The 57,671-nt window shown below is 63.1% G+C and carries 52 protein-coding genes and 1 riboswitch (1 of these 53 cut by a window edge); of the genes, 43 read left to right on the top strand and 9 right to left on the bottom strand.

Annotated elements, in window-relative coordinates; translation table 11 throughout:
* Positions 1-30: 30 nt before the first annotated feature.
* A riboswitch (cyclic di-AMP (ydaO/yuaA leader) is annotated at positions 31-201 on the top strand.
* Between the two features lie 11 nt (positions 202-212).
* From QYQ98_RS02945 to QYQ98_RS02915, 7 genes are all read left to right on the top strand, one after another.
* Positions 213-959 carry a C40 family peptidase gene (locus QYQ98_RS02945; RefSeq protein WP_302007277.1) on the top strand — a complete coding sequence of 249 codons (747 nt, stop codon included), beginning with the start codon at positions 213-215 and terminating at the stop codon, positions 957-959.
* 236 nt (positions 960-1,195) lie between these two features.
* On the top strand, positions 1,196-2,239 hold the full coding sequence (locus tag QYQ98_RS02940) for a C40 family peptidase (protein ID WP_302007276.1): 1,044 nt from the start codon (positions 1,196-1,198) through the stop codon (positions 2,237-2,239).
* 6 nt (positions 2,240-2,245) lie between these two features.
* Positions 2,246-3,397, top strand: coding sequence for a glycosyltransferase family 4 protein (locus QYQ98_RS02935; RefSeq protein ID WP_302007275.1), 1,152 nt, complete (start codon positions 2,246-2,248; stop codon positions 3,395-3,397).
* A gap of 42 nt (positions 3,398-3,439) precedes the next feature.
* Complete coding sequence (locus QYQ98_RS02930) at positions 3,440-4,402, top strand: ROK family protein (RefSeq protein WP_302007274.1); 963 nt, start codon at positions 3,440-3,442, stop codon at positions 4,400-4,402.
* Positions 4,403-4,409: 7 nt separating this feature from the next.
* Positions 4,410-5,162: a 1-acyl-sn-glycerol-3-phosphate acyltransferase gene (locus QYQ98_RS02925; RefSeq protein ID WP_302007273.1), complete on the top strand. Its 753-nt coding sequence runs from the start codon at positions 4,410-4,412 to the stop codon at positions 5,160-5,162.
* Positions 5,159-5,677 (top strand): polyadenylate-specific 3'-exoribonuclease AS, encoded by a 519-nt coding sequence (locus tag QYQ98_RS02920; protein WP_302007272.1) that lies wholly within the window; start codon positions 5,159-5,161, stop codon positions 5,675-5,677. Before QYQ98_RS02925 ends, QYQ98_RS02920 begins: the two co-directional genes overlap by 4 nt.
* Positions 5,678-5,736: 59 nt before the next feature.
* Positions 5,737-7,125, top strand: a complete 1,389-nt coding sequence (locus QYQ98_RS02915; RefSeq protein ID WP_302007271.1) for a class II 3-deoxy-7-phosphoheptulonate synthase — start codon at positions 5,737-5,739, stop codon at positions 7,123-7,125.
* Between the two features lie 26 nt (positions 7,126-7,151).
* Here QYQ98_RS02915 and QYQ98_RS02910 read toward each other — a convergent pair whose 3' ends face one another.
* Positions 7,152-8,438: a protein kinase gene (locus QYQ98_RS02910; RefSeq protein WP_302007270.1), complete on the bottom strand. Its 1,287-nt coding sequence runs from the start codon at positions 8,436-8,438 to the stop codon at positions 7,152-7,154.
* Between the two features lie 67 nt (positions 8,439-8,505).
* On the opposite strand from QYQ98_RS02910, the gene QYQ98_RS02905 reads away from it, so the two are divergent.
* Positions 8,506-8,889, top strand: coding sequence for an Rv2175c family DNA-binding protein (locus QYQ98_RS02905; protein ID WP_302007269.1), 384 nt, complete (start codon positions 8,506-8,508; stop codon positions 8,887-8,889).
* On the opposite strand, the gene QYQ98_RS02900 is transcribed toward QYQ98_RS02905, so the two are convergent.
* The 3 genes from QYQ98_RS02900 to QYQ98_RS02890 form a co-directional block, all read right to left on the bottom strand.
* Positions 8,861-10,390 carry an alpha-(1->6)-mannopyranosyltransferase A gene (locus tag QYQ98_RS02900; RefSeq protein WP_302007268.1) on the bottom strand — a complete coding sequence of 510 codons (1,530 nt, stop codon included), beginning with the start codon at positions 10,388-10,390 and terminating at the stop codon, positions 8,861-8,863. The two genes, QYQ98_RS02905 and QYQ98_RS02900, sit on opposite strands and share 29 nt — an antisense overlap.
* Positions 10,391-10,404: 14 nt before the next feature.
* The gene (locus QYQ98_RS02895; RefSeq protein WP_302007267.1) at positions 10,405-11,502 is read right to left on the bottom strand and encodes a polyprenyl synthetase family protein; all 1,098 of its coding nucleotides are present in this window, start codon (positions 11,500-11,502) and stop codon (positions 10,405-10,407) included.
* Positions 11,503-11,563: 61 nt separating this feature from the next.
* A complete protein-coding gene (locus QYQ98_RS02890) occupies positions 11,564-12,121 on the bottom strand; it encodes an N-acetyltransferase (RefSeq protein WP_302007811.1) in 558 nt (185 codons plus the stop codon).
* Between the two features lie 227 nt (positions 12,122-12,348).
* On the opposite strand from QYQ98_RS02890, the gene QYQ98_RS02885 reads away from it, so the two are divergent.
* The 23 genes from QYQ98_RS02885 to QYQ98_RS02775 all read left to right on the top strand — a co-directional run bounded on the left by QYQ98_RS02885 (position 12,349) and on the right by QYQ98_RS02775 (position 39,490).
* Positions 12,349-12,786: an SAV_6107 family HEPN domain-containing protein gene (locus tag QYQ98_RS02885; RefSeq protein WP_302007266.1), complete on the top strand. Its 438-nt coding sequence runs from the start codon at positions 12,349-12,351 to the stop codon at positions 12,784-12,786.
* Between the two features lie 115 nt (positions 12,787-12,901).
* The gene (locus QYQ98_RS02880) at positions 12,902-13,294 is read left to right on the top strand and encodes a DUF3040 domain-containing protein (protein WP_302007265.1); all 393 of its coding nucleotides are present in this window, start codon (positions 12,902-12,904) and stop codon (positions 13,292-13,294) included.
* Positions 13,295-13,760: 466 nt separating this feature from the next.
* Entirely contained in the window at positions 13,761-14,195 is a 435-nt protein-coding gene (mraZ, locus tag QYQ98_RS02875) for a division/cell wall cluster transcriptional repressor MraZ (protein WP_302007264.1), read from the top strand.
* Positions 14,196-14,410: 215 nt separating this feature from the next.
* Positions 14,411-15,418 (top strand): 16S rRNA (cytosine(1402)-N(4))-methyltransferase RsmH, encoded by a 1,008-nt coding sequence (gene rsmH, locus QYQ98_RS02870; protein WP_302007810.1) that lies wholly within the window; start codon positions 14,411-14,413, stop codon positions 15,416-15,418.
* Positions 15,419-15,477: 59 nt separating this feature from the next.
* Positions 15,478-16,332 (top strand): hypothetical protein, encoded by an 855-nt coding sequence (locus QYQ98_RS02865; protein WP_302007263.1) that lies wholly within the window; start codon positions 15,478-15,480, stop codon positions 16,330-16,332.
* A gap of 127 nt (positions 16,333-16,459) precedes the next feature.
* Entirely contained in the window at positions 16,460-18,451 is a 1,992-nt protein-coding gene (locus QYQ98_RS02860) for a penicillin-binding protein 2 (protein ID WP_302007809.1), read from the top strand.
* A gap of 18 nt (positions 18,452-18,469) precedes the next feature.
* Entirely contained in the window at positions 18,470-20,053 is a 1,584-nt protein-coding gene (locus QYQ98_RS02855; protein WP_302007262.1) for a UDP-N-acetylmuramoyl-L-alanyl-D-glutamate--2,6-diaminopimelate ligase, read from the top strand.
* On the top strand, positions 20,050-21,633 hold the full coding sequence (gene murF / locus QYQ98_RS02850) for a UDP-N-acetylmuramoyl-tripeptide--D-alanyl-D-alanine ligase (protein WP_302007261.1): 1,584 nt from the start codon (positions 20,050-20,052) through the stop codon (positions 21,631-21,633). The genes QYQ98_RS02855 and murF overlap by 4 nt, the downstream gene beginning before the upstream one ends.
* On the top strand, positions 21,630-22,742 hold the full coding sequence (gene mraY, locus QYQ98_RS02845) for a phospho-N-acetylmuramoyl-pentapeptide-transferase (protein WP_302007260.1): 1,113 nt from the start codon (positions 21,630-21,632) through the stop codon (positions 22,740-22,742). Before murF ends, mraY begins: the two co-directional genes overlap by 4 nt.
* Positions 22,739-24,217 carry a UDP-N-acetylmuramoyl-L-alanine--D-glutamate ligase gene (gene murD / locus QYQ98_RS02840; protein WP_302007259.1) on the top strand — a complete coding sequence of 493 codons (1,479 nt, stop codon included), beginning with the start codon at positions 22,739-22,741 and terminating at the stop codon, positions 24,215-24,217. Before mraY ends, murD begins: the two co-directional genes overlap by 4 nt.
* 133 nt (positions 24,218-24,350) lie before the next feature.
* Positions 24,351-25,883, top strand: a complete 1,533-nt coding sequence (locus QYQ98_RS02835) for an FtsW/RodA/SpoVE family cell cycle protein (protein WP_302007808.1) — start codon at positions 24,351-24,353, stop codon at positions 25,881-25,883.
* A 20-nt stretch (positions 25,884-25,903) separates the two neighbouring features.
* Positions 25,904-26,974, top strand: a complete 1,071-nt coding sequence (gene murG / locus QYQ98_RS02830; RefSeq protein ID WP_302007258.1) for an undecaprenyldiphospho-muramoylpentapeptide beta-N-acetylglucosaminyltransferase — start codon at positions 25,904-25,906, stop codon at positions 26,972-26,974.
* Positions 26,971-28,452 (top strand): UDP-N-acetylmuramate--L-alanine ligase, encoded by a 1,482-nt coding sequence (gene murC, locus QYQ98_RS02825; protein ID WP_302007257.1) that lies wholly within the window; start codon positions 26,971-26,973, stop codon positions 28,450-28,452. Before murG ends, murC begins: the two co-directional genes overlap by 4 nt.
* A 5-nt stretch (positions 28,453-28,457) precedes the next feature.
* Positions 28,458-29,237, top strand: a complete 780-nt coding sequence (locus tag QYQ98_RS02820; RefSeq protein WP_302007256.1) for a cell division protein FtsQ/DivIB — start codon at positions 28,458-28,460, stop codon at positions 29,235-29,237.
* Positions 29,238-29,394: 157 nt separating this feature from the next.
* Positions 29,395-30,690 carry a cell division protein FtsZ gene (gene ftsZ / locus QYQ98_RS02815; protein WP_302007255.1) on the top strand — a complete coding sequence of 432 codons (1,296 nt, stop codon included), beginning with the start codon at positions 29,395-29,397 and terminating at the stop codon, positions 30,688-30,690.
* Between the two features lie 14 nt (positions 30,691-30,704).
* Positions 30,705-31,436: a peptidoglycan editing factor PgeF gene (gene pgeF, locus QYQ98_RS02810; protein WP_302007254.1), complete on the top strand. Its 732-nt coding sequence runs from the start codon at positions 30,705-30,707 to the stop codon at positions 31,434-31,436.
* Entirely contained in the window at positions 31,436-32,173 is a 738-nt protein-coding gene (locus QYQ98_RS02805) for a YggS family pyridoxal phosphate-dependent enzyme (protein WP_302007253.1), read from the top strand. The genes pgeF and QYQ98_RS02805 overlap by 1 nt, the downstream gene beginning before the upstream one ends.
* 55 nt (positions 32,174-32,228) lie before the next feature.
* Entirely contained in the window at positions 32,229-32,681 is a 453-nt protein-coding gene (locus QYQ98_RS02800; protein WP_302007252.1) for a cell division protein SepF, read from the top strand.
* A 42-nt stretch (positions 32,682-32,723) separates the two neighbouring features.
* Positions 32,724-33,008 (top strand): YggT family protein, encoded by a 285-nt coding sequence (locus QYQ98_RS02795; RefSeq protein ID WP_302007807.1) that lies wholly within the window; start codon positions 32,724-32,726, stop codon positions 33,006-33,008.
* A 178-nt stretch (positions 33,009-33,186) separates the two neighbouring features.
* Positions 33,187-34,155 (top strand): DivIVA domain-containing protein, encoded by a 969-nt coding sequence (locus QYQ98_RS02790; protein ID WP_302007251.1) that lies wholly within the window; start codon positions 33,187-33,189, stop codon positions 34,153-34,155.
* Between the two features lie 300 nt (positions 34,156-34,455).
* The gene (gene ileS, locus QYQ98_RS02785; RefSeq protein WP_302007250.1) at positions 34,456-37,623 is read left to right on the top strand and encodes an isoleucine--tRNA ligase; all 3,168 of its coding nucleotides are present in this window, start codon (positions 34,456-34,458) and stop codon (positions 37,621-37,623) included.
* Between the two features lie 177 nt (positions 37,624-37,800).
* Entirely contained in the window at positions 37,801-39,183 is a 1,383-nt protein-coding gene (locus tag QYQ98_RS02780; protein ID WP_302007249.1) for a DNA polymerase IV, read from the top strand.
* Positions 39,158-39,490 (top strand): hypothetical protein, encoded by a 333-nt coding sequence (locus QYQ98_RS02775; RefSeq protein ID WP_302007248.1) that lies wholly within the window; start codon positions 39,158-39,160, stop codon positions 39,488-39,490. The genes QYQ98_RS02780 and QYQ98_RS02775 overlap by 26 nt, the downstream gene beginning before the upstream one ends.
* Here the strand turns inward: QYQ98_RS02775 and QYQ98_RS02770 are convergent.
* Positions 39,477-40,406 (bottom strand): asparaginase, encoded by a 930-nt coding sequence (locus tag QYQ98_RS02770; RefSeq protein ID WP_302007247.1) that lies wholly within the window; start codon positions 40,404-40,406, stop codon positions 39,477-39,479. The two genes, QYQ98_RS02775 and QYQ98_RS02770, sit on opposite strands and share 14 nt — an antisense overlap.
* Before the next feature lie 84 nt (positions 40,407-40,490).
* Between QYQ98_RS02770 and QYQ98_RS02765 the strand changes: the two genes are divergently transcribed.
* Positions 40,491-41,159, top strand: a complete 669-nt coding sequence (locus QYQ98_RS02765; protein WP_302007246.1) for a hypothetical protein — start codon at positions 40,491-40,493, stop codon at positions 41,157-41,159.
* Between the two features lie 35 nt (positions 41,160-41,194).
* On the opposite strand, the gene QYQ98_RS02760 is transcribed toward QYQ98_RS02765, so the two are convergent.
* Entirely contained in the window at positions 41,195-42,865 is a 1,671-nt protein-coding gene (locus QYQ98_RS02760) for an ABC-F family ATP-binding cassette domain-containing protein (protein ID WP_302007245.1), read from the bottom strand.
* Positions 42,866-42,871: 6 nt separating this feature from the next.
* On the bottom strand, positions 42,872-43,714 hold the full coding sequence (locus QYQ98_RS02755) for a hypothetical protein (protein WP_302007244.1): 843 nt from the start codon (positions 43,712-43,714) through the stop codon (positions 42,872-42,874).
* Positions 43,715-43,785: 71 nt separating this feature from the next.
* On the opposite strand from QYQ98_RS02755, the gene lspA reads away from it, so the two are divergent.
* From lspA to ilvA, 8 genes are all read left to right on the top strand, one after another.
* A complete protein-coding gene (gene lspA / locus QYQ98_RS02750) occupies positions 43,786-44,364 on the top strand; it encodes a signal peptidase II (RefSeq protein ID WP_302007243.1) in 579 nt (192 codons plus the stop codon).
* Positions 44,361-45,275, top strand: a complete 915-nt coding sequence (locus tag QYQ98_RS02745; protein WP_302007242.1) for an RluA family pseudouridine synthase — start codon at positions 44,361-44,363, stop codon at positions 45,273-45,275. The genes lspA and QYQ98_RS02745 overlap by 4 nt, the downstream gene beginning before the upstream one ends.
* Complete coding sequence (locus tag QYQ98_RS02740; protein WP_302007241.1) at positions 45,272-45,838, top strand: hypothetical protein; 567 nt, start codon at positions 45,272-45,274, stop codon at positions 45,836-45,838. Before QYQ98_RS02745 ends, QYQ98_RS02740 begins: the two co-directional genes overlap by 4 nt.
* A gap of 44 nt (positions 45,839-45,882) precedes the next feature.
* Positions 45,883-47,388 carry an efflux RND transporter periplasmic adaptor subunit gene (locus QYQ98_RS02735; protein WP_302007240.1) on the top strand — a complete coding sequence of 502 codons (1,506 nt, stop codon included), beginning with the start codon at positions 45,883-45,885 and terminating at the stop codon, positions 47,386-47,388.
* 51 nt (positions 47,389-47,439) lie between these two features.
* Positions 47,440-48,153, top strand: a complete 714-nt coding sequence (locus QYQ98_RS02730) for an ABC transporter ATP-binding protein (RefSeq protein WP_302007806.1) — start codon at positions 47,440-47,442, stop codon at positions 48,151-48,153.
* Positions 48,154-48,156: 3 nt separating this feature from the next.
* The gene (locus QYQ98_RS02725) at positions 48,157-49,449 is read left to right on the top strand and encodes an ABC transporter permease (protein ID WP_302007239.1); all 1,293 of its coding nucleotides are present in this window, start codon (positions 48,157-48,159) and stop codon (positions 49,447-49,449) included.
* Between the two features lie 10 nt (positions 49,450-49,459).
* Positions 49,460-53,026, top strand: a complete 3,567-nt coding sequence (gene dnaE, locus QYQ98_RS02720; RefSeq protein ID WP_302007238.1) for a DNA polymerase III subunit alpha — start codon at positions 49,460-49,462, stop codon at positions 53,024-53,026.
* Between the two features lie 95 nt (positions 53,027-53,121).
* A complete protein-coding gene (ilvA, locus tag QYQ98_RS02715; RefSeq protein ID WP_302007237.1) occupies positions 53,122-54,405 on the top strand; it encodes a threonine ammonia-lyase IlvA in 1,284 nt (427 codons plus the stop codon).
* A gap of 16 nt (positions 54,406-54,421) precedes the next feature.
* Here the strand turns inward: ilvA and treZ are convergent, their stop codons facing one another.
* A complete protein-coding gene (treZ, locus tag QYQ98_RS02710; RefSeq protein ID WP_302007236.1) occupies positions 54,422-56,137 on the bottom strand; it encodes a malto-oligosyltrehalose trehalohydrolase in 1,716 nt (571 codons plus the stop codon).
* A gap of 29 nt (positions 56,138-56,166) precedes the next feature.
* Here treZ and QYQ98_RS02705 point away from each other — a divergent pair, with 29 nt between their 5' ends.
* The 3 genes from QYQ98_RS02705 to QYQ98_RS02695 are packed head-to-tail and all read left to right on the top strand — an operon-like array spanning position 56,167 to position 57,456.
* Positions 56,167-56,811 carry a YigZ family protein gene (locus tag QYQ98_RS02705; protein WP_302007235.1) on the top strand — a complete coding sequence of 215 codons (645 nt, stop codon included), beginning with the start codon at positions 56,167-56,169 and terminating at the stop codon, positions 56,809-56,811.
* Between the two features lie 10 nt (positions 56,812-56,821).
* The gene (locus QYQ98_RS02700; protein ID WP_302007234.1) at positions 56,822-57,058 is read left to right on the top strand and encodes a hypothetical protein; all 237 of its coding nucleotides are present in this window, start codon (positions 56,822-56,824) and stop codon (positions 57,056-57,058) included.
* Entirely contained in the window at positions 57,058-57,456 is a 399-nt protein-coding gene (locus tag QYQ98_RS02695; protein ID WP_302007233.1) for an RNA-binding S4 domain-containing protein, read from the top strand. Before QYQ98_RS02700 ends, QYQ98_RS02695 begins: the two co-directional genes overlap by 1 nt.
* A gap of 44 nt (positions 57,457-57,500) precedes the next feature.
* Here QYQ98_RS02695 and treY read toward each other — a convergent pair whose 3' ends face one another.
* Positions 57,501-57,671, bottom strand: the 3' end of a protein-coding gene (gene treY / locus QYQ98_RS02690; protein ID WP_302007232.1) for a malto-oligosyltrehalose synthase. The gene runs 2,322 nt beyond the window's last position; only the last 171 of its 2,493 coding nucleotides appear in the window; its start codon lies off the right edge, out of view — the gene reads right to left on this strand; the stop codon is at positions 57,501-57,503.

Raw genomic sequence — 57,671 nt, 5'->3', positions numbered from 1 at the left:
GCGACCGCAGAGGCGCAAGCGATAAGACATCTGAACACTAAGCCGAATTCCGTCTCAGACCGAAAAGGGATGGAAGCCGGGGAACCGACACAACACCTGGGGTGAATGGAAGCAAGGGGCGTTGAAAGCGCTGGAGCTTCCCAAGGTGATTTCCTGCATCGAACCCGACAGCTAACCCGGTAGGCGTCACTGGAACATATTGGAGATTGTCCATGGCTAAGCACCGCCGTCAGAACGCGTCTGCAAAGCGCAGCATCGCTACCGCCTCCGCGATCCTCGCGGGTGCGACCCTCATTGCACCGACCACCGCTAACGCCGCGCAGGTGAAAGTTCCCAACTCGGGAATCGCTACTGAGATCCCGGGGATTGAGAATGTTCCGGGGATTGCTAATGTTCCGGGTATTGACCAGTGGATCCCGTCCCTGGCCGGTAAGGGCGACCAGAGTGCTGATGTTCGCGCCGCCATCGCCGCTGTCAAGAACGTGCCGGGAATCACGAACGTGCCGGGCTTCAATGACTGGATCAACGGCGTCGAGGCTCAGTACGCGCCGGCCGCTAAGGCCGAGTACCGCGCTGTGAATAAGCCTGCTGCTCCGGCCCCGGCTCCGAAGCAGTCCCAGGGCGACCGTATTGTGTCCATTGCTAAGTCCAAGATCGGCTCCCCGTACGTCTACGGTGCTGCTGGCCCGAACGCATTCGACTGCTCCGGTTTCACCTCCTGGGTCCACGCTCAGGTTGGTAAGCAGATTCCGCGCACCTCCGGTGCACAGGCATCCGCCGGCCGTAAGGTCGCGATTTCCGATTTGCAGCCGGGCGATGTCGTCGTCTACTACAGCGGTGCCTCCCACGTTGCCATCTACGCGGGTAACGGTCAGATCATTGACGCGCTGAACTCCGGCACCCCGGTGGGCTACCGCCCGCTGAACTACATGCCGATTCACTCGGCTGTCCGGTTCTAAGAGGCAATTCAGCGCTCTCGTCCGGCCGCATTTCCCGTGTTAAGTCTAAGCGGGGAATGCGGCCGGTTTCGCACTTTTTGGCCACTCCAGTCACATCAGGGATCACTGGAAACTTTCTTCCGCGAGTGTTTGACCAGTGGCGAGCGACCGATTAACTTTGTTACAAGTTTGTAACCCTCATCTTTTCTGCGGCCCAGTTTATGGGCTCTTCTCTGTTTCTGAAAGAGGTTTTCCAGATGGGTAAGCACCGCGCATCCACTCGTTCATCCACTCGTTTTGGCTTCCGCACCGTCCTTGCTTCCGCTGGTATGGCAGCTGTCGTCACTGCATCTGGTGTTCCGGTGCCAGCTCAGGCGGATGAAGTCGAAGAGTTGATCAAGCAGATGAGCGCGACGTCGGACAAAGCCACTGCGAAAGCCGAAGAGGTCAAGCAGATTGAGGCAGACATCGAGAGGGGCGAGCGTGAGGTCGCCGCGTTGAAGAAAACGGCGGAGGTCGCACAGCGTGATGCCCGCAAGGCTGCGACGGCTCAGGACGGTGCCCAAGGCGAAGTGAACAACCACGCCAGGGCTCAATACCGCAACCTGTCCAACGACGCGAACGTCAATGCTCTTGAATCGGCGAACCCTCAAGAGGCGATCGACCGCGCAGCGTACTTGGGTTCGTTGTCCCGTTCGGCCCAGCGGACTTTGAATGAGTCACAGCGGTTGAATAAGGAAGCTGCGCAGCGCGCAACAGACGCGAACATTGCTGTCGCCGTGGCCAATTACCGTCAGGCGGAACTCGAGGGCAAACGAAAGAAGCTCGACAGTGAGCGCCGCGAGCTCGAGGACAGGGTCAAGGATGTTGAACAGCGGGTGGATGCCTTCACTCCTGAGCAGCGTTCGCGGTGGGAGTCCAAGAACGGTCCTGTGAGCTTGAACGTTCCGCCTTCGGCCACAGCGAACGGTGTGGTCGGAGCCGCGTTGTCGAAGATCGGTTCCCCGTATGGCTGGGGTGCGGCCGGTCCGAATCAGTTCGATTGCTCGGGGCTGATGTACTGGGCGTACGCCCAGAATGGTAAGTCCATTCCGCGTACGTCCCAGGCGCAGCTGGCGGGTGGCACGCCAGTGTCGATGTCTGAGCTGCAGCCGGGCGACATTATCGGGTACTACCCGGGCGTGACCCACGTTGCCATGTACGTCGGCAACGGTCAGGTTGTTCACGCTTCGGATTACGGTATCCCGGTCCAGGTTGTCCCGGTCAATTCCATGCCTGCTCAGGGAGCTGTCCGCTACTAGCGGAGTATGACGACATTATTGGTTACGAATGATTTCCCGCCCACTGTCGGCGGGATTCAGTCGTATCTGCGGGATTTCACCGGTGAAATAGTGCGGCTCCTTGGGCCTGAGTCTCTCGTCGTCTTCGCGTCCACCCAAGACAAGCAGGGGTCCGCGCTTTTCGACGCCACGGTTCCATTTCCCGTCCACCGCTGGCCCTCCACAGTGATGCTGCCTACCCCCGCGACTGTCCGCCGCATGAGTGCTTTGATCCGTGAGCACGACATCAGAACTGTGTGGTTCGGCGCATCGGCTCCTTTGGCTGTGATGGCTCCTGCTGCGCGGCGGGCGGGAGCCGCACGGATCGTTGCCACGACTCACGGGCACGAAGTCGGCTGGTCTATGTTGCCTGGAGCGCGGCAGGTGCTGCGGCGTATCGGTGCTTCCGCCGACACGGTGACATACGTCTCCGAGTTCACTTTCAACCGTTTCCACAGGGCATTCGGGAGCCACCCGGAATTCGTGCACCTGCCGTCCGGCGTGGACATCGATTTCTTCCGTCCTGCGACTGACGGTCAGCGAGCCGCCGCGCGGAGACGAAACAATCTCGGGGTGGGACCATTGGTCGTCGTTGCATCTCGTCTGGTTCCGCGGAAAGGGCAGGACCGGTTGATTGAGTGCTGGCCGACGGTACGCGACGCTGTCCCCGGCGCCAAGCTCGCTGTGGTGGGGCAGGGAAGCTACGGCAAATACCTGAGGCGACTTGCCGCGCGCCACGGTGTCGAGGAAGACGTGTGCTTCCTCGGACGCTTACCGCGGGAAGAGATGCGCGATGTAGTTGCTGCTGCCGATGTCATGGCCATGCCAGCCCGGACCCGCGGCGGCGGATTGGACGTTGAAGGATTGGGCATTGTCTACCTCGAGGCGCAGGCGTGCGGTGTCCCGGTGATAGCGGGGAATTCTGGGGGTGCGCCAGAGACAGTCACCGACGACACAGGCATCGTCGTGGATGGGCAAGACCACGAGGAGATCGCCCGGGCTGTGATTACGCTGCTGGGGGACCCCGGCCGTCGAAAAGCGATGGCCGAAGCGGGGTGCGCAATGGTGCGCGAGCGGTTCTCCTGGCCTGTATTGGGAAGCCGCTTGGCTGAATGTCTTCAGCCCGCTGGTGCTGGGTGAGGAAGGAAGGGTCCCGAAGCGGCGGGGCTAGAATGTTGACTCATGCCTACGCAAGACAGTGCCGCTCCACTCACCATCGGCTTCGACATCGGCGGTACGAACACCCGTGCGGGCGTAGTCGACTGCAATGGCACTGTCATGGACACAGTGTCCACCCACACGCCTGAGGACGAGGATGGCCTTGTCCACGCCATCGTTGAACTCGTGGAGCAGTTGCGCCGCATTCACCCCGTCGCGGCAGTGGGGGTTGCAGTTGCCGGTTTTCTGGATCCGGCGTGCGAAGTGGTTCGTTTCGCTCCGCATCTGCCCTGGCGCGACAATGAGCCGGTCCGTGACATTCTCCAGCAGGAACTCGAGTTACCCGTCCGGCTGGAGCACGACGCCAATTCGGCGGCGTGGGGTGAATACCGCTTCGGCGCCGCGAAAGACGTTGACACGTGGGTACTGTTTGCCGTCGGCACCGGCATCGGCGCCACACTCATGCACCACGGGGAAATCTACCGGGGATCCTTTGGAACCGCGCCTGAATTCGGTCACCTCACGGTAGTGCCCGGCGGGCGCGCTTGCTCCTGCGGCAAACGCGGCTGCTTGGAACGGTACGCGTCAGGTACCGCACTGGTGGATACGGCAGTGGAGATCGCGGAACGGGGCGGGTTTGAAAGTTGCGGGCTCTACCGGCGCGTCGTGGATAAGCGTGCATCCGGAAACGATGTCGTGTCTGCTGCCCGTTCCGGCGACGCGCTGGCGCTGGCGACGATGGATCACTTTGCCACGTGGCTCGGGCAAGGCCTGTCCATTGTGTGCGACGTGATGGACCCGGAGCTCATCGTCCTCGGCGGGGGAGTGAGCCAAGATGCGGATTTGTTCCTGGACAACGCCTGCGCTGGCATGAATGCGGGTGCCGTCGGAGCAGGATTCCGTCCCACGCCGCGCCTGCAAACCGCTGAGCTCGGTGCGCAGGCAGGTATGATTGGCGTTGCTGATTTGGCCCGAGACCTGGTTTAGAGGAAGCATGAACAACAAGTGGTACAAGTTTTTCAAGTACATCCTGATCGGGCCGTGGCTGCGGGTCTGGAACAGGCCTGAGACTGAAGGCCTGGGGAACATCCCCCCGGAGGGGACACCGGCGCTCATGGTGTCAAACCACCAGGCCGTGATGGATTCCTTCTACTTCCCGCTGGTTTGTCCGCGTCAGCTCGTGCACCCCGCGAAGAAGGAGTACTTCACCTCCCCGGGCATCTCCGGCGCCATCCAGAAATTCTTCATGACGTCTGTGGGGCAGGTGCCCATCGACCGTGATGCCAAGGACGCGGGAGACAACCTCGTTAAAGTGACACAAGAGGTCTTCGACAACGGGGACTTGTTCTGCATCTACCCGGAGGGCACGCGCTCCCCGGACGGCCGTATTTACAGGGGCAAGACCGGCATGGCCCGCGTAGCTATGAACTCCGGTGTTCCGTGCATTCCGGTCGCCATGATCGGCACCCGCAACGCCAACCCGATCGGTACATGGATTCCACGCCCCGCCAAGGTGCGTGTCAAGATCGGCCAACCCGTCGATCCGCACCAGTGGGCACGCGACCACGGCTACAATCCGAACGATTCCGCCGTCTGGCGCCCGTTCACTGACTTCTTCATCCAGCAGCTCGTCGAGCTGTCCGGCTACGACCACGTCGACGCGTACGCCGCCGACGTGAAGAAATCGCTCGAGGCGGGAAACGGCTACCCGGAGGGCACGGAGCCTGACTGGCAGAAAATGCAGTGAGGTACTTCTACGACACCGAGTTCATCGAGGACGGGGCGACCATCGAGCTGATCTCGATCGGCATCGTCGCGGAAGACGGACGCGAGTACTACGCAGTGTCCACCGACTTCGACGCATCCCGCGCGAATCCGTGGGTGCGGGAGAACGTTCTAGAGAAGTTGCCTAACCCGCAACGCCCCGAATGGAAACCGAAGCAGACCATTCGCGAGGAGGTCTTCGCGTTCCTTACCGCCACGGACTCGAAGCCGGAATTGTGGGCGTGGGTTGGGGCCTATGATCATGTCGTGTTGGCGCAGCTCTGGGGGGATATGGCCAAATTACCCAAGGAGATGCCCCGCTACACGCGTGAGCTGCGGCAATATTGGGACATGGCCGGACGCCCCACGCTGCCCCCGGCACCCCAAGGCAACCACGATGCACTGGTGGATGCCCGCCATAACCTCCTTAAATTCAGGATCTGCTCGCGTTCCTTGCCTCTAGATCGGCGCGGTCACGCCACTGTCCGGCACCAATGACCCAGCTCATTTCGACCACGTGCTACGTCTTCAGCTGAGGACGTGCTAGAAGTAAAGGGGTGAGTTGGACAGTAGACATCCCCAAAGAAGTGTTGCCCGATCTGCCGCCGCTTCCCGGTGACATCAATGAGGCGTTTCAGGACGTCGTTTCCCGTGATGCGAAGCAGCAGCCGACATGGGATGAGAATGCGTCCCTGTACGTGCGCAAGATCCTTGAGTCGGTTCCGCCTGTCGTGGTGGCGCCCGAGGTACACAAGCTGAAGAAGCAGTTGGCTGAGGTAGCCAACGGTGAGGCGTTCTTGCTGCAGGGTGGTGACTGCGCTGAGACCTTCGAGTCCAACACTGAGCCGCACATTCGCGCCAACATCAAGACGCTGCTGCAGATGGCGGTGGTGCTTACCTACGGTGCATCCACCCCTGTGGTGAAGCTCGCCCGCATTGCCGGACAGTACGCCAAGCCGCGCTCTTCCGACCTGGATGAGAACGGTCTGCCGAATTACCGCGGCGATATTGTCAACGGTGTGGAGCCCACCGAGGAGTCCCGCCGCCACGACCCGGCCCGCATGGTCCGTGCGTACGCGAACTCATCGGCAGCAATGAACTTGGTGCGTGCCCTGACCACGTCGGGTACGGCCGACCTGTACCGCGTCGAGGCGTGGAACCGCGAGTTCGTGGCCAACTCCGCTGCCGGTGCACGCTACGAGGCCCTCTCGCGCGAAATCACCCGCTCCCTGCACTTCATGGATGCATGTGGAGTCAACGACCGTGAGCTGCGAACCTCCGAAATCTACGCGTCTCACGAGGCACTGCTCGTGGACTACGAGCGTGCTATGCTGCGCCTGGCGGAGGACGAGAAGGGAGAGACTAAGCTCTACGACCTGTCCGCGCACCAGCTGTGGATCGGTGAGCGCACCCGCGGGCTGGAGGACTTCCACGTCAACTTCGCGGCTTTGATCGACAACCCGATCGGCATCAAGCTCGGACCTTCGGTGACTCCGGAAGAAGCTGTTGCGTACGCCGACAAGCTGGACCCGAACCGTGAGCCCGGCCGTCTCACCATGGTGGCCCGAATGGGGCACGATAAGGTCCGCGACGTGTTGCCGGGCATTGTCGACGCTGTCGAACGTTCCGGCCATAAGGTCGTGTGGCAGTCCGACCCGATGCACGGCAACACCTTCACCGCGTCCAACGGGTACAAGACCCGCCACTTCGACAAGATCATTGACGAGGTCCAGGGCTTCTTCGAGGTACACCGTCACTTGGGTACCCACCCAGGCGGCATCCACATCGAGTTGACCGGCGAGCACGTTACCGAGTGCCTCGGCGGCGCGCAGGACATCACCGACATCGATCTCCCGGGCCGCTACGAGTCCGCCTGCGACCCGCGCCTGAACACCGAGCAAGCTCTGGAGTTGGCGTTCCTCGTCGCGGAGATGCTCCGCAACTAGCGTTCACCGCTTAGATCGGCCCGGAATTACTCCGGCATCCGAAGGATTTCCGGGATCTCACCGTAGGCCCCGGAGCCGAACCACCAGCCACCGACAGCAACTGCTGCGGTGGCTGTTGCTATGAGGAGCAAAGCTACTACCACGGCGACACCTGAGCGGTTAGTCTCCACCGGGGGAAGCTCAGGTTCCGGATGGTCGAGGCTTCTCTCGAGGATCTTGTCCCGATCCAACGGGGGCACATGGGGTTCGTACGGTGCCGGTGCTGGGACCGGGGCCACCGGGACCACTACCGGGGCATGAGTCGGTGCAGGGGCCGCCGGGTACCGGTACGGGGAAGCAGGTTCTGCTTCTCTCGCGGCCCTGTTTGGCTGCTCAGGCTGGCGGTGCGTTGCCGGAGCATCCATCTGAGTCACGCTGGTGGGGATCGCCGCTACCCGGTTCGCCGCCGACTGGGTGGGGGCGGGGACAGTGAAATCCGGAAGCCCTAGCTCGAACGCCACGTCGTCGAGCGCAGCCAGGAATTCGTCGGCATCCGTGAAACGTTCGCGGGGATCGCGGGCGGTGGCGGTGGCCACGAGCTCGTCGAAAAGCTTGGGTATGCCCGGCATGCGTGAGGACGGCGCGGGGACATCGAGGCGAAGGCGCACAAGCGCGTGAGAGAGCGATGTGTCCCCGTCGAACGGAACAGTTCCGGTGAGCAGCTCAAACAAGACGATTCCGGCAGAGTACACGTCAGACGCCTGGGTGATCTCGCTCCCGTCGACCTGCTCTGGGGAGAGGTACGCGACGGTTCCAACGATCTGGTCGGTTGAATGATGCGCGTCATCAGCGGCGCGGACGAGGCCGAAGTCGGCGAGCTTCACTGTGTTGTCGCCGTTGATGAGAATGTTGTCCGGTTTGATGTCGCGGTGCACGAGGCCGCGGCGGTGGGCGACGGACAGGCCTGTCAGCGTCGCGCGCATGACGGCGGCGGCCGCATGGGGCGGCATCGGGCCGCGCTCGGCGAGCAGCTCCCGCAACGTGCCCCCAGTGATGAGCTCCATGATGAGGAACACGTCCTCGCCTGCGGCAGAGAAATCGTACACATTGACCAGATTCGGGTGGCTGAGCTGCGCCATTGCGCGGGCCTCGCGGGCGAATCGGTCCAGGAAGACGTCGTCGTGGACGTAGCGTTCGTCCATGACCTTTGCGGCCACCTCGCGTCCCAGGCGTGTGTCCAGGCAGCGGTACACGGTTGACATGCCGCCGCGCGCAATGGGGCGGTCGATGAGATACCGGTCTTCCAGCACATCGCCGGCTGCGAGGTGAGTCATGCCGTCCAGTATGGTGCACGCACTGCGTTGAACGGTAGCAACCCCCGTTACGCGTAGAGTGGCGGGCGTGAGTTTTACAGAGCACGACACCAACGCCCGTGACATCGACGCGCTGTTGAACGGCGAAGAGCTGTTGACGTTTCCTGAGGTAGCTGAGCGCCTCGGTGTCCCCGTGACCAAGGTGCACGACTACGTCAACGCCGGCAAGCTCGTGTCCCACAAACAGGGCAGCACGAGAGTGATCCCCGAGCTGTTGCTCGATGAGGGCAAGGACCTATCCAAGTTCATCGCGGGTGCCATCACCGTGCTTCTCGACGGTGGCTTCAACCAGGACGAGATCCTGATCTACTTGTTCACCGAGGACGAGAGTTTGCCGGGCCGGCCAATCGATGCGCTGCACGGTCACGGCGCGCGCGAAGTGATCAGGCGCGCGCAGGCGATGGCGTTCTAGCCGTCCGCGTTTCACCGCCGCCATCGGCGCCGGGTGTCCGCGGCAGCACGTAGGCTGCGGCGCACCATCCAACGACAACAGCCACGAGCATCCACGCGCCGTTGTAGAAGTTGTGGTTGCCGCTGCCGCTGAACGCCAGCGCAACGATGACGGACACACCAACGGCTAGGCGTGTCATCCACCGCGGGGGATTGAATGTGCCCGCCACGGAGAGTGCGGAAGCGAAGTACCAGGGCAACGTCACCGCATTGAACACGAACGCGACCATGTAGGCCAAAGCCATTCCCATGATGTTGCGGCGCTCAGTCTGCCGGAACAACCACCACATGACGACGAGACCAACGAGCATGAGCACAGAGCCCGCCGTTCTCGTTGCACTGAGGACAACGTTGTAGGGGAATTCTTCGTCGAAAAGCTGGATGAACGGCGTGATGGCGTCGGCTGCAAGTGTTGCCCCCGACAGTGGGTTGACAACCTTCGAATTGCCGGAGATCTGCTCCAGCCACCCCCACGATGTGCCCGAGGCGACCGTCACGGCTGCAACGGAAACGACCGCGACCGCGACCACAGCGAAACCGGACACGAGGAAAGCTCCCACCCGCCGGGCGTGGCGTGCGGCATCAGGTGCGTAGTGGTGCGCGGCCATCCACACGATGAACGGCAAGGTCACTGCGGCGGTCGCCTTGAGGGACACAGCGACACCGGCGGCGACTGTTCCAAGCACGAAACGGCGGTTCAGGCATGCCAACAGACCGAGGCTGACCAAGCCGACCATCACCGATTCATTGTGCATGCCGCCAACCATGTGGATGAGCATGACGGGGTTGGCCACGCCGAGCCACAGTGCAAGCGCGGGATCGCCGCCGAGCCGCCGCGCAATCCGTGGAATCGCCCACGCGATGGCTGCGAACCCTGCCAGGGAAATGAATTTGTAGCAGATGATGCCAGCCATCACGTTCTCGCCGACGAAGCTGGTCACTCCGTTGCCGATCCACAGGTGCAGGGGGCCGTACGGGGTGGTTGTGTTGCGCCAATCGTGGGAGACCTCCAGCAGATACGGCCCGGGATTCACAGCGGCGCCCTCGGAATACGGATCGAATCCGTCGCGGACCATGGCACCCTGCATGAGGTAGGAGTACACGTCCCGCGACATGAGTGGTGTGGCGAGCAGCAGCGGGGCAGCGGAGGACCACAGTGCGGATCGGGCGTAGCTCAGACGATCCGCAACGACAGCGGCGGCGGAGTCGGCTGGGCCTTCTCTCTCGGGCACGATGTGGCGCCCGACGGCAACCCACCCGGCCACGAGAAGAAACAAGCCCACAACTAGAGCGATGTTGAACAGACCGCGTGCGTGGCCGTACGCGAGAAACTCGAGTCCTAGGTGGTCTAGCATTCCGCCGCGGTTGCGGGTCGCGCCGGCCCCGAAAGAACCGACTGCGAGAAGCGCGGAGCCGATGATGCCCAGCCGCACGGCCGTCGTTGGGGAGACATGTCTTTTCATCGCCACCGCGCTCCTTACTTGCGGCGGGATGTCGCTTTGATTGCCAGGTCAGTGAGGGTCTCAACCGAGTCAGCACTGATTCCGGCATTGTCCAAGTATTTCAGGCCGGATTCGGTCAGCTGGCTGATGCGTTCCTCGACGATGTCCATGGCACCGGTGGATTCGATGATGCGGGCAAGCTCTGCGATCTCGACCGGGTCTGTGGCAGTACCGATGCCAGCCCGCAACCTCTCGGCGGCTGCCTGATCGGAGGAGTCTGCTGCTTGCAGAGCGATCGCGTAGAGGGCGGTCCGCTTACCTTCGCGCAGGTCGTCGCCGGCCGGCTTGCCGGTCACACCCGGATCACCGAAGACGCCCAAGAGATCGTCGCGAAGCTGGAATGCCATACCGATATCCCGGCCGTATCCGCGCAACGCAGCGATGGTCTCCGCACCCGCATCCGCGATTGCCGCTCCGAGATGCAAAGGGCGCTCGACCGTGTACGCGGCCGTCTTGTACCGGTTGACGGCGTTGGCCATCTCTTCGCTCTCGCTGTTGGACGCCTCGAGCGAGATATCCAAGATCTGCCCGCCGATCACCTCCGCGCGCATCCCACGCCACGGTTCGGCAGCGCGGAGTAGCGCCGCCTCGCTGAGTCCCGAATCACGCCACATGTCGTCCGCCCACACGAGCGCGAGATCCCCCAATAAAATAGCGACGTTTTCGCCGTAGGTGTCCGAATCTCCGTTCCACTTGTGCTGCGCGTGTTCGGCGGCGATTGCCCGGTGCACCGTGGGTCTGCCGCGCCGGGTGTCGGAGGCGTCGATGATGTCATCGTGGATGAGCGCGCAAGCCTGAATCAGTTCCAACGAGCTGACCGCGCGAAGGACTGCCGCGGGGTCTTCGGCTCCGATGTCCCCGTCCACAGTCGCCGCGTACCCCACCCAGCCATAAGTTGGACGGATGCGTTTCCCGCCGCCGAGCACGAAATCTCGAACGTGCCCCGCGGCTTGCGCGACGGGACCGCCGATTTCGCTAATCGACGCCACGCTGGACTCAAGGAAATCCTCGAGCTCCCGTTCAACTGCCCCAGGGACATCCGCGACAGATACTAGGGGTGTGCGCTCGCTCAACAGTCGTAGCTCCTTATCCTGCGGGGTGGGACGATTACGGCACACTCTACCGGGGGTGAACTCACAGTAGTGGCAATGTCCGCCCGAGAACGGCGAAGGGGCGGGGATCACCCGCATAGGTGAAATTGCGCAGCACATCCCGGAACCCCAGGGAACGGTAAAGACCGAATGCCGCGTTAGCTTCGCGCGGCACCTCGGGCGTGGACAGCAGAACAAAAGGCTGGGGAGCCTGGCTTAGGAGACGGGTAATCAGGGTGCGGCCAATTCCTCCACCTTGCAGTTGTGGGGAGACATGTATTTCTGCGAGCTCGAAATAACTGTCCACGATTTCGATCATGTGCGGGGTCATGGCGTGGTTGTTCACCAGTCCGCTGCGCAGTTGCCGGTCCCACCACCGATTCGGGGACCCACGGAACCCGTATGCGATCCCCGCTAGTTCGTCATTTGCGAATGCAGCCACGGCGGCGAAATCCCGCTCTGTGGAGTCGCGCTGCCAGACGTTCACGCGTTGCTCGCGGATGGATACGGGGTAATTCATTGCCCTGATGTAGAGATCCACGAGTTGCGGCGACATGGCAGAGAACTCGTGCGGGGACAGATCGCGGAAAGTGACGGACACGGTCTCCATCGAACCACGCAAACAAAGCGGTTGCGCACTGTTTGGGTTATCCACAGGGTTGCCCCTCCTATTAGTGCATGTCACGGGCAATTTGGGGCGCGCCCCCGGATCCAAGATCGAAAACATGTTCGAACATGTCGCTGTGGTGTCCACGTCGGTTTCTAGTGTGAAGTCACACCATGAATCGGGGCCACGGTATCGAAAGGTCTCTCAGGGAGGGAGCCGAAATGTCCAGTGTGATCTCAGCAACGACCGGGGCGGTATACGGGGCGACCCCCGCTATGTCGCGGCATGACGAATTTGTTGGGGCAGCAGGCCTGCTTTTAGAAGATGCGCGCGGCCAGCTTGCGGCGGGGGCCGCAGACCTCGCTCTGGAAAGCGCGTACCGGGCCGCTCTGCGCACCGCGGGTGCAATGATCGCGCAGTCTGCGACGGTCTCGCGGCGGAAACGGTTGCCGAGCAGCGCCTGGGACAAGCTTGCTTTGACCGGCCCTCGGGGCAAGTACTGGGCCGAGATTTTCGTACGTTTCTCGCGTCAGCGGGGGCGAGTCGCCTCTGGGATCGAACTTCATCCCGACCCTGTTGAGGTTGAGCGGCTATTTGAATACGCCACGGCCTTTTATGAAGAAACGGCGGGTGAGACGGGCGGCGCGTCCGCCGCCTAGGTCGCCACCGCTACATTTGTCTGGATCTCAGGGCGGTATGATGGGGGAACAAACCGTCACCCTTGGGCGTTGAAGTTTTAGTGAAGACGGCAACCAAACCAGGCTGGGAGTGAAAGTGGCTTTATCTGAGCAGGAACAAAAGTTGCTCCGCGAAATTGAGGAGTCGCTGATGGCCGATGACCCGAAATTCGGGTCCACTGTGTCCTCTGCGCCTGCGTCCGGTCCTGCGGGCGCGAGTTTCCGTCTGACCATGCGCTCGTTGGCACTCATTGTCCTCGGTCTCGTGCTTCTCATCTCCGGGGTGGCTCTGGCGGCAGAGAGTCTCTGGTTCATCGCGCTGAGCATCCTTGGTTTTGTGGTCATGTTCGCCGGCGGTGTATGGGCATTGCGGGCTCCCGCGCACGAGGTGCCCGCCCGTCCTGCGCGGAACGCAGGCCCCCAGCTTCATCGTGACGGCATGAGCGCCCGCATGGAGGAGAATTTCCGCCGGCGGTTCGAGGGGCAGTAGCCGCATTGAGATTGAAGTAGTGCTGCCTCGGAGCGACTCCTAGCTTGTTTCCATATCCCCCTTTCACGGAAGCGTGGAAGGGGGATTTTTTCGTGCCCCACTGAGCTCCACTCCTGTGCCCCACTTTCACCCACCTTGAGTGCCGATAAGTCCCATCATGGCTCATATCCTGCGATGATGTGTTGGAAGTCGGGAGGTGTCGGTGTGATTTACTAGCATCATGGCGTTTTGAGAGCACTTTTGTGGTGGGAGTGGCTGAAGTGAGGCGGGTGGGCGCTCCACTCGTTGCTGCCGTTGTGATCTGTACATTTATGACACGCGAACGGAAAATTGTGTTCCAATGTGGCGTAAGTGGGGGATTGTGGGTTAAAGTGGGGGACAGTGAAGGGCCGGTGTGACGATGCCGGGTCGGATCTGACAAAAGTTCACAGCCGGAGTCGTTGAGTGAAGGAAGGTAGGGCGCCGGATGTTTCTTGGCACCTATACCCCCAAGCTGGACGACAAGGGGCGCCTGACGTTGCCCGCCAAATTCCGCGAGGGTTTGGCGGACGGGCTGATGGTGACCAAGGGACAGGACCACTCTTTGGCGGTTTACCCCCGCGAGGAGTTCGCGGCGCGCGCACGAAAGGCGGCCGCGGTGTCCCGTACGAACCCTAAAGCGCGTGCGTTCATTCGAAACTTGGCGGCAAGTGCGGATGAGCAAACGCTTGACGGTTCGGGTCGCATCACGTTGTCGCCGGCGCACAGGGACTACGCAAACCTTTCGAAGGAATGTGTGGTCATCGGTTCAGTGGATTTCTTGGAAATCTGGGACGCCGAGTCCTGGGCGAAATACCAAGAAAATACAGAAGCTGCCTTCTCGGCGGCCGACGAGGACGACATTCTCTCGGGCCTGCTCTAAGCGGGCGGACGGAGAGCGTGTACGGACTCTGCTCGGGGCGCGAGTCGTTCTGGTGTACTTCCCCGATATCAGAATGACCGCCCCGAGCAGGGCTCTGCACGTTCTCCGCCGGAACATAGGAACAACTGCAGTCAGACCCGATCCGCAGCAAATCATGACAGGCGCACACAAGGGGGTGGACCACGGTGGCACAAGAGACGGCAAAAGAATCCGCGATGGATTTCGGCATTGACGCGAACCATGGCCACGTTCCAGTGATGCGCGATCGCATGAGGGATCTGCTGCGTCCAGCAGCGGAGAAATTCGGCGATGGTGCCGTCATCGTGGACGGCACGCTCGGCGCTGGGGGCCACACTGAATACTTCCTCAACGAGTTTCCGCTTGCTACTTTCATCGGCATCGACCGTGACGCCGCCGCTCTCGATCAGGCGACACGCCGCTTGGAAGAATTCGGGGACAGGTTCGTCCCTGTGCAGGGGCGTTTTGACTGCCTGGCTGATGAACTTAAGTCACGTGCCCACCCGGCGTTTGAGCGCGTCCGTGAGACAGGTTTAGCGGGCGCGTTTTTTGACCTTGGTGTCTCGTCCATGCAGCTGGACCAGGAGGAGCGCGGATTCGCGTACCGTGTCGACGCTCCGCTGGATATGCGCATGGATCCGAGCGGGGGAATGACCGCGGCGGATGTGCTGAACACATATAGTCACGGCGACTTGGCACGTGTCCTTAAGACTTACGGCGATGAGCGGTTTGCAGGAAAGATCGCGTCCGCGGTTGTCTCCGAGCGTGAGAAAGAGCCTTTCGACCGTTCTGGGCGTCTTGTGGATCTCTTGTACAGCGTTATTCCGGCGGCGACGCGGCGCACAGGCGGGCATCCGGCGAAACGCACATTTCAGGCGCTGCGCGTGGAAGTCAACCGGGAACTTGAAGCGCTGGCAAATGTCATTCCGATGGTGGCGGACGCGCTCGGACCCGGCGGGCGTGCTGTGTTCATGAGCTACCAGTCCCACGAGGACAAGTTGGTCAAACGCACGTTTGCGGAGTTGACCGAGTCGAAAACCCCGCCCGGATTGCCGACTGAACTGCCTGATATGGCGCCGAAATTCCGCCTCCTCACCCGGGGTGCCGAACAAGCCTCGGAAGCAGAGATCGAGTTGAACCGCAGAGCGGCGTCGGTGCGGGTACGGGCCGTCGAAAAGCTAGGCGAGGAACCCGACGGAAGTTAGCCATGACTGCGACGACATATCCACAGAAAGCACGGCCACTAGGGAAGGGAACTAGGACCATGGGAGCAAGCCGAGACCTCACAGCCGGAAACACCTCCGGAGGCTCGACTGCGCTGTTGGAGCGCAGCCCTGAGCGCACGACGCGCTCCCCCGAGCGGACCCGTACCGCTCCGGCGCCGACCGGTTTCAAACCGCGCATTGCACCGCATGCGCCCCATGGCCCCCGCCGTCTCGGTTCCCGGCAGGTAGTCTCGGTCCGCGGCCGCCGGGTCACCACCACGGAAGCGAAGCGGAAATTTTCGACCATGTCGTTGATGGCGTTGCCGCTTCTCATCCTGGGGATCTTCGGTGCGATGCTCCTGTCGGCTCTGTCCACTCAGCAGACTTTCACCATCGAGCAGCTCCAGGGGCAGGAGCGAAAACTCAACAACGAGCTTGAGACGCTCAACCGTAACGTGGAAGACAGTCGCGCTGCTGCCGAGGTCGCGGCCAAGGCCGACGCGGCGGGGATGGTCGTCCCTGTTCAGCCCGGCATTATCGATGTGGATGCAGAGGGGAAAGCGCGCGAGGCGCGTGAGGCGGATCCGGCAAAGACTTTGCGCATCGTCGATGTGAACGAGGAGACGATTCGCACTGACCACGCCACAAGCGACCGTCAGGCCACCCGCGACATTGCGGATAACTTGTCCGCGCTACCTCAGAACTCTTTGCCTTCCAGCCGCGGCGCAGCACCATCGTTAGCGGAAGCTGGTGGGCAGAACAACCCGGTTGCTACTTCCCAGAACGCGCGCTCGGGTGAAAACAGCCGTGATGCTGCCCCCATGGCGTCGTCCGGCCCAGTCGCCCCGGCTGAAGCGCCACGTGATCCAGCGCAACCGGTAGGGGCGCTCCCGGGCTTGCCGGGTGGCTTCTAGGGGCGGCATTTAGTTCCCTAATCGTGTGTGGCGGTCATGACCTCGTCCTGCGATCGGGGCAAGATGAAGGCAATCATTGGGAGTGCTATGGCACGAGAGAAGTAGGTGAGACTGCGACGTGAGCAGGATGGACCCGCGGAAGCGGCAGGCGCAGGCAGAGGCAATGTCTGCGCAGAAGGTCATTACTGCCAAACGTATGCGTATCCTCACCGCCGTCTTTCTCGTTCTGTCTCTCCTGCTTGTCGGGCGCCTAGCATGGGTCCAGTTGAAGTGGGGACCGAAACTACAGACGGTGGCGGCCGCGCAACGCGAACGCGAGTATGAGGATCCCGCGCGCCGTGGCGCAATTGTGGACCGTGAAGGCAACTATCTCGCCTACACGATGAAAGCGCGCTCCTTGACTGTGTCTCCGGTGACATTGCGGCGTGAGTTAGGCGAACTCGCGCGGAACGAAATGTACGCCGACGGTGCCACCCGAGCTGAGGCGGAGGCGCAGGAGAGCGCACGGGTCGAGGATTTGCTGCGGCAAATGGCCAATGAGATCCCGACCATGCTCCAGTCTGAAAATGTCGACGGTTCCGGCGGAGATGACGGGAAGAACGGGGATAAGGCATCGCCCGGGGAGAAAGGCGAGAAAGATAAGCTGCCGACACCGCGGGTGAACTCTAAGGACATTCTGGAGAAGCTCCACGCCGACACAGACTACGAAGTGCTGGTGCGCAACGTCGACCCGGTTGTGGCGGCGCAGGTCGCCGAGAAATTCCACGGTGTGGCAGCTGACCGCCAGGACATCCGCGAGTATCCGAACGGCGCGATCGGAGAGAACATCGTCGGCCGCGTTTCCATGGACGGTCAGGGCCAGTTTGGTCTTGAGGCCTCGAGCGATTCGATACTCACCGGCATCGACGGACGCTCGACGGAGGATGTGTCCGCGAACGGCCAGCCGATTCCGGGCACGCTTCGCGACGTAGTCCCGGTGGTGGACGGCGCGCGCGTGGAACTCACGGTCGACTTGGACTTGCAGGCGTATGTTCAGCAGGCGCTGGAGCAGGCCAAGTTGAATTCCAAAGCGAAAGACGCCGAGGCTGTGGTGCTCGATGCGAAAAGCGGCGAAGTGCTGGCTATGGCGAACACGAGCACCATTGACCCGAATGGAGATCTGGAGCGTCAACTTGAGGCGGGACGCAGTTTCGAGAACCCGTCGATCTCCCACCCGTTTGAACCGGGCTCCGTGGCCAAGATCATAACCGCCTCAGCCGCGATCGAGGAGGGACTCACCACACCGGATGAAGTACACCAAGTTCCGGGCTCCATCGAGATGGCCGGAGTGACCGTTGCTGACGCGTGGCAGCACGATGTCGCGCCGTACACGACCGCCGGCATCTTCGGTAAATCTTCGAACGTGGGAACTCTAATGCTCGCCCAGGAAGTAGGCGATGAGCGTTTCGACGATTACTTGAAGCGTTTCGGTATCGGTCAAGCCACGGGCATTGAACTGCCAAACGAGTCGTCCGGACTCGTGCCTTCGCGGGAGCAGTGGTCAGGAGGCACCTTCGCTAACCTGCCGATCGGTCAGGGTATGTCGGTGACCACGCTGCAGCTGGCCAGTGTCTATCAGGCTTTGGCGAATGGTGGCGAGCGCATCGAACCGCGCGTAGTCAAAAGCGTCACTCAGCCGACCGGGGAACAGATGCCGCAAGAGGATCCCCGCCGCACCCGTGTCGTCAGCGAGAAGACCGCGAAGACAGTGGTGGATATGTTCCGGGCGGCGTTCCAAGACGACCCGAACGGTGTGAATAACGGTACCGCTCAGGGCAACGGTGTTCCGGGTTACCAGCTCTCCGGTAAGACGGGTACGGCGCAGAAGGTCAATCCTGATACGGGCGCTTATTCCAATTCGGACTACTGGATCACATTCGCAGGTATCGCCCCGGCGAATGATCCCCGTTTCGTGGTCGCGATCATGCTCGACGACCCGGAGCGCGGTCCCCTGGAAGGGGGCGGTGGTGGGCAGTCTTCCGCGCCGATCTTCACTGACATCGCGAACTGGTTGATCAACCGCGAGAACATCCCCCAGAGCCCGGACCCGGGTGAGCCCATGGTCCTGCAAGCCCAGTAGAGAAAGCGAGGAGTGGTCATGAACGGCATCGACAGTAATCGTGCGGCCGCCGTCGCATTGGAAACGGTGGCGGACATCGCCGCGGCGACGGTGGAGAACCGGCCGACCGGTGCGCTCACGGTAACGGGCATCAGCCTCGACTCCCACGCAGTGGAAGCGGGCTGGATTTTCGCGGCGCTGCCCGGCACACGCGTCCACGGTGCCGCATTCGCGGAATCTTCTGAGGCCACCGCTATCCTCACCGACCACGCCGGTTGGGACATTCTGGCGCAGGCGGGAGAAACCCGTCCGGTGCTGGTGGTTGACGATGTCAGGGCGATTCTGGGGCCTGTTTCCGCTGAGATCCACGGCAACCCCTCGGACAAGCTCACCGTGATTGGCGTGACGGGCACGTCGGGAAAGACCACGACGACGTACATGCTCGAAGCTGGCCTTTCTGCAGCCGGTTGCGCGGTGGGGCTCATTGGCACAACGGGCACCAGGATCAAGGGCGAGGATGTCCCGACGTCGTTGACCACCCCCGAGGCACCGAAGCTGCAAGAGCTCTTCGCGCTCATGGTCGACCGCGGCGTCACTCACGTGGTCATGGAAGTCTCCTCCCACGCCTTGGTTCTCGGGCGCGTCACAGGCACTGCATTCGACGTGGCCGGGTTCACTAACCTGTCGCAGGACCACCTCGATTTCCATCCGACGATGGAAGACTACTTCGACGCGAAAGCGATGCTCTTCGACCGTCAGTCCTCGTTGGCGGCGAAGACCAGCGTGATCTGCGTGGACGACGAGTGGGGCGAGCGAATGGTACGTCGCGCGGCAGAGGGTGCCTCTGAAGGCGAATCGGTCGTTGTGACCGTCGGTACGCATGGACAAGCCCACCTCGAGTGCGAAGCGACACTCAACGGCACAACCGACAGCGGCGCGCAAGACATCACGGTGCGTTTGCGCGGAATCGAAATCGATGCGCGTCTGCCTCTGCCCGGTGCATTCAATGTAGCCAACGCGGCACTTGCTACCGCGATCGCGGATGCGGCGGGCATCGATGCGGCGGAGTTCCTTAACGGACTGACCGGAGCAGCGGTACCGGGAAGAATGGAACGCATCGACGCGGGCCAAGAGTTCGTCGCCGTGGTGGACTACGCCCACAAGCCGGCGGCAATCGCGGCGGCGCTCGACTCCTTGCGGGAGCAGGTCGATGGACGTGTGGGCATTGTCGTGGGAGCGGGAGGCGACCGCGACCAGTCTAAACGCGCTGTGATGGGCGCGGAGTCGGCGCGACGCGCGGATCTGGTGATCGTTACTGACGACAATCCACGCACCGAGGACCCAACAGCGATCCGCGCCGCGGTACTCGCCGGCGCTGAGGAGGCCGCCGGCGAGCCGGGCCAGGTTGAGATCCGCGAGAGCGATTCGCGCGCGGACGCCATCAGACAGCTGGTCGCGTGGGCGCGGCCCGGCGACGCGGTTATCGTCGTGGGTAAAGGCCATGAGGTGGGCCAGATCATCGGCGGCGTCACGCACCATTTCGACGACAGGGAAGAGATGCGCGCAGCGTTGGCGCACGCAGGTTTCGGAGCGAAAGCCACAGCTAAGGAGGATCGGGCATGATTCCCATGACACTGGGTCACATCGCACGGGTCACTGGTGGAACGCTGAGCGATTCCGCCGACCCGGACGCGACAGTAACTAGCTACGTTGAATTCGATTCGCGCAAGATCACTCCCGGCGGTCTCTTCGTCGCCCTTCCAGGCAGCAACGTCGACGGGCACGATTTCGCGGAATCCGCGGTCGCGCGGGGTGCGGTGGGAGCGCTCGTCGCCCGCGAAGTCGGCGTCCCCGCCGTCATTCTCCCTTCTGTCGAGCAGATTGAGGGGGACAATTCCGATCTCGCCGCGGGCGACCCTGACGGATCGGCGCGCGCCGTTGTCGCCGGAATGGCCAAATTGGCTGCGCATGTGGCGGGCACCCTCGTGGAAAAGCACGGTTTGTGCATCACGGGCGTGACCGGCTCTGCGGGAAAAACGTCTACGAAGGATCTCATTGCGAATGTTCTCGGGCGCGGAGGGGAGACCGTTGCGCCACCGGGATCGTTCAATAACGAGATCGGTCTTCCGTACACCGTGCTGCGCTGCACGGAAGAAACGGATTTCCTCGTCGCCGAAATGTCTGCGCGAAATATCGGCCACATTGCCCAATTGGCCAACATCGCTCCGCCGCATATCGGAGTGGTGCTCAACGTCGGTAGCGCACACTTGGGCGAGTTCGGCTCGCGTGAAAACATCGCGAAAGCGAAAGGTGAGCTCGTCGAAGCGCTGCCTGAAAACGGTGTGGCCATTCTCAACGCAGATGACAAGCTCGTGGCCGGCATGGCTCCGCGCACCCGGGGGCGCGTCGTGCGCTTTTCCGCGGACAACTCCGCTGCCGCGCAAGGAGAAGCGTCCGAGTACTATGCGACGGACATTCAGCTTGACGACGTCGCGCGTGCCACTTTCACCATGCATTCCCCCGCGGGGGACCCGCAGCGGGTGAGCCTGAAGGTCTTCGGCGCGCACCAGGTGTCGAATGCCCTGGCTGCCGCTGCGGTGGGCATCGAGGCGGGGCTCGACGCGGCGACGGTCGCCGACGCGTTGTCCAACGCGCACAGCGTGTCCGTCAACCGCATGGACGTGAATACCCGCGCCGACGGATTGACCGTGATAAACGATGCGTACAACGCTAACCCGGACTCCATGCGCGCCGGAATCGCCGCGCTCGGATTTACAGCCGCCGCGCGGCCCGGTGTCCGGTCGATCGCCGTGCTCGGCGAAATGGGCGAGCTCGGCTCCGATTCAGTCGAGGCGCACCGGGCATTGGGCGACGAGCTTGCGCGCTACAGTGTCACGCACCTTGTCGTCGTGGGGGAGAGCGAAGAGACCCGTGTCCTTGCGGAGCACGCCGCGGAGCGGGGGATTGCCACCTACACGGCACCCGATGTCAACCGTGCCACGGGGATCGTCGGTGAGATCGTCCGAACAGCCCCGCCCGGTGAAGAGAACTGGCGCAGCCGCGAGGAACGCGACGTTGTGCTGGTCAAAGCATCCAATGCCATTGGGCTGTGGCGTGTCGCCGAAGCGCTGCTCGCTGACACCCCGGCGCCAGCCCGCAACACACACACATCAACCAGGAAGACGCGAGGTAGCAAACCATGACCCAGCTCATCATGTCGGGGGCGATCAGCTTCCTCGTCGCCATTTTCACCACACCTCTGCTCATCCGCTACTTCACCTCTGCCGGTAAGGGGCAAGAGATCCGCGAGGACGGGCCGGCATCGCACATCCGCAAGCGGGGTACCCCGACCATGGGCGGCATCGCAATCTTGCTGGGCATCGTTGTCGCCTACCTTGTTGTGGGATTCTGGGGGATGGCAACGGGCCACGGCGAATTCACCGCTTCGGGCTTGCTCGTGCTCGGCTTGACCGTTGGGCTCGGCCTGCTCGGCTTCGCCGACGACGGCCTCAAACTCTTCTTCAACCGCAATCTCGGGCTGAACAAAACTGCGAAATTGGTCGGGCAGCTCGCCATTTCGTTGATTTTCGGTTTCCTTCTGCTGCGCTTCCCGCAGGACCGTACGGGTCTCACGCCGGGATCGACGCATGTGAGCTTCATCCGCGACATTGAGACGTTCGATCTCGCTGTCGGCGGGGCAGTGGTGGGCACGATCCTGTTCCTGATCTTCGTGTACTTCCTCATCGCTGCGTGGTCCAATGCCGTGAACCTCACTGACGGCCTCGACGGTCTCGCGGCCGGTTCGACGGCACTGGTGATGTTCGGCTACACCCTGATCACCTTCTGGCAGTTCCGGAATTCCTGCTCCCAGGCACCGGGGGCCGGCTGCTACGACGTGCGCGACCCGCTTGACCTTGCTGTTCTGTGCGCCGCAGGCTTGGGCGGGTGCATCGGCTTCCTGTGGTGGAACGCCGCGCCGGCGAAGATCTTCATGGGTGATACCGGCTCGCTCGCACTTGGCGGCTTGGTCGCAGGCGTATCCATTGCCAGCCGCACCGAGGTGCTCATGGTCGTCATCGGAGCACTCTTTGTCGTGGAGGCCGCCTCGGTTGTCATCCAGGTGGCTGTGTTCAAGACCACCGGTAAGCGCGTCTTCCGCATGGCACCCTTCCACCACCACTTTGAAAACGGCGGATGGGCGGAGACCACTGTGGTCATCCGGTTCTGGGTCATCTGCGCCATCGCGGTCGTCCTCGGTCTGGCTGTGTTCTATACGGAATGGCTTTCTTCTGCCGGGGTGAGCTTGGCATGACAGCAACAGATGTCCCCGTGGCTGGTCCCGTCCTTCTTGCCGGGGCGGGTGTGTCCGGGCTAGGTGCGGCGAAGCTTCTCGCCCAGACCCCGGTGTCTTTCGCAGTCGCGGACGACGACGCGGGAAAGCTAGCCCGGATTGCAGAGATTGCGGGCCCCAATTTCCTTGGTGGACTAACCACGGAAGAAACGGGGCGCACCGCGGGTGATTACCCGACTGTGGTCACTTCGCCCGGTTGGCGCCCTGATTCGCCCTTGTTGTCTGCTGCCCGGGATGCCGGATGCGAGGTGTTCGGGGACGTGGAATTGTGCTTCCGGCTCGACCGCGCCGGAGTGTTCGGCCCACCGCGGGATTGGCTTGTCGTCACTGGCACGAACGGCAAGACCACCACGACGGGCATGCTGGCCGCCATCATGCAGGAAACGGGATCCTACACCGGAAAGCGCGCGATCGCCTGCGGGAATATCGGTGTCGCAGTCGGCGACGCACTCACAACCGAACCGCGTGTGGACGTGCTGGTGGCGGAGTTGTCCAGCTTCCAGCTGCACTGGTCGGACACGCTCACGCCGGACGCCGGGGTGCTGCTCAATCTCGCAGAGGACCACATCGACTGGCACGGCTCATTCGACGCGTACGCAAGCTCGAAAGCGAAGGTCTTTGAAAGCTCCGTCGCGGTCGCAGGCAGTGATGACCCGAAGGTGCTCAGATATGCGGAACAATCCGGCCGCAACGGAATCATCGGGTTCACGTTGCGTGAACCGGAGGCGGGGCAAGTCGGGATTGTCGACGGGACCATCGTCAGCCGCATCGGGGAGAAGATCAGTGGCGGGGCGAGAGTTCCCGTGGAGATTACCCCTGTTGACGGAATCGAGCCTGCCGGGCAGGCGGGTGTGCTCGACGCTCTCGCCGCAGCAGCGGTAGCCGTCACTCAGGGCGCCGCACCCGAGCACATCCACCGCGGGCTGCACGGGTACCACGTCTCCGGCCACCGCGGCGCTGTCGTTCATTCCAGCGGCGGCGTGACGTGGGTGGACAACTCCAAAGCCACCAACCCGCACGCGGCCGACTCAGCGTTGCGCGGTGCCATTGGCGGGGCCGGTCACGGTGCCGGCGGCCACGAGAGCAAGATCGTGTGGGTCGCCGGTGGCCAGCTGAAAGGCGCCGACGTGGACGAGCTCGTTGCGCAGCACGCCCGCCGCTTCCGGGCGGTCGCCCTGTTGGGGGTGGATAGGGAGGAGATTGCACGGGCCGTCGATAAGCATGCCCCCGACATTCCCGTTTTCTCGACGGATAGCACCGACCCGCATGAAGCGATGCGGGCGGCCGTTGACTTCGCCGCGCAGCACGCGCGACCGGGCGACGCAGTGATCCTCGCACCCGCCGCCGCGAGCCTGGACATGTACTCCGGAATGGCGCAGAGGGGAAATATCTTCGCCGCGTCCGCGCGTGCCCTCGACGGAAAACACGACGCTTAAGGCAGTGTGAAACACGATGACCACAGCAGCACAGCGCCATCCTCGGCGACCACAGACCCGCACCCCGCGCGCTAAAAAACCGACGCGGCCCGCTCAATCGCGCCAGCGGAACGCGGGCCAGTATTCGTCCGGAATGGCGCGGGCGCTGTCGCGCATGAACGCCTGGATGGATTCGCGTCCGCTGCTGGACTACACGATGGTCCGCACGATCGTGCTCGTCCTCACCGGGCTCGGCGTGGTCATGGTCACCAGCTCGTCGATGACGTGGTCCGCGTTGAACGATTCCTCTGTGTGGGCGCAGCCGCTCAAGCAGGTTCTCGTCGTGTCCATGGGTCTGTTCGTGTTCTGGCTCGCCCTGCAAATCCCACCGGAACGCGTGCGTGGCATCGCGTGGATCTTGATAGGGATATCGATCCTGCTGCTTATAGCGGTGCTCATTCCGGGCATTGGCACCGGCCGCGAAGAAGCCGGATCCCAGTCCTGGATCTACATCGGCGGTTTCCAGCTGCAGCCGTCGGAGGTGGCCAGGGTGGCCATCTGTGTCTGGGGTGCTTCGATCCTGGCTAACAAAGACCCGCGGCGCATGCTCGACATGACCAACGGATTCGTCCCGTTCGCATTTGTGGCAGTGGTGTGCGTGGTGCTCATCGCGGCGCAGGGTGACCTCGGCATGGCCGTTTCATTCTGTATCGTCGTCGCGTTCATTCTCGTCTTCGCGGGAATCTCCTGGAAATTTATCGGCGTTGTCGCCGGATTCGGCGCCCTGCTTTTCGCCGGTGTCATGCTCGCCGGCGGGTTCCGTTCCCAGCGCTTCCACGTCTACTTCGACGCGCTCTTCGGCCGCTTCGAAGACACCCGCGGCGTGGCGTTCCAGTCGTACCAGGGCTTCCTCTCCCTCGCGGACGGCTCGCTCTTCGGCGTGGGGCTGGGGCAGTCGCGCGCGAAGTGGTTCTACCTGCCGGAAGCAAAGAATGACTTCATCTTCGCTGTCATCGGCGAGGAGCTCGGCCTGTGGGGCGGCGCACTCGTGATCATCCTGTTCACCATGCTGCTTTTCTTCGGGCTGCGTACTGCACGGTTGGCTGCGAACCAGTACCAGGCGCTGCTGGCAGCTTCGATCACCACAGGCATCGTCTCCCAGGCATTCATCAATATCGGTTACGTCATTGGGCTGCTTCCGGTCACCGGTATCCAGCTGCCCATGATTTCTGCGGGCGGAACCTCAGCGGTGATTACCCTTGGCGCAATGGGCTTGGTTGCCTCGGTGGCACGCCACGAGCCGGGAGCTGTGTCGTCGATGCAGAACTACGGCCGTCCCCTGTTCGACCGCCTGTTCCTGCTGCGGGAGCCCAGCGCCTCGGAGCCGCGTGAGCGGCGGGGTCGCGCGGGGAAGAAAGAACAGGTGAATCCCTACGGCACCCCCGTCACCGCACGCCGGCATCCCGTGCACGGCGACGCTGAAGTGGTGGGGCCTGCGCCGCGAACACAGGGCCCGTCGCGGGTCAGGGCCCAAGCCCGAAGTGCAGGGCGACCCGCAGCCAGGACGGCTCCGCGTCCCGGAACCCGAACCGGATCCCGGTCGGCAGAGCGGACGCGTTACGATGACCCACGCGCGCACCGGGAGCACCGGAACCACCGGAACAGCGACACCCGCCGCGCCGGATAGAAAAGGCGGTTGATTGACCCGTGACAGCACGACGCATCGTGGTTGCCGGCGGCGGCACTGCCGGCCACATTGAGCCAGCATTAGCAGTGGCGGAAGTATTGCGCGACACCTATGACGCAGAGGTCACTGCACTCGGAACCGAGAAGGGTCTGGAAACGACTATTGTTCCCGCCCGCGGTTTCCCGCTCGAATTGATCGAGCCTGTGCCCATTCCCCGCAAAAAGCCCCTGAAGCTGCTCGGAGTGCCCGCGAAGCTGGTGCGCTCCGTGTCCCAGACCCGCGCCGTCCTGAAGAAGACACAGGCTGATGCCGTCTTCGGCACCGGCGGCTATGTCTCGGCATCGGCGTACCTGGCAGCGACGTCCATGCGGATTCCGTTTTACGTGCTCGAGACCAACGCTCTAGCTGGCATAGCAAACAAGCTCGGTGTGAAGTTGGGGGGCACCGGCTTCAACGCGGTGCCCGACTCCGGAATGCCCGGGGAAGTGCTTGGCGTGCCGGTCCGCCCGGGCGTGGGCGAAGACCCGGACGGCGTGAAGGCGGAACGCGGTTACAAGATGTGGAACCTGGATCCGCAGCGCCCGACGGTGCTCGTCACCGGCGGATCGCAGGGCGCGCGCAGCATCAACGACGCGCTCGCGGGGGCCGTCGGCCGCATCGTCGCTGCCGGCTACCAGGTGTTGCACGCCTACGGCCGCAAGAACGATGCGCCGCAACCGCACGAGCATTACACCGCCGTGCCCTACATCGACGACATGGAAGCGGCGTACGGCGTGGCTGACGTGGTCATTTGCCGCTCCGGAGCGATGACGGTGGCGGAGAATTCCGCGGCGGGCGTTCCCGCCATCTACATCCCGTTGCCCCACGGCAACGGCGAGCAAGGCTTGAACTCCGCCCACCTCGTGGAGGCCGGCGCCGCCATGCGTATCGACGACGCGGCGCTCACCCCCGACGCCCTCGTCGACGCGGTCACGGGCATTCTTCAGCCCGGCGGCTCTGCTGAATCAATGCGCACCGCTTTGTCGGGCTCAGGGGCGGGCAACGCGGCGGAGGAAATTGCCCGGCGGATCATTGGCGAAAGGACATCATGACTTCTTCCATCGATCTCTCTCGTGTCCACTTGATCGGCATCGGCGGGTCCGGTATGTCCGGTGTCGCACGGATTCTTTTGGACCGCGGCGCCGTGGTCACCGGTTCCGACGTGAAAGATTCCCGCCCGGTTCGTGCGTTACGCGCCCAGGGCGCGACGATCGCGGTGGGTCACGCCGCGGAGAACCTCGATCTCGCCGGCGACCAGCCGACAGTGGTGGTGACCAGTTTCGCCGCCATCCCCAAGGACAACCCTGAGCTGGTCTCCGCCGCGCAGCGGGGCATTCCGGTCATCCGCCGCTCCGACCTTTTGGGGGAGTTAATGGAGGGCTACACGCAGGTGCTCTTCGCTGGCACCCACGGCAAAACGTCGACGACATCGATGGCGGTTGTCGCGCTGCAGGCGGCGGGGGAGGACCCCTCGTTCGCGATTGGCGGCCAGCTCAACCGAGCGGGCACCAACGCCCACCACGGCAGCGGCCGCATCTTCGTCGCCGAAGCAGACGAGTCTGACGCGTCGCTGCTCAGGTACACCCCCTCCGTCGCGGTGATCACCAACATCGAGCCCGACCACTTGGACTATTTCGGCAACGCCGAGAGTTATTACCAGGTCTTCGACGAGTTCGCCGACCGTGTCGTCGACGGCGGCACTCTCATCGTGTGTCTCGACGACGACGCATCCGTGCGCTGCGGCCTGCGCGCCGCCGAGCGCGGCATCACGGTGCTCGGCTACGGCACAGCGGAAGCAGCCGCACGCCACCCGGACATTCACGCCGGTGCGGTGGTCACCGACGAGGTGATTGAGGGCCATGTCACCGAGGTAGCAGTTCAGCTCAACGTTGCCGGCCACAGCGGCATCGACGGCACTGTCGCCTACCACCTCGCGCTTCCAGGCCGCCATATGGTGCTCAATTCCGCAGCCGCGCTTGTGGCGTGCGCGGTCGCAGGAGCAGACGCACGGAAATTGGCGGAGGGGCTGAGCAACTTCACCGGTGTGCGCCGCCGCTTCGAGCTCCGAGGGGAGATTGCCGCGGGCTCGCAGACTGGTACGCGTGTCTACGACGATTATGCGCACCACCCGACAGAGGTGCACGCTGTGCTTTCCGCCGCCCGAAGCAAGGTCGAATCCGAGGGCGAGGGCGGACGCGTCGTGGTGTGTTTCCAACCGCACCTGTACTCCCGCACGCAGGCGTTCGCAGAGGAATTCGCGGAGGCGCTGTCGCTTGCCGACGCCGCCTTGGTCCTCGACATCTTCGGCGCCCGCGAGACGCCTGTGGAAGGGGTGGACTCGCGAATCATCACCCAGCACATCTCCGGGGACACGGCCACCGTGTACGAGCCGGATTTCTCCCGGGCACCAGCCACCGTCGCTGAGATGACCCACCCCGGTGATGTGGTGATCACCATGGGCGCGGGCACGGTGACCATGCTTGCGGACCCGATCCTTGAGGCGCTGGCAGCAGCCGGGGAAGCGAACTGACAGACATGTCCACTTCCGTGACACCTTCTAACAGCAACGCCGACCGCGCTTTTGGCCGCCGGAGCACCACCACACGTAACCGCCCGCAGCAGAACGGAAAGCGGGCCTCAGGCGGTCGCCGCGGGATTCCGTGGAGCCGAGTTCTCGGGATCGCGGGCATTGCCGCTGTCGTGCTTGCGGTGCTGTGGGCGGTGGTCTACTTCACCCCATTGTTCGCGGTGAAGAATGTCGAGGTGGAGGGGAGCCGGCACTTAAGCCAAGACGAGGTGGTCACCGCCGCTGGTATCGTCGAGGACACCCCGCTGGCGCAGGTGAGCATGCGCGGCACAGGGGCTAACGTCGTTTCGTTGCCGTGGGTGAAATCCGCGACGGTCTCCCGAAAGTGGCCGTCCACTGTCGTGATCGAGGTGGAAGAAAACACGGCCGTGGCATACGTGAATGGCTCGGGCGGGGCGCACCTGATTGACCCCGAGGGCAAGGAATTCGCGCAAGACACGCCTCCTGAAGATGCAGTGGAGCTCACTGGTTCTGCTGAGGGGGATGATGCAGCACGGAAAGATGCGGCCGATATCGCCGCGTCACTCAGTGAGCCGGGCCGTGCTGCGGTGAAGTCGATCGAGGCGAAGTCGAAGTACGAGTTTGTGCTCCACTTGAAGGATGACAGGACCATCGTCTGGGGTGCGAGCGAGGACAACGCGAACAAAGCACTCGCCGTGGACACCGTGCTGCAACGTGAAGGTAGCGAGTTCAACGTGACCAACCCGCGCCAAGTTACCGTCAAGTAGATCTGCGCGGCGTAAATCCCCAGCTCACGAACCCTAAAGTAAAGGTTTAGGGTACCGACACGCCGGAAAAATTCGCCTAAATGTCATCGCGGTTGGTCATGATGGGAGGCGTCTTTACATCACTAGTCCCCGTTACCTGAAAGGCGAGCACACACCCATGACCTCACCCAGCAACTACCTCGCCATGATCCGCGTTGTCGGTGTCGGCGGCGGCGGTGTCAACGCAGTGAACCGCATGATCGAAGAGGGCCTGAAGGGTGTCGAGTTCGTCGCCATCAACACGGACTCCCAGGCGCTGCTGTTTACCGACGCAGACACCAAACTCGACATCGGCCGCGAGGCGACGCGCGGTCTCGGCGCTGGCGCTAACCCGGAGGTCGGCCGCACCTCCGCCGAGGACCACAAGCAGGAGATTGAGGAGTCCCTCAAAGGGTCCGACATGGTCTTCGTCACCGCCGGCGAGGGCGGCGGCACTGGTACGGGCGCGGCACCGGTCGTCGCTGGCATCGCCAAGAAAATGGGTGCTCTCACCATCGGCGTTGTCACCCGCCCGTTCTCCTTCGAGGGCAAGCGCCGCACACGACAGGCTCTCGAGGGCATCGATGCTCTGAAGGAAGTGTGCGACACCGTCATTGTCATTCCGAATGACCGCCTGCTGCAGCTGGGCGACGCGGAGCTGTCCATGATGGAAGCGTTCCGCGCCGCCGACGAGGTGCTCTACAACGGTGTTCAGGGCATCACCAACCTGATCACCATCCCGGGCATGATCAACGTCGACTTCGCCGATGTCCGTTCCGTCATGGCCGATGCCGGCTCTGCGCTCATGGGCGTGGGCTCCGCCCGCGGCGAAAACCGCGTCATGGCCGCCACTGAGCAGGCCATCAACTCCCCGCTGTTGGAGACCACCATGGAGGGCGCGAAGGGCGTCCTGATCTCCGTTGCCGGCGGTTCCGACCTCGGGCTGATGGAGGTCAACAACGCTGCGTCCATCGTCGAGGAGAAGGCCGACGAAGACGCCAACATCATCTTCGGCACGATTATCGACGACAACTTGGGCGACGAGGTTCGGGTGACCATCATCGCCACCGGTTTCGACGAGAAGGCCAACGCCCGTCCGCAGGCACAGGGCCAGGAGCAGTCAGCTGAGCAGACTGCCCATGACTCGGGCCAGCCGGTGGAAGCCCAGCAGGTGAAGGTCGAGCCGTCTGCTGCCGGTGAGACCCCGACTCCGGCGCCGTCTTCGAGCTCGCTGTTCGAGCCTTCCCACCGGGATCAGGCGGGCGAAGCCGACGAGTACACGCCGCGCCACCGTTACGACGATTCCCGCGGTGGCCTGTTCACGAACTCCGACCGCGAACGCGAATACGACCGCGAGCGCGAGTACCGCTCCTCCCGCCACTATGAGGATCCCCGGGGCGGCGACGACCTCGATGTGCCGGACTTCCTCCGGTAGTAGCCTTAGGTGTCATGATTGACACCACCAGCCGCCCCGTCCGCATGCTGTTCACCAGCCGTGCGGGCGGGGTTTCTGCGTTCCCGTACGATTCCTTCAACCTGGGCAACCACGTCGGTGATGTCCCGGACGCAGTCGCAGCCAACCGACAACGGCTAGCGGAGGTCGCAGGTCTGAAACCGGGCCGCTTCGTCTGGATGGAGCAGCTGCACACCAACACCGTCACGGTGGTGGATAGCCCCCAGGGCGGTCCCGTCGAAGCCACGGATGCGTTGGTGACTACCCAGCAGCAGCTCGCCCTGTGCGTGCTTGTCGCGGACTGCGTGCCGGTGCTTCTCGCTGACCACCACGCCGGAGTTGTCGCGGCCGCGCATGCCGGCCGTCTCGGTGCCCGCAACGGCATTGTCCCCCGCACAGTGGAGGTGATGCGGGAGCACGGGGCGGAACCGGCCAACATCCAAGCCCTGCTCGGGCCGGCTGCGGCGGGGCAGTCCTATGAGGTTCCCCAGGATATGGCCGACGACGTGGAAGCTCACCTGCCGGGATCGCGCACACGCACGAAACAGGGGACACCCGGGCTGGATATCCGCGCAGGACTCGTTCGCCAGCTGTTCAGCCTCGGTGTCACGCACATTGACGCCGACCCGCGCGACACCGTGACGGATGAGACGTTCTTCTCCTACCGCCGCGAGAAGACTACGGGGCGCCAAGCCGGTGTGGTGTGGCTGACAGGAAAGGAGAACTGATGGAGCGAACAGAGGAACGTCGCCAAGAAATCGCCGCGAAACTGAATGAGCTACGTGCAGCCGTCGTCGATGCGGAGGAGCGTGCCGGCCGCGAGCCGGGAAGCGTGGACATTCTCCCGGTGACCAAATTCCATCCCGTCTCTGACGTGGCTGTTCTCGCTGGTCTGGGCATTGAAGTTGTGGGCGAGAACAGGGAGCAGGAAGCGCGCGCAAAAGCAGAGGAACTTGCCGGCGCGGGCGTAGACATCCGTTTCGCCATGATTGGGCAGGTCCAGTCGAAGAAGGCGAACGCTGTCGCGCGGTGGGCGAGCGAGGTGCATTCGGTGGACTCGGTGAAGCTGGCTGGCGGTCTCGATCGCGGCATGGCGCTCGCTCTCGAACGTGGCGACCGCACCTCGAGTACGCTGCCTTGCCTCATCCAGCTTTCGTTCGACGACGACGCGTCGCGCGGGGGAGTTCCATACGGTAACGCCGAGCTCGTCGCCGAGGTTGTCGCGGCGGTGGACGACGCGGAACACCTGTTTTTCGACGGCTTCATGGTCGTCCCGCCCCGGGAATCCGATCCGGGGGAGGTGTTCGCGGCGTCGAAAAGCATCTGCGACTCGTACGCGGACAAATTCGCCCGTAATCTCCGCCTGTCCGCGGGAATGTCGGGCGATTTCGAGGAGGCAATTGCGCACGGATCGACTGTCGTGCGTGTCGGAACCGGGCTGCTGGGACCGCGGCCCGTAGGCTGACGAACAACGCTTGACCGACTCCATAAAACCGCCCGCGAACAGGAGACTTACGCGCATGTCCTTCTCGAACAGCCTCAAGGAATTCTTCGGACTTGGCCAGTACGACCCGGCCGCCGATCCGTACTACGACGATCCGGCATACGAGGACGCCGGTTCGACCGCGTACTCCCGTTCCAGCGCCGCCGTCGAGCCGCGCCCCCGCGACTACGGGTACGACGCCCGCGACTACTCCGCCGCAATCATCAGCGTCCGTCCGCGCAACTACAACGACGCCAAGGAGATCGGCGAACCGTTCCGTGACGGCGACGCTGTGGTCATGGACCTGTCCGGCGTGGACAAGCCGACCGCGATGCGCCTGATCGACTTTGCGGCGGGCCTTTGCTTCGCCGCCCGCGGCAAGATGCACAAGCTGTCCCGCACTGGCGATGAGCACCTCGTCTTTGCCATCGTGCCGGAAAACGCCCGCACCACAGTCAGTGAGCTTGAGCGAGCGGCGCATCTCCGTTAATTCATTTGGCGCACGCGCCTAGGTAGGGTGGGGTCCGTGAATATGCTCGGTGCCGTTCTCTATGCAATTGTCGGTTTGTACACGCTTTTTGTGATCATCCGGCTGATCATCGAGATGATTCAGTCCTTTTCCAAGCACTTTGACCCGCCACGCTGGTTCATGGTGCTGGGCGAATTCTTCTTCGTGGTCACCGACCCGCCGATCAGATTCCTCCGGCGCTTCATTCCCCCGCTTCCGCTCGGTGGGGTTGCGCTGGATGTCAGCGTGATTGTCCTGTTCCTCGCGCTCGCGATCCTCCAAATGCTGATCCGCGGACTCATGCTCTAAGACAGGTCGCATTATGGCTGGAGAGCGCGGGAAAAATTTTTCGGCGTTTAGGGTCGTTGAAACTCACCCTCGGGTAAACGTTGAGGGTATAACTACTGTCAGCTAGGCTTTATGCCTAGACCGTGCCACTGGCCCGATCTGGGCCGGCAAAAAACGTCATTACTTGAAGGGAACGCAAATGCCGCTGACACCAGCTGACGTGCACAATGTCGCTTTCAGCAAGCCGCCGATTGGCAAGCGTGGCTACAACGAAGACGAGGTCGACCAGTTCCTCGACCTCGTCGAAGACACCCTCGCCCAGCTGCAGGATGAGAACGACGATCTCCGCGCACGCGTGGAGGAGCTGGGCTCCGGTGCCAGCGCACTGGCTCCAGCGGCACCTGCGAACCAGGCAGCCGACAAGGTCGACGAGAGCGCCATCCGTCAGGAGATCGAGGCCAAGCTGCGCAAGGAGTACGAGGCCCGCCTGAGCGACGCTGAGAACGAGGCTAAGGCCGCGCGTTCCCGCGCTGAGGCAGCTGACGCAGAGATCCGTTCTGCCCGCGAAGAGGCCGCTCAGGCACGCAAGCAGGCAGAGGCTCAGAAGAACGAAGCAGCCCAGGCACAGGGCATGTCCCGTCCTGTGTCCCAGCAGCCTGCTCAGTCCTCCAACGGCGATGCACATGTCCAGGCAGCCCGCGTTCTGGGTCTGGCCCAGGAGACCGCCGACCGCCTCACCCGCGAGGCGGCGGAAGAGTCGCAGCGCGTTGTCGAGGAGGCTCGTTCCAAGGCGACGACCCAGGTATCGGACGCAGAGAAGAAGGCTGCAGAGACCACCCAGGCTGCCGAGCAGCGCGCCAACCAGCTCGTCACTGATGCGCAGCGCAAGGCTGAGGAGACCACCAACGACGCGAACTCCCGTGCCGAGGCTCAGATCCGTCAGGCCGAGGAGCAGGCGGCGAAGCTCAAGGCCGACGCCGAGCGCAAGCACACCGAGATCATGAACACGGTGAAGCAGCAGCAGACGGCTCTCGAGTCCCGCATCTCCGAGCTCCGCACCTTCGAGCGCGAGTACCGTACCCGCCTGAAGACGCTGCTCGAATCCCAGCTAGAGGAGCTCGAATCCCGTGGCACGTCCGATCCGAGCGGCGATGTGAACAACAAATAAGCGCGGGCGACGCTCGAGCTTGAGGTGAAAGACCTGCCCCCGTGGGGCGGGTCTTTTTCTTTCGGGTTACACTAAAGCCTTGTCACAACCAGACACGCACTGATCCGGCCATCACCGGGGAGCGTTTCCGGAAGAACAGCCCCGCGCACATCAGGCGCGCGGCCCAGTAGAACCGGACGTGCCTAGGGATACGTCAATCCTTCACCACAATGAAGAGGGGATTCACCATGGTGAATCCCAAGCGGGGTGGTACCGCGCAGTCCAGCTGCGTCCCCGCACAACGATGTGCGTGGAGGAATCATGGCGGACAATCAGGGCAGCATCGGACACGTCTATCCCAAGGTGGACATGACGGAGGGATCATCGAAATTCCCCGACATGGAGCGGCACGTCCTCGACTACTGGAACGAGGACGGAACGTTCCAAGCCAGCTTGGATAACCGCGAGGGCTGCGAGGAATACGTTTTCAACGACGGCCCGCCGTTCGCCAACGGCCTGCCGCACTACGGCCACCTGCTCACCGGGTATGTGAAGGACATCGTTCCGCGCTTCCGCACTATGTCCGGCTACCGCGTCCCACGTGTGTTCGGGTGGGACTGCCACGGCCTGCCCGCAGAACTTGAGGCGGAGAAGCAGCTGGGCATCACGGACAAGTCCCAAATCGAAGACATGGGTCTGGCTAAATTCAACGAGTACTGCGGTACGTCGGTGATGCACTACGCCGACGAGTGGGAGGACTATGTCACCCGCCAGGCCCGCTGGGTCGACTTCGAGAACGGCTACAAGACCATGGACCTCGAGTACATGGAGTCCGTCATGTGGGCGTTCAAGGACCTTTACGACAAGGGTCTGATCTACCAGGGCTTCCGCGTCTTGCCCTATTCCTGGGCGGAGCACACCCCGTTGTCGAACCAGGAGACGCGCCTGGATGACGCGTACAAAGAGCGGCAGGATCCGACGGTCACCGTCACTTTCCCCATCAAGGACAGCAAGGGGCACGAGGAGCTTGTCGACGCCGCCTTTATCGGTTGGACCACAACCCCCTGGACCACTCCCTCGAACTTGGCGCTCGCTGTCGGCCCTGAAATCGAGTACTCCCTCATCCGTGTAGGTGAGGACTCCTCGGTGCCGGAATTCGCCGGGGCCAAGCTCGTCTTAGCGTCCGATTTGATCCGGTCCTACGCCAAGGAACTGGGGGAGAACCCCGAAGTACTGGCCACCTACCGCGGCACCGATCTGGAGGGCATCACGTACGAGCCGCTCTTCGAGTACTTCGCCGATGAACCGAATGCCTTCCGGGTTCTGCTCGCGGATTACGTCACCACGGAGGACGGCACCGGTGTCGTCCACCAGGCGCCCGCCTTCGGTGAAGACGACATGCTCACCTGCCAGAAATACGACATCGGGCTGGTCATTCCGGTCGACGCGGACGGCAAATTCACCTCCCTCGTCCCCGACTACGAGGGCAAGCTGGTCTTCGATGCCAACCGCGACATCATCCGCGACCTGAAAGCCCGTGGCCGTGTGCTGCAGGACAAGGTCATCGTCCACTCCTACCCGCACTCCTGGCGCTCCGGCGAGCCGCTCATCTACATGGCGCTGCCGGCGTGGTTTGTGAAGGTGGTGGATGTCCGTGACCGCATGGTGGAGCTCAACCAGCAGATCGAGTGGATCCCCGGACATATCCGCGACGGGCAGTTCGGCAAGTGGCTCGAAGGCGCCCGGGACTGGAATATCTCCCGCACCCGCTATTGGGGCTCGCCGGTGCCGGCGTGGGTGTCCGATAACCCGGAGTACCCGCGTGTGGATGTCTACGGCTCCCTCGACGAGCTGGAAGCCGATTTTGGCGTGCGGCCAGAATCGCTGCACCGCCCATACATCGACGAGCTGACCCGCCCGAACCCGGACGACCCGACTGGGCAATCCACAATGCGCCGCGTCCCGGACGTTCTGGACTGCTGGTTCGAGTCCGGCTCGATGCCGTTCGCGCAGTACCACTACCCGTTCGAGAACAAAGAGGAATTCGAAACCCGCCAGCCGGCCGACTTCATCGTCGAGTACTCCGGTCAGACTCGCGGTTGGTTCTATGTGCAGCATGTTTTGTCCACTGCACTGTTCGACCGTGTCGCCTACAAGCAGGTCGTCGCCCACGGCATCGTGCTCGGCTCCGACGGTCAGAAGATGTCCAAGTCGAAAGGCAATTATCCGAACGTCAACGAGGTCTTCGACCGCGACGGTTCCGACGCGATGCGCTGGTTCCTCATGTCCAGCCCGATCCTGCGCGGCGGCAACCTGATTGTCACCGAACAAGGCATCCGCGACGGTGTGCGCCAGGCAATTCTGCCGATCTGGAATGCTTACTCGTTCTTGCAGCTATACGCCGACCGCGAAGCAACGTGGGACACGAGCTCGGACAACGTGCTTGACCGATACATCCTGGCCAAGCTGCACGACACCGTTGAGCACACCGGTGCCGCGCTCGAAGCCACGGACATCTCCGGCGCGTGCGAGGAAGTCCGCCTCTTCGCCGACACCCTGACCAACTGGTACGTGCGTCGCTCCCGCGACCGCTTCTGGGCGGGCCAAGAGGAGCACCCGGAGGCGTTCAACACCCTGTACACGGTGCTCGAGGTCCTCGCCCGCACCGCCGCTCCGCTGCTGCCGTACATCAGCGAGGTCATGTGGCGCGGCCTGACCGGCGAGCGTTCTGTGCACCTGACTGACTACCCGCAGGCAGCGGACTTCCCGGCCGACGACCAGCTCGTCGCCGCGATGGACACCACCCGCGCCGTGTGCTCGGCGGCGTCGTCGCTGCGCAAGGCGAAGAAGCTGCGCAACCGTCTGCCGCTGCCGGGGCTCAAGGTGGCGCTGCCGGATGCCGAGTCGCTCGAGCCGTTCGCACCCGTCATCCGCGACGAGGTCAACGTAAAGAACGTGGAGCTGACCAGCGACGTCGACTCCGCCGGCACCTTCGAGGTCGTCGTCAACGCCAAGGTCGCCGGCCCGAAACTGGGCAGGGGCGTCCAGCGGGCGATCAAGAACGTCAAGGCCGGAAACTACGTGCACGACGGGGAGAACGTCGTCGTCGACGGCGACCTGGTGCTCACCCCTGACCTGTACACCGAGCGTCTCATCGCCGCCGACCCGGACTCCACCGCACAGGTGGAGGGGATGGACGGCCTCGTGGTCCTGGACACTGCCCTCACTGAGGAGTTGGAGGCGGAAGGCTGGGCGGCCGATGTCATCCGTGGCCTGCAGGATGCCCGCAAGAACGAAGGGCTCGAGGTGAGCGACCGCATCAGCGTCACCCTCCACGTCTCCGCCGACAAGGAGGAGTGGGCCACCCGCCACGCCGACCACATCGCCGCGGAGACACTGGCCACCTCCTTCACCGTCACAACTGATGCCAACAACAACGGCCACACGGTACTTGATGGTGTGACCGCGGAGGTGTCCAAAAACGGCTAGCCTCCACACCGACAGCTAGATACCTATTCCAGGACACCTATTCACAAGGTCGCGGAATTTCCCGCCGCGGCGGCCACCTTGTGAATAGGCATCCTGGGATAGGTATTTGCATTTGAGGGCGCGAAGAACCGGTCCGATGGGCTCGTATTCGCTCATCCGGCCTACTCTGGAGTGGCTATGACTCGCTGGGTGCTGCACATCGACATGGACGCGTTCTACGCGTCCTGCGAGCAGCTGACCCGTCCGACGCTGAAGGGGCGCCCGGTGCTCGTCGCTGGCGTGACCGGCCGGGGAGTGGTCGCGGGCGCGAGCTACGAGGCGCGAAGATACGGTGCGCGCTCAGCGATGCCGACATACCGCGCCGTCCAGCTCGTCGGGCCGAAAGCAGTGTTGGTCGCGCCGCGCCGGCCCGTGTACACCACGGCATCGCGCCGGGTCTTCGAGATCATTTCCCGCCGCGTGGACATCGTCGAACAGCTCTCCATCGATGAGGCATTCATGGAGCCCCTTGAGCTTGCGGGAGCAACGCCGGATGAGGTGGATCAGTGGGCAAACGACCTGCGTGAAGAGATTCGTTGGGAGACTGGATTGCCCAGCTCCATCGGTGCAGGGACGGGCAAGCAATACGCGAAGATCGGTTCCGGACTAGCGAAACCCGACGGCACATTCATCATCCCGCGGGAGAAGCAGACGGAGATCCTGCACCCGCTGCCTGTCGGCGAGCTGTGGGGCGTCGGGCCCGTCACCGCCGCAAAGCTCACCGGTATCGGGGTGGAGACCATCGGCGATTTCGCCGCACTGGCGGAGCGAGAAGTCGAGGTGGCTCTCGGCGGAGTGGTGGCGAAGCAGCTCTGGACACTCGCGCGCGGCATCGACGAACGGGAGGTCAAACCCCGGGCGGAATCCAAGCAGATTTCCGCCGAGCACACCTACCCGCGCGACCTCACCACGACAGCGGAAGTTGAAGCGGCCATCAGGCGCGCGGCGGAAGGAGCACACAAGCGCTTGCTTATCGACGGCCGCGGTGCCCGCACCGTCACCGTCAAACTCAAGATGGCTGATTTCCACATCGAGTCGCGCTCCAGCACGTTGACGTACGCCACCGACGACCTGGACACGCTCACGGCGGCGGCGTTCCGGATCGCCCGCTACCCGGATGAGCTGGGGCCGATCCGGCTCGTCGGGGTGGGATTCTCCGGTTTGGAGACGGTCATGCAGGAAGTGCTGTTCCCGGAGCTCGACCGCACGAATCTGCCTGAGCCGCAGGTGGGGGAGGTGCTTCCTGTCACTCCCACAGGAACCCGCGCATGGGCCGCGACGCAGGATGTCCACCACACCGAGTATGGGCACGGCTGGATTCAGGGGGCCGGACACGGGTTCGTGACCGTCCGGTTCGAGACCCGTGCCACGGGGCCGGGACCTGTCAAAAATCTTCGCGCCGACGATTTGGAGCTCCGCCCAGCTGACCCGGTGGCGTCGCTGGCATGGGACGACTGGGAGCCGTTCGGCGCGGATGAGCCCCCGATCCCGCTTGATGCTGGGGAGAACGGGGAAGAATAAGCCGCGCGACGACACCGCCGCCGGGCTTTTCGATGACCCAGACAACCCCTCCGAGGAGGATCTGCTGAGCAATCCGAAGGTGGCCGTCTCCCCGGTGGCGGACCAGGCGGAGTGGATTGAGAAGACTCTTGCCGGTGAGGTTACGGGGTCGGGCTCCGGTGCTGACAGCGGGACGGACATGGTGGCCGAATCCGGCACTATGAAGGTGGACGACAGCGCCCGGAAGATGCCGGCAAGCCTGTGGATCATTCTTGCCGGTGCCGTAGCGTTCGCCGGCGTGGCGGCGTGGAGTTTCAGCTGCCGATAAGCGCCAGCGGGTCCATACCGGCGGACACAGCGGCGGCTAGCGCAATGCGTGCCTGGCCGGCCCGCAACCACCCGGCGGGGATGGCGCCATGATCGCCTAGGGTTGCGCCGCCGCCGGCACCGCCGTACGCGAACTCCACTTTTCCGCCTGGCACGACTGTGGTGAGCACAACCGGGATCCCGGCATCGATGGCGCGCAGGAGTGCTTGGCCCATCTCTTCCGACACGTTGCCGGACCCCATCCCTTCCACGACGATGCCGTCGGGATCCATGTCTGTCACTGCATCGACCACGGCGCTGTCCGCGCCAGCCCAGGCGGCGACAACCGGAATGTTCATCCCGGCCAGAGTGACAGGGGCGATCGGGTCGGGCCGCACGGGGACGACGGCATTCTTTTCCGCGGTGGGGCGGAACGCATCGAGGGCGTGCGTGTCTGCCTTGACCAGCCCGCGCGCCGGGAGGATCTGCCCGCCGAAGGCCACGACAACGCCGTTGCTTAGATCGTCTCCCACGTCGATGTACTCCACGGCTGCCCGGAGATTGCCCGGCCCGTCAGGGTCTGTCGCGTCGGCGGCGCGCTGCGCCCCCGTAACCACGATCGGGCGAGGGTCGGAGTGAAACAGGTCGAGGGCGAACGCCGTTTCGGCTAGCGAATCCGTTCCATGGGTGACCACGACGCCGGCAACAGACGGGTCTGCCAGCTGTTCGTGCACGGTGGCGACCAATGCGTCCACATCCGCCAACGTCATTGACGAGGAATCCAGGGCCCGCACATCCACCGGACGGCACGGAACGTACACCCCGGCGGATTCGATGAGCTGGGCAGCCGTGCGGCGGGGTACCAGCGCGCCCGAATCATCGGCCTCGCACGCGATCGTCCCGCCGGTGGCCACCACAGCGATTTCTGAAGTCTTCATGATGTTCAGGTTAGGCGCGCCGATTGGCCCGCGGGCAGGTAGGCGGTAACCTTGGGCCAGTTAGCTGAAATCAAGGAGAGATACATGAACGCACCGACCAACGCACGAAAATTCGCCGCTCTCGCGGCTGCGTTCGGCGCCGCGGTGACGCTTGCGGCGTGCTCGAACGACGAGACCGAGACGGAAACGGAAACGTCCACTGCGACTAGCACCGCTTCCGAGCAGGCGGCGCCGGCGGCCGAGAAGCCAACGGCCGTGCAGCTCAACGAGGTTCTGGCTCGCGCGACGAACCCACAGCTTCCGATGGAGGAGCGCGTGAAGACGGTTCAGGGCGGTGAGAACGCCCGCGAGCTTTTCGACGTGATGACGCAGGCCAAGCAGGAATCCGGCGCCGACTTCCAGGTCGTCGAGCCGATCCTGCCGGGCTACGCTCCGAATGAGGTTCTCGCCGCTGTGAACTTCACCCAACCGAACCAGGGCCCGTCCGTCGCGGAGAACGTCTCCTTCATCTTCGAGGACAACACCTGGAAGCTCTCCCAGTCTTGGGCGTGCACCTTGATCACCAACACGGTGACCCCGGACCAGGTTCCGGCAATGTGCAACGCGCAGGGCGGTAACGGGGCTGAGGCACCAGCACAGGGCGGCGCTGCCACCCCGGTCCCCGGGGCTGAATCACCAGCACAGGGCGGCCAGGGTGCACCGGCACCGGCGCAGGCACCTGCACAGGGCGGCGCACCAGCGCCGGCTCTATAAGAGTGTTGTGCAGCAACTGCTGAACTGAGCCGCACTCAGTTTTCTTCGCGCCACACTTCCTCGGTCCACAGCGTGGACAGGGTGAGCAGTGTGGCGCGTCCGTCTTTCTGGGCCATGCGCTGGCGCCACCGTCGGCGGATCCACCGGTCGTGGCTGGACATGATCACGGTGCCGGGAAAATCCACCAGTGCGGCCTCGAGCTCCTCGGCGAGGGCCAAGGAGAGGTGGTTAGTGGGCTCGTCCAGAAGCAGCAGGTCCGGCGGGGAAGACAGGATCATGCCTAGAGATACCCGTCGGCGCTGGCCGAGGGAGAGGTCCGCCAGCGGCTTTGCGGCTTGCTCCGTGGACATCAACCCCATGTCCACTATGCCCGGCACGAGCTGTGCGCCGGTGACGGAGAAATCCGTCCACGAGTCGTCCTGCTCGAGGCGGGCCACGGTCATTTCTTCCGGCATGATGATCTCCCCGGAATAGTCGGTGAGCTCACCGTCGATGATCTTCAGCAGCGTCGACTTTCCGGATCCATTTGGGCCTTCGATCAAGAGTTGGTCGCCGGGCTGGACCTTGAGATCCAGCGGAGCGAGCCTGTCTGGGACCGACAGGCCTCGGGCAATCACCGCGGGAACGCCCAGGGACGTCGCGGTGTGCTCCGGGATGCCCGCGAAGCGCAGCGGTTTCGGGGGCGTGGGGATCTGGTAGCGCTCCAAATTCTCCAGGCGCTGCTCGGCGGCACGGCGGCGGTTGCCCACGGTCTTGGCGGCCCTGTCAGCGTAGAACTTCGCGCTGGTGCGTGTTTCAGTCTTATTCTCCTGCGAGTGGAAGATATCTTCAGCCGAATGCTCTGCGGCCTTTTCCAGCCGTTCGCGCTCGTGCTCCTGCGCGGCGTAATCGGTGGCCCACCGCTGGCGGCGCTGCTCGCGCGCTGTGAGATAGTCACTGAATGATCCGGTGAAGCGGGCGCCTTGACGCGTCTCTTCGCCCATGCCGCCTTCCGCGCCCAGCCCGGGATCGAGGTCGACGAGTCCGTCGCATACAGCGTCGAGGAAATAGCGGTCGTGGGAAGCCGCCAGGACCGGGCCGGAGAAGGATTCGAGTTCGCCTACGAGGAAGTCCACTGCCTCGTCGTCTAGGTGGTTCGTCGGCTCGTCGAGCACCATCGCGTCGACGGGGCGCAGTAGGAGCGTGGCCAGAGCGAAGCGGCGGCGCTGCCCGCCGGACATTTCGCCCAGCGGGGTGGACAGATCCACATTCGCCAGACCAAGGCCAGCCAGAACCGCCGCGATGCGGGCATCCAGCTCCCACACCCCGGAATTCTCGGCGCGGGCCAGCGCCAGATCGAATTGTTCGGCCAGGCGGTCATCATTGGGATTCTCGGCCATCTGTCCGGACAGATCTGTGATGGCGCGCTCGACACCGCGGAGCTCGTCCACGGCACCGTCGATAAGCGTGCTGGAGGGCTCGGTGAACGGCAGCGACGTCTCCTGCGCGATGAAGCCCGTGACAGGTGGGGTGACCAACGTCCCGGCGGACGGTTCGAGGTCGCCCGAGATGATGCCGAGCAGAGTGGACTTACCTGAGCCATTTTCCCCGATCAAGCCGGTGACGGATCCCGACGGCACCGCGAAGGAAATATCCGTGAGAACCCGGTGCCCGTCAGGGTAGGTGAAAGAGATTCCGTCGAGTCCGATGTGTAGCGGAGCGGGCATGGTGGTTTATTTTCCGTATCGCGTAGCAGTGGTCACGTCCTGGACCACCTTGAAGTCGTTGTTGGCGCCGGAGTAGACCACGCGTGTCGTTGCTGAATTCTGCCCGGCCACGGGGATCGGTTTGGTCAGATCGACGGTGATTTCCGCCTGGGAGGTGGTCTGCGCGTCGTCCGCGGTGAGTTTCTCGCTCGCCGCTGCGCCGGGAGCCGACCCCAAGTCGAGCTCCTTCTCTGTCGGCTCCTCGCTGATATTTAGGTCTAGCGTGACCGTCGATCCCTCGATCTTCGTCACCGTGTACGTCGTGGTGCGGAACATGGACGTCTGTCCCGTCGTGCGCGCTGAAGCAGTCCACGACGCGCCTTCACCCACCTCCTCGCGCGGGAAGACAGGCATGGTGGACAGGACCTGGAGCAGTGCTCGCTCGAGACGCTCCCGGTCCTCATCCGAACTGTCTTCGGCGGGAAGAAGCTTCACGTCGCTGATCTGCCCTGAGGGGTCTGCGGTCCAGCGCATGCGGAACCCCTCAGCGACTACATCGGTCGTCTCCCCGGTACTTGAGATGTCCAGCTGCAACGCCTGTTCATCCACGCCGTCGGTCGCTGGGGCCTGCGGGTTGACCTTGTCCGACGCGACGGCGCCCTGGAACACCCCGGTAGCTACCTCCACACCGGTGCGCTGCTCCACGCCGTCGGTGGAGTAAGCGAGGACCGTCTTCTCGCCCGCTCCCGCTTCGACGAGCGTCACCCGCCCCGGGTCGACATCGAAAGCGGGGATCTCCGCGAACGGATCGGAATCCTGCGACGAGCACGCGGAAAGAGTCGCGGTGAGGCTCAGCACGACCGCGGTCATGATTGCTGGGAGATACCTAAAGCTCACACATTGAACCTACATCACGGGGAAACGACTACAGTAAGGCGACGATGAGCACCACGTACTCCAAGGGGTCTTCCAGCGGGACCGAAGGCCCCAGCGGTTCCCGCGCCGCCCGCCGCAGGCATCTCGCACTGGTCGCGGGCATCATGATCTCTATTGCAGTCGCGGACCAGGCGATTAAGCAGATTATGCTCACCACCCTGACCCCGGGGGAGCCCGTCCCAGTCATTGGTGACTGGTTCCGGTGGCTCCTGGTATTCAATTCCGGCGCAGCCTTCTCCATGGGCCAGAACCTCACCGGGCTGATCACCGCCATCCAACTGGCGTTCGTGGTCGGCGCGCTGATAGCAGCGCCTCGTCTCCGCGTCCGTTGGGCTGCTGTCGGTCTCGCTCTCATTGCCGGTGGGGCTCTGGGCAACCTCATTGACCGTCTGTTCCGCCCGCCGGGGTTCTGGTTCGGTCATGTCGTCGACTACATTTCGGTCGGTGATTTCGCCGTGTTCAACCTCGCCGACACCGCGATCAATATCGGTGTGGCCGTGTTCATTCTCACGCTGTTTATCGCGGACGAAGACACGCTTTTCCTCGCTAAAGACGCGGACGACGAGGGAAAGGAGCGGGCATGACCAGCGGGTACAGGTCGATCACGGTTCCAGAGGGGCTCGACGGCATGCGTGTCGACGCCGCTGTGGCCAAGGTCTTTGGCGTGTCCCGCTCCGTCGCGGCAGAGCTCGACGTGCTTGTCGACGGGACGGTGGCCCCCAAATCCGCCCGCCTCACCCCCGGACAAACCCTTGAGGTGACTTTGCCCGAACCCAGGTCAGTGCCCATGCCCAAGGAAGAACCGGTGGAGGGGCTGGAGGTGCTTTACGACGACGAGGATGTCATTGTCGTGGATAAGCCGGTGGGTGTGGCCGCCCACCCGACCCTCGGCTGGGAGGGCCCGACTGTCGTCGGCGGCTTGGTGGCCATGGGTTTTCAACTGCCCGACGCAGGCCCGCCCGAGCGCAAGGGGATTGTTCAGCGCCTCGACGTGGGTACCTCAGGGGTCATGGTCGTGGCTAATTCTATCCCGGGGTACTCGGTGCTCAAACGGGCTTTCAAGGAACGCACGGTGGAGAAGACTTATCATGCCGTCGTCCAAGGCTTGCCCGATCCGATCGTGGGCACGATCGATGCCCCGATCGGCCGTCATCCCTCGTCGGGCTGGAAATTCGCGGTCACCCAGGGCGGGCGTCATTCTGTCACTCACTACGAGGTGCTCGAGGCGTTCCGGGAGGCGAGCCTGCTCGAGGTGCACCTGGAAACCGGCCGCACCCACCAGATCCGCGTCCACATGTCGTCTGTGGGGCACCCGTGCGTGGGCGACCCGATGTACGGCTCCGATCCCACTTTGACCAAGCGGCTGGAACTGACCCGCCAGTGGCTCCACGCAACCACTCTCGGCTTCACTCATCCGGGCACGGGGAAGTGGATGGAGGTTTCCTCCCCGTACCCGGAGGACCTGCAGCGCGCCGTGGATACGCTTCGCGGATGAGCCGGCGTGAATTCGGTGCCAGGGTGACGTTTGTCGCCGTTGCAGTGCTCACAGGTCTGCTTGCCGCCCTGATCTCTTCGCTCGGCGACGCCACAAGGTTCGAACCTGTGCCCCGGGGCGATCAGCTTGGGCAGGTAACCGGGGAGAGTTACAGGGAATACACGGCGCGCGCCGACTATTCCGTGTCGGCAGCACCCGCAGCGGAACCGGTTTTCGCGCTCGTGACCTTCGCAGATGTGCTTGCCCCCGCGGAAGCATCGAAAGTGCTGGAACCGTTCGCGCGCGTGAACGCGGTGACTCCTGCTGAGGCGGCACCGAAACCCTCCGGGGAACCCTCTCAGGGCCGCGACCGCACTGAGAATATCCAGCTTGCAGCGGGTGACCAAGTGGTTGGGGCGATCGTGCGCGACACCGGCGACGTGCTCCGAACCGCAGCGCATAATCCCGGAATCGCCGCTCTTGAGGCCCTCCCCCCAGACGCGGTGTGGGGTGCCTTTGGTGTGCGTCCAGTCGAGCTGGAAGCCCGAGAATCGACCTATCGGTGCACCCGCGGGAGCGTGTAAGGTTATTGAATGTTATTTACCGGTCCTAATCGAGGAGACGAAACGTGTCAGCTTTCCGTAAAACAGGGGCATCGCTCGCTGTTGCTTCGACCCTGTTCTTCGCAACGGCGTGCGGTATCGGCGGCGACGGAGGCAATGACGACGGCAGCTCCCTCGGTGCAGGCGAATACGATGTTGTGGCCAAGGAAGAAGTGGTCAACAGCATTATCGTCGACGGCACTGTGGCTCCAATCCGGCAGGCGGGCATTTCCACGACGCTGACCGTGCCAGTGGAGAAAATCCATGTCGGCGTGGGCGACAAGGTCAAGCAGGGCCAGTTGTTGGTCACCATGGACACCTCCTCCATCGAGCGCGAGCTCGATGCGCAGCGCCAGGCCAACGAGCAGCTAATGAGCCAGGGCCAGGGCAGCGAACCGCTGCAGATGACCGCCGTGGGCGACCTGAAGAAGATCGTGGCGGATGCAAGCAGCTCGATTGAGGACTGCTTCAAACGGATCATTCCTGGGCCCGCCCCTGCTCCGCAGCCTGCGCCCGCTCCGGTACCTGCTCCGCAAGGTCCGTCCCGCGAGCAGATCGAACAGGCTCTGAATGAGGCTCACGAACAGGGACGCGCCCAGGGTGCTCAGGAAGCGCAGCAGGCATTCCAGCAGCAGGCTGAGATGGCCGGCGGTGCCGCAGACGGCGGGATGCCGGCGGGAGCGGCAGATGCGATGGCCCAGCAGCAGGCTCTCGCCCAGCAGGAAGCAATGGCGCAGCAAGAGGCGATGGCACAGGGCGGCGGGGCTGACACCAGCATGCTCGAGTACCAGATGCAGGACCGCGAGGTCACGGCACCGATCAACGGTGTGGTGACCAAGATCGAGGCGGAAGAAGGGGCGCCGGCCGGCGGCGCGCTGATGACCATCGCCGACACCTCCCGCTTCCTGGTCAAGGCGTCCGTGCGTGAAACAGATGTCGCGAACGTGAAAGAAGGCAACCGCGTCGTCTTCACCACCCCCATCACCGGCGACCGGAAGTTCGAGGGCAAGGTCCGCCGCATCGCCCCGATGGCCGACGGCGCCGACCAAGGAGCAGCAGCTGCGGCGCGAGCCATGCAGGGGGGCGGCCAGAACAACAAAAAGGACACCGGGGTGAACTTCCCGGTGGAGATCGAGGTCACCGGCGACACCAACGGTCTGCGCCTGGGCGGTTCGGCCCGCGTGGAAATCATCACGGAGGAAGACCGCGACCACCTGAGCATTCCGCGCGATGCGGTCTACGACGGCAACAAGGTCCTCGTTCTGAACCGTGAGAACAAAGACGCGACCGAAGGCACGGTTGAGGAGCGCACGGTGAAAACAGGCGTAAAGAACGACACCGACATTGCCGTTACCAGCGGCGACCTCAAGGAGGGCGACGTGGTCATCGCATGGCCCGACGATTTCCGCGACCGGGTCGGCGAGACCATTTCCATCACGGACGAGAACTTCACCCCGTCCGGCAAGGGCGACGAAGACAGCAAGGACGGAAAGACTGAAAAGTCTGACAAGTCCGAGAAGTCGGACAAGTAGGGGGAGAGTAGCCCTGTGAGCACTCCCATCAACGGCGGCGAACAGCCGGCCATGGTCAAAATCGACCCCGATAAGCTGATCTTCATGCGCGGGATCGTCAAAACCTACAACGAAGGAAAAGATACCGAGCTGACGGTTCTGCACGGCATCGACTTCGACACCGAGCACGGAGAGCTCGTGTCCATTGTCGGGCCCTCGGGTTGCGGAAAGTCCACCCTGATGAACTTGATCGGGATGCTGGATAAGCCAACCCACGGCGGGTACGCGTTCAACGGCGAGGACGTCTTCCAGAAAGTGGATAACGAGCTCGCCGCGTACCGTTCGCAAAACATCGGCTTCATTTTCCAGAACTTCAATCTCGTCGGCCGCATCAACGCGCTGCAAAACGTGGCTATGCCGATGATGTACGCGGGCGTCGGCAAGCGCGAGCGCGAAGAGCGCGCCGCGGAATTGCTGAATGTCGTGGGCATGGGCGACCGTCTCACGCACGCGCCGAACGAGCTGTCCGGCGGGCAGAAGCAGCGCGTGGCCATCGCGCGCAGCCTCGCCAACGACCCGGACCTGCTGCTTGCCGACGAGCCGACGGGCGCCCTCGACTCCCAGACCGGGCGCATGGTCATGGACTTGTTCCACCAGCTCAACCGGGATTACGGCAAGGCGATCGTGTTCATCACCCACAACCCCGACTTGGCGCAGGAGACCAGCCGGATTGTGGAAATGAAAGACGGCCGTGTCGTGGACGTGCGTGCGGGAGGTGCAGCCTAAACCATGGAATTCCGTGAATCAGTCAGTCTAGCGTTAGGCAGCCTGCGGACGAACAAGATGCGTTCGATCCTCACACTTTTGGGCATCATCATCGGAATCATGGCCGTGGTGATCATCATGACGCTCGGCCGCGGCTTGCAAAACAGTGTGACGAGCGGTCTCGAGGACATCGGTGCGTCGAAGTACGCTGTGTTCATCACGGAAAAGCCGGATGAGGAGGAGGGCAGCGACGAGAACGCGGGCGGGTTCAACCCTCCCATCACGGACGAGTCCGACCAAGTCACCCTCGATCAGCTGGACGAGCTGAAGCAGCACTTCGGCGACCGCATCGTCGGCGTGGACATTCAGGACACCTACGGCGGCGATGCGACGTACGAGGACAAGGATGCCGCTGTCGACATCGCGCCCGTTTTGGGCGATTCCATGGACGTGCGCAATGTCGAGGTAGCATTCGGCCGCGCCATCGAGCAGCAGGACATCGACAGCCAGCGCCCGGTCGCGGTGGTTTCGCAAGAGCTTGTCGACGCCTTCTTTGACGGCGATAGCTCCGCCGCCCTGGGCAAGCGCATCGACCTGAACGTCGAATCCACCGGCGTGTACACTATCATCGGTGTGGCCGAGGCAAAAGAGAAGGACGCCAGCAACTTCGGCCAAGAGACTGCCACCGGTCAAGCCTTCGTCCCGTTGAGCTCCATCGACCGCATCTCGGAGCCGATCGAGGGCACAGACGGATTCCTCGTGCAGGCCAAGGGCGACGAGGACTCGACCGCGTTCCGCGACGAGCTGCAGAACTACGTGGACCGCTGGTACTCCAAGAGTGAGACCGCGCAGGCCGAAGTCCTCGATATGCAGGCAGAGCTCGCCTCCTTCACCAAGGTCTTCGGCGCGATCAGCGCCGTGATCGCTTCCATTGCCGGCATCTCCTTGCTCGTCGGTGGAATTGGTGTCATGAACGTCATGCTCATTACCGTCACCGAGCGCACCCGCGAAATCGGCGTGCGTAAGGCGCTCGGCGCAACACGCCGTGACATCCGCACCCAATTCATCGTCGAAGCTGTCATGGTCTGCCTTTTGGGCGGCATTATCGGTGTGGTGCTGGGCGGCATTATCGGCACTATCAGCAGCGGCTTCATCGGCATGGTCGGCGGCGGGGAATACGGCCCTATCGCGTGGCCACCGCTGAGTGCAGTGCTGTTCTCGCTGCTCTTCTCCATGGCGATCGGCGTTTTCTTCGGCGCGTACCCGGCGAACAGGGCCGCCAAGATGCAGCCGATCGACGCTTTGCGCTACGAGTAAACTGTCCGCCATGGCCAAAAACTCCTCGTTCGTCCACCTGCATAACCACACCGAGTTCTCCATGCTCGACGGCATGGCCAAGGTGGACCTTCTGGCCGAGGAAGTGGCGCGTCAAGGGATGCCTGCTGTGGGCATGACCGACCACGGAAACATGTTCGGTTCGAACGCGTTCTACCGCCGCATGGTGGACGCAGGAGTGAAACCGATCATCGGCATTGAGGCGTACATGGCGCCCGAGTCCCGCTTCAACAAAAAGCGCGTTCTGTGGGGTACACCGGACCAGAAGGGCGACGACGTCTCCGCGTCCGGCGCCTACCTGCACCAGACCATGCTGGCGGAGAACGCCACCGGCCTCCACAACCTTTTCCGTTTGTCGTCCCTGGCGTCCTACGAAGGACAGCTGGGTAAATGGCCGCGCATGGATGCGGAGCTTGTCGCCGAGCATGCGGACGGCATCATCGCCACGACCGGCTGCCCGTCGGGAGATGTGCAGACGCGCTTGCGTTTGGGGCAGTACGACCAGGCGTTGGAAGCAGCCGCGATGTGGCAGGACATTTACGGCAAAGACAACTACTTCCTTGAGTTGATGGATCACGGCCTGCACATTGAGCGCCGCGTGCGCGACGATCTGCTGCGCATCGGACAGGCCCTCGATCTCCCGCCACTGGTCACGAACGACTGCCACTACGTCCTTGAATCCCAGGCACCGGCGCACGAGGCGATGCTCTGCGTCCAGACGGGTAAGACCCTGTTGGATCCGGACCGGTTCAAATTCGACGCCACCGACTTTTACATCAAGTCCGCCGAGCAAATGCGCTCCACCTGGGACGATATGGTTCCGGACGGCTGCGATAACACGCTCTGGATCGCCGAGCGCGTCGGCGACTACAGCGAACTGTGGGAGGAGCATCCGCACGACCGCATGCCCATCGCCACGGTGCCGGAGGGGGAGACCCCGACGACGTGGCTGCGCAAGGAAGTGCACCGCGGACTGGAAGACCGCTTCGAAGGCAAGGACGTGCCGGAGGAGTACCTGAAGCGCGCCGACTACGAGATCGACGTCATCGACATGAAGGGCTACCCGTCCTACTTCCTCATTGTTGCAGAGCTGATCAAGCACGCCCGCTCCGTGGGCATCCGTGTCGGTCCTGGCCGTGGTTCGGCCGCGGGGTCGCTTGTCGCCTACGCGCTGACCATCACCAACATTGATCCGATGGAGCACGGGCTCCTCTTCGAGAGGTTCCTCAACCCCGAGCGCCCGTCCGCACCTGATATTGATATCGACTTCGACGATCGCCGCCGCGGTGAGATGCTCACCTACGCGGCCGAGAACTGGGGCGAGGACAAGATCGCCCAGGTGATCACGTTCGGCACGGTGAAGACGAAGCAGGCCATCAAGGACTCCGCCAAGGTCAATTTCGGCCAACCCGGTTTCCAGATGGCCGACCGTATCAACGCAGCTCTGCCACCGGCGATCATGGCGAAGGACATTCCGCTGTCCGGCATCACCGACCCGGAGCACGCGCGTTATTCCGAGGCCGCCGAGGTCCGCTCGATGATCGAAACCGATCCGGACGTGGCCAAGATCTACGAGACTGCCCGCGGGCTCGAAGGGGTGGTCCGCCAGGCCGGTGTGCACGCCTGCGCGGTGATCATGGCGTCGGTACCTCTCATGGACCACATTCCGATGTGGAAGCGGCCCGCCGACGGTGCTCTCATCACCGGGTGGGACTACCCGGCATGCGAGGCCATCGGCCTGTTGAAGATGGACTTCCTGGGGCTGCGCAACCTCACCGTCATCGGCGACGCCATCGAGAACATCAAGAAGAACCGCGGCGAGACTCTTGACTTGGAAGGCTTGGACACCGACGATCCAGCCGTGTACGAACTGCTCTCCCGCGGTGACACTCTCGGTGTGTTCCAGCTCGATTCCGGTGGCATGCAGGAGCTGCTCAAACGCATGAAACCGACGGGCTTCAACGATATTGTCGCGTCGCTGGCCCTCTACCGGCCGGGCCCGATGGGGGTGAACGCCCACTGGGATTACGCGGACCGCAAGAACGGCCGCAAGCCGATCACACCGATCCACCCGGAGCTGGAAGAACCGCTGCGGGAGATCCTAGATGAGACCTACGGCCTCATCGTCTACCAGGAGCAGATCATGAGGATCTCGCAAAAGGTGGCGAACTACACGGCTGGCGAAGCAGACGGCTTCCGTAAAGCGATGGGCAAGAAGAAGCCCGAAGTGCTCGCCCAGCAGTACGAGAAGTTCTCGCAGGGCATGTTCGACAACGGCTACACCAAGTCGGCCGTCGACGCGCTGTGGGGAACTATTGAGCCGTTCGCGTCCTACGCGTTCAACAAGTCGCACGCCGCGGGCTACGCTCTCGTTTCCTATTGGACTGCGTACCTGAAAGCGAACTACGCCTCGGAGTACATGGCGGCCCTGTTGACCTCGGTGGGCGATAAGAAGGATAAGTCGGCCATCTACCTCGCGGACTGCCGCCACCTGGGCATCTCGGTTCTTCCGCCGGACATCAACGAGTCGGAGGAGAACTTCCTCGCTGTGGACAAGGACATCCGCTACGGGCTCGCCGCGATCCGCAATGTCGGCGTGGAAGTGGTGGAGTCCATCATGGAGACCCGCCGCACCAAGGGCGCGTTCACGAGCTTCTCCGACTACCTGGACAAGATCGACTTGCTGCCGTGCAACAAGCGCATCACCGAGTCGCTGATCAAGGGCGGTGCGTTCGACTCGCTCGGCCATCCACGAAAGGGCCTGTTGCTGGTCTCCGACAGCGCTGTGGATTCCGTGCTCACCACCAAGAAAGCTGCAGATAAAGGTCAGTTCGACCTGTTCTCCGCTTTCGGCGGGAGTGACGGAGAGGACAACGCAGCCAGCGCATTCAGCATCGAGGTGCCGGACGACGAATGGGAGAAGAAGCACAAGCTTGCCCTCGAGCGCGAAATGCTGGGACTGTATGTTTCTGGGCACCCTCTCGACGGCTTCGAGGAAGCACTCGAGGCTCAGACCGATACCCCGATGCCGAAGATCCTCGGCGGGGAGATGCGCCACGGCGACGAAGTCACCATCGGCGGCATCATCTCGAGCGTGGATCGGCGCTACTCCAAGAAGGACGGTTCGCCATGGGCGATTGTCACCTTGGAGGACCACCACGGTGCGCAGGTGGAAGTTCTGCTATTCAACAAGGTCTACGCCCTCGTAGCGCCGCAGATCGTTGAAGACAACATCATCCTGGTCAAAGCCCACGTCTCCATCCGCGACGAACGCATGAGTCTGTTCGGAGACGACGTGAAGGTGCCGGAATTGGGCCCCGGAAACGGTGTCGGCCTTCCGTTGCGTCTCACGTTGCGGACGGAGCAGTGCACGGTGGACAATATCCGTAAACTCAAGCAGGTTCTCGTGAACAACCCGGGCGATTCGGATGTGTACCTCAACCTCGTCAACGGTGATCAATCCCAGCTGATGGTGCTCGGGGATCATCTGCGGGTGGAACGGTCCGGGAGCCTCATGGGCGACCTCAAGGCTGCGATGGGTGCGGGAGTGCTGGGGTAAGTCCCTCTGGCACGGTTGCTTTTTCTTGTGGGAAACTGCTCTCAAAATCCCTGCGAGGCTGGGTGCCGGGAGCCGTGGGTCTATGATTGCGAGGTATGACACACTCGCCTGATTTTTCACCCGTGCACGCAGCCGACATTCAAGGGGCTCAGGCGAGCATTTCAGGCGTTATCACGCCAACGCCGTTGCAGTACTGTCCGCGCCTTTCGCAGGCGTACGGCGTCGAGGTGTATCTCAAGCGCGAAGATCTGCAAGATGTGCGTTCCTACAAGATTCGTGGGGCTTACTACAACATCAGCAATCTGACCGAGGAGGAGAAACAGGCCGGTGTCGTGGCAGCGTCGGCTGGAAATCACGCTCAAGGTGTTGCCTACGCGTGCCGTTCGATGGGCATCGACGGCAAGATATTCGTGCCCAAGCGCACACCGAAGCAGAAGCGTGACCGGATCAAGGTGCACGGAGGGGACAAGGTCGAGCTCGTCTTAGTCGGCGACACCTTCGATGAGGCTGCGGAAGCAGCCCGCGCGGATGCGGAGGCCCGAGGTGCCACCATCGTCGAGCCCTTCAACGCCCGCAATACCGTAATCGGTCAGGGGACCGTGGGGGCGGAAATTGTGTCCCAGCTGTCGGGGCTAGGCAAATCGCTTGACTCGATCGTGGTTCCGGTGGGAGGCGGCGGTCTGATCGCCGGCATTACCTCCTATCTGGCGGACATGTCGCCACGCACTGCAGTTGTGGGTGTGGAGCCGGCGGGAGCGCGGTCGCTTCAGGCAGCTCTTGCCGCGGGGGAGCCTGTTACTCTCGAAACTGTGGACCCGTTCGTCGACGGCGCGGCGGTCAAGCGCATTGGCGACGTGAACTACAACATCATCGAAGAGAATCTCGGCCGATTGCACATCGTGGCCGCCGACGAAGGCGCTGTGTGCACCAGTATGCTCGCTCTGTACCAGAACGAGGGCATCATCGCTGAGCCTGCTGGCGCGCTTTCCGTCGCAGCGCTCGGGGAAGTGAGCTTGGCTCCGGGAAGCACTGTGGTGTGCGTGATCTCCGGCGGCAACAACGATGTCCTGCGCTATGCGGAGATCATGGAGCGCTCCCTGGTCCACCGCGGACTCAAGCATTACTTCCTGGTCAATTTCGCCCAAGAACCGGGCCAGCTGCGCCGCTTTCTGAACGATGTCCTCGGTCCGGACGACGACATCGCACTGTTCGAGTATCTGAAGAAGAACAACCGCGAAACCGGCGCCGCGCTCGTGGGCATCGAGCTCGCCCGGGCATCCGACTTGGACCTGCTGCTCGATAGGATGGAGGAAGCCTCTTTCGATTGCCGCCGTCTCATGCCGGGCACACCGGAATACGAGTTCATCGTCACCGGTTAACAGCCCCGGGTGGGGGCTAGCGGCGCACTATCGCGAAACCCCAGGGCTCCAATTCGGTTTTCTCTGCGGTGACGGTGGGGTCGCCGAAGGAATAGATCAGTTCACCGCCGGCCGGCACAGCAACCGGTGATCCGGAGAAATTCGCGGCGAGGAACACATCGTCGTACCCCATGGTCAACCATGTGTCCGAATGGTCGACCTGCAGCTCGCGCAGGTCGTCGCGCGACAGATTCAGCTCGCGGCGCAGAGCGAGCAATTTCTTGTACGTCTTCTGCATCACCAGGGCATCGCGGTCGAATTTCCAATCGAGCTTCGCAGACTCGAATGTCGCCGGATCCGCCGGATCGGGAACCTCGTTGAAATCCCAGCCGTAGCGGGCGAACTCGTGAGCGCGGCCCTCGCGCGTGAGACGCATCAGATCATCGTCGGTGTGGGAGATGAAGAACGGAAACGGCGTCTGGGCGTAGGACTCCTCGCCCATGAAGATCATCGGGGTGAAGGGGCTGAAGAAGATGACTGCGGCTTTCAGCGCGTGTTGTTCGAGCGTGAGATTCTGCGACGGGCGGTCGCCGAACGCGCGGTTACCCACTTGGTCGTGAGTCGTTGTGTACGTGATCAGCTTCCATGGGGGAATGGCGGACAGATCCAACGGGCGGCCGTGCGTGCGCCCGCGGAAATTCGAGAAGTCGTTGCGGAAGCGGTAGCCGTGACGGAGGGTGTCCGCGAGTATGTCAACGGTGCCGAAGTCCTCGTAATACGCGTTATTCTCGCCGGTGACAACGGTATGGAGGGCATGGTGGACGTCGTCAAGCCATTGCGCGTCGAGCCCGTACCCACCGACGGAATAATCGGCGATAATGCGCGGATCGTTCAGGTCGCTCTCGGCGATGATGATGGGGTTGGGGCCGAATTCCGCCTCCACCTCATCCGCGAGCATGTTGATTTGCTCCATGATCGAGTACGCCGCCCGGTCATCGTACGAGTGCACTGCGTCGAGGCGTAGACCGTCGATGTGGAATTCGGTTAGCCAGCGCCGCACAGCGTCGAGCACGTAGGCGCGAACTTCGTCCGAATTCGCGCCGGAGAAATTCACCACGTCGCCCCAGCCCGTTGTGCCCGCGGTCGTATACGGGCCGAATTGACCGTTGTAGTTGCCGTCGGGGCCGAAGTGGTTGAACACCACATCGAGGTACACGCCCACGCCTTTCCGGTGTGCGGCATCGACGAGACGCTTCAACCCGTCGGGCCCGCCGTAGCTTTCTTGGACAGCGAACCAGTCGACACCGTCGTAGCCCCAGTTGCGCTCGCCACCAAAGGGCTGGACGGGCATCAGCTCGATCGTGGTCACGCCCAGGTCCACGAGATAATCGAGCTTATCGACGACACCGTCGAACGTCCCCTCTTCCGTGAACGTTCCCACGTGGAGCTCATAGATGACCTGTCCTTTGAGCTCGTAGCTGGTCCAGTGCTGATCGGTCCACTCGAATGCCGTATCGGTCACCTGAGACAGGCCGTGGACACCGTCCGGTTGGCGGGTGGAGCGCGGGTCGGGGAGCGGAGCGGACCAGGCCGCGCCGTCGAAAAGCGAAAAGCCATACCGCTGACCCGGGACTTTGTCGATGTCGCTGATCCACCATGCCCTGCGTTGCTCGTCGCGCCGCATCTTGTGTTCGACATCGTCGACGACCACTTTGACGTCCTGCGCGTACGGCGCCCACACCTCGAACTTCATGGTTCAAGCCTAAGTAAAATAATCCGGCAATGGTGACAAAATACGAATTGCCCTCCACCGGCGAACCGACGGTGAACGAGATTGAGATCAAGCGCTCCCGCTTCATCACGTGGATTGCGCGCGCCGAATCCGAGGAGGAAGCCCGCGATATTGTGGCGCGTGCCCGCCAGGAATTCCCCGATGCCCGCCACCACTGCTCGGCATTCATCGTGCATATCGACGGCGCGGTGCCGGTCGAGAGATCCAGCGACGACGGCGAACCGGCCGGAACCGCGGGGAAACCGATGCTCGATGCACTGCGGGGATCCGGCATGGAGTCGGTCGTGGCTGTGGTGATCCGTTACTTCGGCGGCGTGAAACTCGGAGCGGGCGGACTCGTCCACGCCTATTCCGAATCCGTCTCCCAAGCCGTCGAGGCTGCTCCGCGCGCCGAGAAAACGTTACGCGAATTAGTCGCCGTGGATCTCCCGCACGCTGACGCCGGAAGAATTGAGGCGGAATTGCGGACCCACGGCATCGACGTTGTTGATGTCGCCTACGGCACCCAGGCCCGCTACACCTTCGCGATCACCCCGGGCGGCAGGAAGGAATTCGACGCGCTTCTCGCCGCATCTACCCAAGGTTCCGCCGCGGCGCGCGAGGCGGGAACGATGTGGGTGGAACGCCCCCGCTAAACTTGATGTCATGACTCTTCAGCCCCGCCCCAATAACCCGATCGAAGCCCGCAAACAAGCCGTCCGGCGCTATTCCCGCAACGGTGTGGCGTGCGTCGGCGGCGGTGTCCTCGGAGGCGTGGCGTTCGGGCTGATCTTCTCTTCTTTCTGGTTCTGGCTCTCACTGGGAATGGTCGTTGCCGTGGCAGGCGGGTTGTATAACTACAGCAAGGTGCAGAAGATCATCAACCACCAAGACACCTTCTAGTGGCTGGTCCGGGAGAAAACTCCGACGCGGACGGCGGTCCGGTCCGCATCGACGTATGGGTGTGGGCCGTGCGCATGTACAAGACACGCTCTGAGGCGGCGAACGCGGTGCGCGCCGGGCACGTCAAGCTGAACGGCAACGCGGTCAAGCCTTCTGCTCAAGTCGTGCCCGGCGACCGTGTTAAGGCGTGGAAAGACTACCGCGACATCGAGTACGAAGTGGTGCAGACCCTGCGTAAACGTGCGGGTGCCCCGGTGGCCCGCCAGTGCTACATCGACCATTCGCCGCAACCACCTCCGAAGGAGTATTTCTACTCCATGCCCAAGCGCGACCGCGGCGCTGGTCGCCCAACTAAGAAAGAGCGCCGGGAGATCGACCGTCTGCGCGGACGGCGGTGAGCGAGGCGGGGTCTGCAGCGGCGGTCGCTGCTAGAGTTCGCCGGTTACGCTTCGATGTGCTCGGCGACGAGCAGTGCCGTAGGTAGCCCATCTAGCACATCCCGCACCAACACGGTGCCCGAGAAGGACTGACCGGTGAGACGGTCTGTCCAGCGACCTTCAGGCAGGGTGACGGTAGTGTCTCCCCAGCCACCCCGGTCCTCTAGCAGCAGGGG

Origin of the sequence: Corynebacterium sp. P3-F1 (assembly GCF_030503635.1) — a bacterium.
GTDB lineage: Bacteria > Actinomycetota > Actinomycetes > Mycobacteriales > Mycobacteriaceae > Corynebacterium.
Note: the sequence above shows the minus strand (reverse complement) of the source record. Positions and strands in the feature narration are given on the sequence as shown.

Bases quoted from the DNA above. Each gene is read 5' to 3' on its own strand.
- murD (WP_302007259.1), top strand. From the start codon at position 22,739: ATGACAGCAACAGATGTCCCCGTGGCTGGTCCCGTCCTTCTTGCCGGG.
- lspA (WP_302007243.1), top strand. From the start codon at position 43,786: ATGAGCACCACGTACTCCAAGGGGTCTTCCAGCGGGACCGAAGGCCCC.
- QYQ98_RS02885 (WP_302007266.1), top strand. From the start codon at position 12,349: ATGTCCAGTGTGATCTCAGCAACGACCGGGGCGGTATACGGGGCGACC.
- QYQ98_RS02765 (WP_302007246.1), top strand. From the start codon at position 40,491: ATGAACGCACCGACCAACGCACGAAAATTCGCCGCTCTCGCGGCTGCG.
- QYQ98_RS02860 (WP_302007809.1), top strand. From the start codon at position 16,460: ATGGACCCGCGGAAGCGGCAGGCGCAGGCAGAGGCAATGTCTGCGCAG.
- murC (WP_302007257.1), top strand. From the start codon at position 26,971: ATGACTTCTTCCATCGATCTCTCTCGTGTCCACTTGATCGGCATCGGC.
- QYQ98_RS02925 (WP_302007273.1), top strand. From the start codon at position 4,410: ATGAACAACAAGTGGTACAAGTTTTTCAAGTACATCCTGATCGGGCCG.
- mraY (WP_302007260.1), top strand. From the start codon at position 21,630: ATGACCCAGCTCATCATGTCGGGGGCGATCAGCTTCCTCGTCGCCATT.
- QYQ98_RS02755 (WP_302007244.1), bottom strand. From the start codon at position 43,714: ATGACCGCGGTCGTGCTGAGCCTCACCGCGACTCTTTCCGCGTGCTCG.
- QYQ98_RS02775 (WP_302007248.1), top strand. From the start codon at position 39,158: ATGCTGGGGAGAACGGGGAAGAATAAGCCGCGCGACGACACCGCCGCC.
- mraZ (WP_302007264.1), top strand. From the start codon at position 13,761: ATGTTTCTTGGCACCTATACCCCCAAGCTGGACGACAAGGGGCGCCTG.
- QYQ98_RS02740 (WP_302007241.1), top strand. From the start codon at position 45,272: ATGAGCCGGCGTGAATTCGGTGCCAGGGTGACGTTTGTCGCCGTTGCA.
- treZ (WP_302007236.1), bottom strand. From the start codon at position 56,137: ATGAAGTTCGAGGTGTGGGCGCCGTACGCGCAGGACGTCAAAGTGGTC.
- QYQ98_RS02800 (WP_302007252.1), top strand. From the start codon at position 32,229: ATGTCCTTCTCGAACAGCCTCAAGGAATTCTTCGGACTTGGCCAGTAC.
- QYQ98_RS02700 (WP_302007234.1), top strand. From the start codon at position 56,822: ATGACTCTTCAGCCCCGCCCCAATAACCCGATCGAAGCCCGCAAACAA.
- QYQ98_RS02820 (WP_302007256.1), top strand. From the start codon at position 28,458: ATGTCCACTTCCGTGACACCTTCTAACAGCAACGCCGACCGCGCTTTT.
- pgeF (WP_302007254.1), top strand. From the start codon at position 30,705: ATGATTGACACCACCAGCCGCCCCGTCCGCATGCTGTTCACCAGCCGT.
- ftsZ (WP_302007255.1), top strand. From the start codon at position 29,395: ATGACCTCACCCAGCAACTACCTCGCCATGATCCGCGTTGTCGGTGTC.
- QYQ98_RS02790 (WP_302007251.1), top strand. From the start codon at position 33,187: ATGCCGCTGACACCAGCTGACGTGCACAATGTCGCTTTCAGCAAGCCG.
- QYQ98_RS02795 (WP_302007807.1), top strand. From the start codon at position 32,724: ATGCTCGGTGCCGTTCTCTATGCAATTGTCGGTTTGTACACGCTTTTT.
- QYQ98_RS02725 (WP_302007239.1), top strand. From the start codon at position 48,157: ATGGAATTCCGTGAATCAGTCAGTCTAGCGTTAGGCAGCCTGCGGACG.
- QYQ98_RS02705 (WP_302007235.1), top strand. From the start codon at position 56,167: ATGGTGACAAAATACGAATTGCCCTCCACCGGCGAACCGACGGTGAAC.
- QYQ98_RS02940 (WP_302007276.1), top strand. From the start codon at position 1,196: ATGGGTAAGCACCGCGCATCCACTCGTTCATCCACTCGTTTTGGCTTC.
- ileS (WP_302007250.1), top strand. From the start codon at position 34,456: ATGGCGGACAATCAGGGCAGCATCGGACACGTCTATCCCAAGGTGGAC.
- QYQ98_RS02770 (WP_302007247.1), bottom strand. From the start codon at position 40,406: ATGAAGACTTCAGAAATCGCTGTGGTGGCCACCGGCGGGACGATCGCG.
- QYQ98_RS02805 (WP_302007253.1), top strand. From the start codon at position 31,436: ATGGAGCGAACAGAGGAACGTCGCCAAGAAATCGCCGCGAAACTGAAT.
- QYQ98_RS02935 (WP_302007275.1), top strand. From the start codon at position 2,246: ATGACGACATTATTGGTTACGAATGATTTCCCGCCCACTGTCGGCGGG.
- ilvA (WP_302007237.1), top strand. From the start codon at position 53,122: ATGACACACTCGCCTGATTTTTCACCCGTGCACGCAGCCGACATTCAA.
- QYQ98_RS02865 (WP_302007263.1), top strand. From the start codon at position 15,478: ATGGGAGCAAGCCGAGACCTCACAGCCGGAAACACCTCCGGAGGCTCG.
- dnaE (WP_302007238.1), top strand. From the start codon at position 49,460: ATGGCCAAAAACTCCTCGTTCGTCCACCTGCATAACCACACCGAGTTC.
- QYQ98_RS02780 (WP_302007249.1), top strand. From the start codon at position 37,801: ATGACTCGCTGGGTGCTGCACATCGACATGGACGCGTTCTACGCGTCC.
- QYQ98_RS02855 (WP_302007262.1), top strand. From the start codon at position 18,470: ATGAACGGCATCGACAGTAATCGTGCGGCCGCCGTCGCATTGGAAACG.
- QYQ98_RS02945 (WP_302007277.1), top strand. From the start codon at position 213: ATGGCTAAGCACCGCCGTCAGAACGCGTCTGCAAAGCGCAGCATCGCT.
- QYQ98_RS02910 (WP_302007270.1), bottom strand. From the start codon at position 8,438: ATGACTCACCTCGCAGCCGGCGATGTGCTGGAAGACCGGTATCTCATC.
- QYQ98_RS02745 (WP_302007242.1), top strand. From the start codon at position 44,361: ATGACCAGCGGGTACAGGTCGATCACGGTTCCAGAGGGGCTCGACGGC.
- QYQ98_RS02760 (WP_302007245.1), bottom strand. From the start codon at position 42,865: ATGCCCGCTCCGCTACACATCGGACTCGACGGAATCTCTTTCACCTAC.
- rsmH (WP_302007810.1), top strand. From the start codon at position 14,411: ATGGATTTCGGCATTGACGCGAACCATGGCCACGTTCCAGTGATGCGC.
- QYQ98_RS02930 (WP_302007274.1), top strand. From the start codon at position 3,440: ATGCCTACGCAAGACAGTGCCGCTCCACTCACCATCGGCTTCGACATC.
- QYQ98_RS02835 (WP_302007808.1), top strand. From the start codon at position 24,351: ATGGCGCGGGCGCTGTCGCGCATGAACGCCTGGATGGATTCGCGTCCG.
- QYQ98_RS02900 (WP_302007268.1), bottom strand. From the start codon at position 10,390: ATGAAAAGACATGTCTCCCCAACGACGGCCGTGCGGCTGGGCATCATC.
- murF (WP_302007261.1), top strand. From the start codon at position 20,050: ATGATTCCCATGACACTGGGTCACATCGCACGGGTCACTGGTGGAACG.
- QYQ98_RS02730 (WP_302007806.1), top strand. From the start codon at position 47,440: ATGGTCAAAATCGACCCCGATAAGCTGATCTTCATGCGCGGGATCGTC.